The organism is Sphingomonas sp. CCH9-F2, assembly GCF_001556735.1.
Lineage (GTDB): Bacteria > Pseudomonadota > Alphaproteobacteria > Sphingomonadales > Sphingomonadaceae > Sphingomonas > Sphingomonas ginsenosidimutans.
Window position 1 is genome coordinate 1 of the sequence record NZ_LSJO01000627.1, and the last position, 41,789, is coordinate 41,789.

A 41,789-nucleotide genomic window follows, 5' to 3' on the forward strand; every position below is an offset into this window, starting at 1 on the left:
CCACATCATCGCACAGCTACGCTGGTGCGGAGGTCGTCCACGACATCACGTCACGGGTCTCGTTGATCTCGCGCGCACATCGCAGGGACATGCTGGATGTCCTGCGCTTCCTGTTCGCCGAGAACTTCGCGGTCTACGGCATCGGCAAGGTCTGGCGGCAGATGATGCGCGAGGGCTTTCTGGTCGCCCGCTGCACCATTGAGCGGCTGATGCGCGATATGGGTCTACAGGGCGTGTCCGGGACAAGCCGGTTCGCACGACGATCAGCGACAAGGCAGCGCCGTGCCCGCTGGATCACGTCAACCGCAGGTTCTACGCGCCAGCGCCGAACATGCTGTGGGTGTCGGATTTCACCTACGTCGCAACCTGGGCGGGCTTCGTCGACGCCGCCTTCGTCATAGACGTACGCCAGGCGGATCGTGGGGTGGCGGGCGAGCAGAACGGCGCATGCCAGCTTCGTCCTCGATGCCCGGGAGCAGGCTCTCCATGATCGCCGGCCGGCCCATCGCGGCGGTCTCATCCATCACAGCGACCGGGGGTCGTAATACGTGTCCATCAGGTACACCGAGCGCCTCGCCGAAGCCGGGATAGAGCCATCGGTTGACAGCGTCGGCGACAGCTAAGACAACGCTTTGGCCGAGACGATCAACGGCCTCTACAAGGCCGAGGTGATCCACAGGCGTGGACCGTGGCGCAGCTTTTCGGCCTGGGTCATCCCGCGAAGACGGGCGCGCCCGTTCTCTGAAGAACATCCGCCAGTGTGATCCGCGGGGCCAGGTCGACCAACCGGAAGCCGTTGCCTTCGGGATCCAACACCGCGATGTCGGTATAGACCCTGCCGACCACGCCCCGCCCGGTCGCCGGCAGCGTGATCCGCTTGACCAGCTTGGGTGCCCCGGCCTTGGTATTGTGAAGCGTCAGCACGCGTACCTGCCGCGCGCCCGCAGCGAGGTCCATCGCACCCCCGACCGCGGGCACGCCATCGCTGCCGCTCGACCAGTTGGCGATGTCACCTTGCACGCTACCTCGAAGGCGCCCAGTACGCAGATGTCGATATGCGCGCCGCGGATCATCGCGAAACTGTCGGCGTGATGGAAGAAGGCGCCGCCAGCGACCAGGGTCACCGGCTTCTTCCCCGCGTTGATGAGTTCCATGTCCTCGTCCTCGGCGGCGGGACGCGGCCCCATCCCGAGGATGCCGTTTTCGCTGTGTAGGATGATCTCGCGATCGGGCGGGATATGGTCGGCGACGCGCTCGGGCAGGCCGATCCTGAGGTTGACGAACGCGCCCTCCGGGATGTCGGCCGCGGCGCGTGCGGCCATCTGATCCAGTGTCCAGCCGGTCACGCTGCGGCCTCCTTCCTGGCGTGGTCGAGCGCGAGCAGGGAATCCCTCTCGCTGATCGGATCGGTGATCTCCACCACACGATCGACGAAGATCGACGGCGTGACGATCGCCTCCGGATCAAGCGAACCCAGCGAGACGACCTGTCGTACCTGAACGATCGTGCGATCGGCAGCCATGGCCATCACCGCGCCGAAATTGCGCGCCGCCTTGCGGTAGACGAGGTTCCCCCAGCCGCGTCAGCTCCTCCATCGGGAAGTCGTCCGCCAGACCCCAGTCGTAAAAGACGAGGGCATAGCCGTCGGCGACACCGAACGTCGCGCCGCCAAACCAGTCGTGGTCGCCAAGGCGGCGTTCCAGTTCCTGCAACGCCTCCCACATCTTCGGACGTCCATCCTCGACCAGTTTGGCCTGCGCCGCCATGTCCGAGGTGAAGCGCAGCGGCATGCGGACCTGGCGGCGCAGGATGTGCAACGTGCTGCCGAACCACGCCATCAGCGATAGCTGGCGGCTGGCTGCGGGGGGTTCGACGGGGAGCAGCCGGGCGGCGGGTGTCGTCGTGGCGATCCGGTAGAGGATCGCGACGTTTTCGGTCAGCAGCTCGTCGTCGATGACGAGCGCGGGGACCTTGCCGGCAGGATTGACCTGCCGGTAGGCGGGCACGGAACAGTCGACGCAGGCCGCGTTCGGCAAGATCCTGCTCGATCTGGCCAAGGACGGCTCGTCGCTCGCCGATCGCATCGTCACCACCTCGCCCGACGTCGCGGTCTCGACCAATCTCGGGGCGTGGGTGAACCAGCGTGGATTGTTCCGGCGACAGCAGTTCGAGGACGTGTTCCGCCGCGCACGCATCCCGTCGGCCCAGAAGTGGGAGGGCGGGGCAGCCGGGCAGCATATCGAACTGGGCATCGCCGAGAACAACCTGTTCCTCATGCTGGCCGCCCTGGGGCTGGCGGGCGCGGTGTTCGGCGAGCGGTTGATCCCGATCGGTACCGTCTACGATCCCTTCATCGCGCGTGGCCTCGATGCGCTGAACTACGCCTGCTACCAGGATGCCCGCTTCGTGCTGGTCGCGACGCCATCGGGCGTGACGCTGGGACCGGAAGGCGGCGCGCACCAGTCGATCAACCCGCCGCTGATCGCGATGGGGCAGCCCGGCCTGCGGCATTACGAGCCTGCCTTCGTCGACGAGCTTGCCGCGCTGATGGAGGAAGCATTCCGCCTCGTGCAGGCACCCGACGGAGAGTCGGTCTATTTCCGTCTGACCACGCGCAGCGTGGCGCAGGTCGCGCGCACCGACGACGCCTGGCGGGCGGATGCGATCCGTGGCGCCTATTGGCTGAAGGTGCCCGGCGCTGCGGCGGAGGCCGCGATCGTCGTGATGGGGGCGCTCGCGACCGAGGCGCTCGCGGCATGGGAGATGATGCGCGACGACTTGCCCGGCCTGGGCCTGCTGGTCGTCACTTCCCCCGACCTGCTGCACCGCGACTGGAGCGCGGCAACCGCGGCCTGGGGCCCGGCGCGTCGGGGCTCGCACATCCAGCGGTTGCTCGGCGCCTTGCCGCCTGGCGCCGGGCTGGTCACCATGGTGGATGGTTCACCGGGTGCGCTGTCGTGGTTGGGCGGCGTCGATGGACGGCGCGTCTCCCCGCTTGGCGTCGACCGGTTCGGTCAGACCGGCGACCTGCCGGATCTCTATCGGCACCACCGCCTCGACGCCGATGCGGCGGTCGACGCGATGGCCCATCTGTTCGTGGGCTGACGCCGGTGTGCCGCACCACGTCGCCGCGGTCTCGGGGAGGCAACGGTCGCGCATCGCCTTCCCTAGGCGAAGCAGGCGATCCCGTACATCTACCTGACCATCGATGTCTGTATGGATGTACTGCCTACTCTTCGCCCGGATTTGAATGTGGCATCGGTTGCGCGCGATGTGCAGCTGATGGTCGATGATTTCATCTTCAGGGCGCTGGCGCTGATCAAGGTTGGGGGTGCAACGCGACGATCCGTACGGACGAGCCGGGGCGGACGGCACGGCCCGGGTCGACCACACGACCCAGGCCTTCGCGTCTATCGTTGCGGCAGCATCGCCATCTCGCGCTCGGCATAGCGTGCGCCCTGCACGCCGCTCATGGCGTCCGCGATCCGCGCGCGGTCCTCGGGCGTCAGCTCGATGTCGACCGCGTCGATATTGTCGTCGAGGTTGGCGATCTTGCGCGAGCCGGGAATGGGGACGATGTCGTCGCCCTGCGCCAGCACCCAGGCGAGCGCGAGTTGCGCAGGCGTCACACTCTTCTCCTCGGCGATCGCGCGCAGACGGTCGACCAGCTTCAGGTTCGCGTCGAGATTGGCCTCGTCGAATCGCGGCAGCGTGGCGCGGAAGTCGTTGGCTTCGAGATCGGCCTTGCTGCGGATCCGACCCGACAGGAAGCCGCGACCGAGCGGGCTATAGGGCACCAGGCCGATGCCGAGTTCGCGGCAGGTCGCCAGCATTTCCTTTTCAACATAGCGTTCCCAGAGCGAGTATTCGCTCTGCAGCGCGGTGATCGGATGGACCGCATGGGCGCGGCGGAGCTGGTCGGCGGTGACTTCTGACAGACCGAGGAAGCGCGCCTTGCCCGCCTTCACTAGTTCGGCCATCGCGCCGACCGACTCCTCGATCGGCGTCTTGGGGTCGGGGCGGTGCAAATAGAACAAGTCGATCACGTCGGTGCCCAGCCGCCGCAACGATCCCTCGACCGCTCGGCGGGCATTGGCGGGCGTTCCGTCGGCGCCGCGCATCCGCGCGAACCCGGTGCCGCCCTCCGGCGCGATGTCGAAGCCGAACTTGGTGGCGATCACGACCTTGTCGCGGACCTCCTTCAGCCCGCGGCCGACGATCTCCTCATTCTCATAGGGGCCATAGACTTCGGCCGTGTCGAAGAAGGTGATGCCACGGTCGACCGCATGGTGCAGCGTGGCGATCGAAGCTGCTTCGTCCTGCCCGCCATAGGCGGCAGTGAAGCCCATGCAGCCGAGACCGATCGCGGATACCTCGAGCTCGCCCAGTTTGCGTTCTTGCATCGTCGTCGCTCCTTGTTTCGATGACCGCGGCATTATTGGCTCCCGGCATTGTGCGGAGTAGATGGTGCTGATCGAACGTGCTGTTCGACCAGGTGAGACAATGGATCGCGAACGGCTGGCACGATTGAGCATCTTCGCAGCGGTCGCGAAGGCGGGCGGGTTCCGGGCGGCGGCCAGGGGGCTGCTGCTGTCGCCCTCCGCCGTCAGCCATGCGGTGGCGGAACTGGAGGCGGCGCTCGGGGTGCGGCTATTCAACCGGTCGACGCGCAGCCTGGCGCTGACCGATGCCGGGCGCGCCCTGCTCGATCGCGTCGGCCCCGCGCTCGGCGAGATCGACGCGGCGGTGGCCGATGCCCGCGACAGCGATGCGGCGCCGGCGGGACCGGTGCGGATCACGCTGACGCCCTTGTCGGCGCACGCGCTGTTCGCGCCCCATCTCGCCGCCTTCGTGGCGGCCTACCCGGGGATCACGCTCGATCTGGTGATCGACGACCGGTTCGTCGATACGGTGGCGGAGGGCTATGACCTCGGCGTGCGACTGGGCGAAACGCTGCGGCCCGACATGATCGCGACGCGGATCGGCGGGGCGCTGCGGATGGCGGCAGTGGCCTCGCCCGGCTACCTCGCGCGTCATGGGCGGCCCAGGACATTGGAAGACCTGCCCAGCCACCGCTGCCTGCATCGTCGGCTCGGCGCGGGCGTGTATCGCTGGGAAGTGACGCGCGATGGCGCGGACCTGATCCTCGATGCCCTGCCGCAAACACTGATCGTCAACGACGATGCGCTGCTGCGGCGCGCGGTGTGCGACGGGGCGGGCATCGCGTTCGTAATCGAAAGCGTCATCGCCGACGACTTGGCGGCGGGGCGACTGGTCGAACTGTTCCCCGAACATTGCCCGCCCTTTCCCGGCTTCTTCATCTATCACGCCAGCCGCCGGCAGATGCGTCCGGCGGTGCGGGCGACGATCGACTTCTTCGTCGCCGCCAACCGCGTCGATGGAGGATGAACCGCTTCACGCTCCATCGCCCAGCCGCTCGGCGAGGAAGTCGATCAGGACGCGTACGCGGGCGGGCATCGTCGAGCCCCCGACGAATAGCAGGTGAAGCGGTTCGCGGTCCTGCGGATTGAACGGTTCGAGCAACGGGACCAGCCGGCCATCGGCCAGTTCGTCCTTCACCGCGAACGTCCCGATCCGCGCGATGCCGACCCCGGCGAGCGCAAGCTGGGCGAGCGATTCTCCGTTATTGGCCTCGATCGAGCCGGTAACGTCCAGTGCCATGTCGACACCGCCGCGGCGAAAGGGCCAGCCCGGCTCCGCGCGCCGAAAGCTGAAGCTGAGGCAATTGTGTCGGAACAGGTCTTCGGGCTGCTCGGGTGTCCCGTGGCGTGCGAGATACGAGGGCGAGGCGACCACCACCCGGCCGGTCTCGCCAATGCGGCGCGCCGTCAGCGGGCTGTCGGCAAGTTGCCCGAAGCGGATCGCGACATCGGCCTGTCCGCCGAGTATGTCGACCACACGGTCGCTGAGGTTGAGATCGACGAGGATGTCGGGATAGCGGGCGGTAAATTCCGCCAGCAGCGGCACGACATAGAGGCGGCCATGGGCGAGCGAGGCGGTTAGGCGCACACGCCCACGCGGCGATGCCTGATCGGCGATGGCTTCCTCCACCTCGGTCAGGTCGGCAAGGATCCGGCGCGCAGCGCGCAGATAGGTCTGGCCTTCTGCGGTCAGCGTCAGGGTCCGCGTGGTCCGGATCAGTAGCCGCACACCCAGCCGCGCCTCGATCCGCGCGATCACCCGGCTGACCGCGGACGGTGCCAGTTGCAAGGCGCGGGCCGCCGCCGACAGGCTGCCCTGCTCCATGACGGTGACGAACACCATCATCTCACCCGATCGGCCGCTGAAATCCATTCGTGCTTCCATCGCAAAGGTGCTTGCCAGAATCACAGGCTACACAGTGCGGCTTCGGATCGCCATTCCTGCTCACGCAATGATGGAGGTCGATATGCGCTTGAATCCCTCTCTGCTCGCGCTGGCGGCGGGCGCCTTCGGTATTGGCGTCACGGAGTTCGCGCCGATGGGGATGCTGCCATCGATCGCGGCCGATCTGCACATCTCCATTCCCGTCGCCGGGTTGCTGGTCAGCGCCTATGCGATCGGGGTGGTGATCGGCGCGCCGTTGATGACGCTGACCACGGGGCGGGTGGACCGGCGGACGTTGCTTATCGCGCTGATGGGCATCTTCACGCTCGGCAACCTGCTGTCCGCGCTGGCGAGCGGCTATTGGATGCTGATGGCGGCGCGGATCGTGACCTCGTTCAACCATGGCGCCTTCTTCGGCGTGGGATCGGTGGTCGCGGCGAGTCTCGTCGCGCCCGACAAGCGCGCGGGTGCGGTTGCGGCGATGTTCACCGGGCTGACGATCGCGACGATCGGCGGCGTGCCGCTGGCAACCTGGGCGGGCGAGGTGCTGGGCTGGCGCACCGCCTTTGCCGGGATCGCAGGGGTGGGCGTCGTGGCGATGCTGTCGCTGCGGCTCGCGTTGCCGTCGCTACCGGCGGTGGAGGGCGGCGATATGCGTGCGGAACTGGGCGTGCTGACCCGCAGGCCGGTGCTGCTGGCGCTGGCGCTGACGGTGGTGGGGGCGAGCGCGATGTTCACCGTCTTCACCTATATCGTCCCGATCCTGCGCCACGAGACGCAGGCCTCGACCGGGTTCGTGACGGCAATGCTGGTGCTGTACGGGATCGGCCTGACGATCGGGAACATGGTCGGTGGCAAGCTGGCCGACCGCTCGGTCGAGCGGACGCTGGTGGGCAGCTTCATCGTGCTGGCCGCGGTGCTGGTCGTGTTCGCGGGCGTGATGCACTGGCCGGTGCCGGGCGCCATCGCCATCCTGATCTGGGGCATCGCCAGCTTTGCGATCGTGCCGCCGTTGCAGATGCGCGTGATGGAGGTGGCGGCCGAGGCACCGAACCTCGCGTCCGCCATGAACATCGGCGCGTTCAACCTCGGCAACGCGATCGGCGCGGCGCTGGGCGGTGGCGTGATCGGGGCCGGATGGGGCTATCCGGCAGTGTCGCTGGTTGGTGCCGGAATGGCCGCCGCTGCGCTGGCGATGGTGTTCGCGTTCCGTCGCGGCCGTTCTGCCGGTCGCAGCAGGGCATTCTCGCCGGTCGCACAGCACTGATCCACGCCACTTTATGGAGACTGACCATGCGCGCCATTGGATACCGTGACACCGGGACTATCGACCGGCCGGACGCGCTCGTCGAGTTCGATCGTCCCGATCCCGTCCCGACCGGCCGCGAGCTGCTGGTCGAGGTGAAGGCGGTGTCGGTCAATCCCGTCGACGTGAAGGTGCGCGGCGGCATGGTCCTCCGGCAGGACGGCGAGCGGGTGATCGGCTGGGACGCCAGCGGCATCGTCCGCGGCGTCGGGCCGGACGTGTCGCTGTTCCGCATCGGCGACGCGGTGGCCTATGCCGGGGAAATCGGACGGTCGGGTACGAATGCCGAACTGCACATCGTCGATGAACGACTGGTCGGTCCCAAGCCCGCCAGCCTCGACTGGGCGGAGGCGGCCGCGCTGCCGCTCACCAGCGTGACCGCGTGGGAGGTGCTGTTCGACCGGCTCGACGTCAATCGGCCCGTCGTCGGCGCGGCGCCCGCGATCGTCATCATCGGTGGCGCCGGCGGGGTGGGGTCGATCGCGATCCAGCTCGCGCGGCAACTGACCGACCTGACGGTAATCGCCACCGCCTCCCGCCCCGAAACACGCGCCTGGGCCATGGAGATGGGCGCGCACCATGTCTTCGACCATGCCCGGCCCCTGCCGCCGCAGGTCGAGGCGCTCGGCATCGGCGCGCCGGCGTTCGTCTTCTCGACCACCCATTCCGACCGGCATCGACTCGCCATCGCGGAGTTGATCGCTCCGGAAGGGCGGTTCGGGCTGATCGACGACCCGGAGGTGTTCGACATCGTACCGTTTAAGGCGAAGTCGGTATCGATCCACTGGGAACTGATGTTCACCCGATCGCTTCCGCCGGCGGCGGACATGGGGCGCCAGGGGCAGATTCTGGGCGAGATTGCGCGGATGGTCGATGACGGCCGCATCCGCTCCACCCTCACCGAACGGCTTTCGCCTATCGGCGTGGCAACGCTCGCCCACGCGCACCGCAAGGTCGACAGCGGCACCATGCGCGGCAAGATCGCGCTGGAGGGATGGGCGTGATCCATCCGTAGCCGAGCCGAAGCGACGCCGTCATGATGATCCCTTCATGGAACCCCGGATCGTCGGCGGTGATCGCGGCGGCGGCTGGTTCTCAGCCGGTGACGGTCGCGTCGGGCTCTCGTGATCGACGCGCGTCGGTTTGATGACGCGCAATGGCCGCTGCAGCGCTGCAGCGCCGCCATCGGGATGCGGATCGCTATCGCCGCCCCGCCTATACCGTCTCGGCGGCGCAGAAGCGGGCTAGCATATCGGGGTCGGTCAGCCGGATGCTGCCATAGCCGCGGGCGATCGCGCCCGCCGCCTCAAGTGTCGCCAGATGCACACTCGTGGTCTTGCGCGACAGGCCGCACAGTTCGGCGAGGTCCGCCTGTGACAGCGGCGCGGCGCCGTCCTCCGCGAACGGGCGCAGGCGCGCGGCGATGCGTGCGATCGGCGGCAGCGCCAGCATCTCGGCCAGGCCGTGGACGCTGGCGTCGAGCTGGGCGTAGACCAGCGTGCTGACGGCATGCCAGATCGCGGGCTGGTCCACCGCGATCCGCCCCAGCGCGCGGTCGCCGACGGTCACGACCCGGCTGGGCGGCCCGGCGCGCGCGGTGACGATGCGCGGGCCGCCGCCGTGCCGCCGTGATTGGCCGAAGGCGGTGCCGGCGCGTGCGACGCCGATCAGGACGGTCCGTTCGTCGACCACCGTCTCCAGCCGCAACAGCCCGTCGACGACCATGACGATGCCGGTATCCTCATCGCCCTGGCCGTACACCCATTGCCCCGGCGCCAGCGCGCGTGGCGACGCCGCGGCGGCGATCGCGTCGCGCAGCGCGGCGGGGAGGGGGGCGAACCAGCGGTTCGCGGCGAGGCGATCGGCCATGTCCACCCCACAATGTAACGAAGGTGGCATTTGCTGGCGAGGGGGCCTGCTACACCCGCGACAGCAATGGACGAGGAGAGAGTGGATGGCTTCAGTGACGTGGCACCCGTTGTCGGAGCATGTCGGGGTCGAGGCGCGCGACGTCGACCTGAACGCGCTGGACGACGACACGTTCGGTGCGCTGCGCGCGGCGGTCGCGGACCATGGCGTCCTGTTCATCCGCGACCAGTCGCTGACCCCCGAACAGCATATCGCCTTCGCACGCCGCTGGGGCGAGATCGACATCAACAGATACTTCCCGGCCAATGGCGGCCACCCCGAAATCGCCGAGGTACGCAAGGCGGAAAACCAGCAGACCAATATCGGCGGCGGCTGGCACACCGATCACAGTTACGATCCGGTCCCCGCGATGGGGTCGATCCTGCTGGCGCGGGAGACCCCGCCGACCGGCGGCGACACGCTGTTCGCTGGGCTTGGCGCGGCGTTCGACAGCCTGTCGGAGGGGATGAAGGCGACGCTGCGGGGCCTGCGCGCGGTGCATTCGGCGGACCATATCTACAGCGCCGACGGCATCTATGCGAAGACCGACCAGGCCGCCGACCTGAAGGGGCATGACGAACGCACCCATGCCGAACATCCGGTGGTGATCCGCCATCCGGCGACCGGGCGGGAGATATTATACGTCAATCCCGCCTTCACGCTGCACTTCGCCGGCTGGACCCGCGCGGAAAGCCTGCCGCTGCTGACCTATCTCTACCAGGTGGCGATGCAGGAGAAGTTCCACTGCCGCGTCAGCTGGGCGCCGGGTTCGATCGCGATCTGGGACAATCGTTCGACCTGGCATTGCGCGATGAACGATTACCAGGGCCACCGGCGCCTGATGCATCGCATCACGATCGCCGGCGAACCGTTGACCTGACGGGTTACAGGTTCGGACCGATGCGCGCGGGCGGGCGCGGGACGACGATCTCGCGCCCGTATTTGGTCAGCGGCTGTCCCCCGCTGACGAAATCGAACAGTCCGGCCAGCTTCTGCAGCACGCGCAGCCCGCTGACCTGCTTCTGCGTAAAGTTAGTCAGCCGGTTCAGCCGCGCCTGGAACAGCGCCTGCTGCGTGTCGAGCAGGTCGAAGACCGAGCGGTTGCCGGAGCGGAATTGCTCGCGATACAGCGTCACAACCTTTTCCGCGGCGGCGACCTGCGATTCGATCGTCGCCATCTTGTCGTTGGCGGCGGCGAGCGACTGGAAGTCGATGCGCAGATCCTGTTCGACGTTGCGGCGCACGCGATCCACCTCGTAATCCGATTCGCGCACGCGCGCCTCGATCCGGCGCATCAGCGCATAATCGGCGCCGCCGCGCAGGATGTTATAGGTGAGGGTGACGACGACGCGCGCATCCTCGTTGCGGCCGGTGCGGCCCATCACTTCGTTGCGGAGGTTCGCCTGCGCATCCAGCCCGATGCGTGGGTAGAAGGCGGCCTTCTGGCTAAGCAGCTGCTTTTCGATCGAGCGGCGGTTCTGCACCGCCTGTGCCAGTTCGGGGTTGTGATCCTCGATCATCTGGACTGCCGCATCCGCATCGGCGGGCAGCGCGGTATCTACGGGCGGCAGGTCGGTCGCGCGGCCCGGCAGGTGCCCGGTCAGGCGGCGGTAGGATTCGCGCTGCTGCTGCAACTGGCTCTGCGCGTCCAGCAGCTGCGCCTGAAGGTTGTCCTGCCGCACCTGTGCGCGGCTGACATCGGCGGCGGTGGTGAGGCCCAGGTCCTTCTGCACCTGGATCGTGCGCGACATCTTCGCCTGGGTGGCGATCTCTTCCTCGATCAGCTCGACCGTGCGCTGCTTTTCCAGCAGGCTGAGATAGGCAGCGGTCGTTTCGAACGCGATCCGCTCGATCTGTTCGCGCGTGTTCCATTCCGCGCTGGAAAAGGCGGCGCGTGCGCGCTTTATGTCATTGATCGTCGCGCCGAAGTCCCAAATGTTCTGGTGGAGCGACAGAACGCCTTCGCTACGGCGCAGCACCGTGTTGTCGGTCGCCTGATAAGGCAGGACATATTCCGGCCCGCTGGCCAGCGACAGGTCGATGCGCGGCAGATAGGCGGCGCGCGCCTCGCCGATCGCGTAGCGCGCATCGTCCTGGCGGGCGAGCGCGATCTGAATGTCCGGGTTCTTGCGCAGCAGCTCGATGATCGCGGCGCGTAGCGGCTCGTTCTCGCCCGGTCTGGCGAGCGCCGCGGGATCGGCGGGCGCGGCGATCGCGGGCGCGTCCTGTGCGGCGGCGGCGGACGGGCCGCACAACACGGCACCGGCGAGCAGCGCGGCGCCCAGGCGATGACCCGCGCGAATGCGGGCGGACGGACTGGACATGAAAACTCCCCCGGTCTTCGTGTGATCGGCAATGCGGCGGCCGCGCGTGGCGGCCGGTGCAAGAGTGGTGAGCGGCGAGATCATTCGCGCAGCGCCCCGTCGCGGATGCGGATGAACGGCCCAAGGATGTAGTCGAGGATGCTCTGGTGGCCCGAGCGGATGTCGACCTCAGCGGTCATGCCCGGCAGCACCGGCTTTTCCGGGCCGAACCGTCCGGTGTCCGCGCGCAGGCGGACGCGATAATAGAGTTCGCCCTTGGGATCCTGGATCGCGTCGGGCGAAATATCGTCGACGGTGGCGTCGAGCCCGCCGTAGATCGCCGAGTCATAGGCGGAGATCTTCGCCACCGCGGGCAGCCCCGGCCAGATGTTACCGCGATCGCGCGGCGCGACGCGCGCCTCGATCACCACCAGCTTGTCGGCGGGGACGATCTCCACCAGCGGATCGCCCGGCTTGGCGACGCCGCCGACGGTCTGCACCAGGATCTTGTTGACGTAACCGTCCATCGGCGCACGCACCTCCTCGCGGAAGTTGCGATCCTGATAGGCGTTGAGCGCCTGACCGGCCTTCGACACCTCCAGCCGCAGCGTCGCGGCTTTCTCGCGCGTGTCGGTCAGGTAGCGGGTCCATGCTTCGCCGCGCTTGGCGACGGTCTCGGACAGGTCGGCCTGCGACTTGGGGATCGAGGTCATCGCGTCGGAAATGCGCGTGCGCAGCTGTTGCAGGTCGGTCTGCTTTTCCAGCACCGCGGTTTCCGACACCGCTTCCGCCAGCAGCGCCTTTTGCAAGCGGTCGAGCTGGTTCTGCACCATCCGTTCCTCCGCGCGCAGGCTGGCGATACGCGACTGCGCGCTGCCGATCTCGGCGCGATAGCCCTGGATCTGGCGGTCGAAGACGCTCATCTGCTGCTGGATGTCGGCATGGCGCGAGCGGAAGAACGCTTCTTCCGACGCGGCGATGTCCGGCGCCAGCCGCGCAAGGTCCTTCGGCGTGGTGAAGGACGACGCGCCGGCGGCCTCCGCCTCCAGCCGGGCCAGCGCGATATGGCGCGCGGCGACGTCGGTCTGGGCGTTGTTCAGTTCGGCGCTCGACTGCTGGTTCGACAGTTTGAGCAGGACGTCGCCCTTGCGGACGCGCTGCCCCTCACGCACCAGAATCTGTTTGACGATGCCGCCTTCCAGATGCTGGACGACCTGGTTCTGCACGGACGGCAGCACCCGGCCGGCGCCGCGCGTGACCTTGTCGATCTGGAAGAAGGTGGCCCAGGCGATCGCGATCACCAGAAGGAGGCCCATCACCTTCAGCAGGCGGCGCGACGGCTCGGTGCGCACCCGCGCGCTCCACGGATGCAATCCGTCGATCGCGGTGGTGCGCGCATCGGTTTCCGAAAAGGATTGCCGGTTCTGGACTATATGCTTGAGAGCATCCGTCCAGCGAACGCTCCCTGGCATGTCGGCAGAGCTGCTCATCATCGTTCCCGTCGAAGTTACGGTCCATGTAATCGGCAGCTGTTTACGAAGTGTTATCCTTAAAAAGGCTTAAACCATCCCACGATTGTGGAGACACGCACGTGGCGGTTCAGTGGGATAACGTCGGGCGGATAGTAAAAGGCCGGATCGACAGCTTTCGCGGCAAGTCGATGGGCCAGTGGAAATCCGATGATTTCAATGGGATGCTTCTGGTTGAGGCGTTGGTCGGCGTGGCGTCTTCGGCGGGCAAGGCGATTGACGCCGCCGGGCTGACGGCGGCGCTGCCGACTGCGAACGGCGATCTCGATCCGCGATTCGCGCCGATCGCGATGACGCGGATCGACCTGGACGCACGCTGGGTGGCGCGGCCGATCCGCGAGCTGGCGCCGGTCGACCTGCCCGCGATCGTGCGGCTGCCGGACGACCGGTTCGTGGTGGTCACCGCGATGCCCGCGCCGGGCGTCGTGACGCTGGTCGACGGCGATGGCGAGCGCAGCGTGCTGCTGGAGGAATTCGCGCCCGCCGCGACCGGCGACCTGTTGATGATCGGGCATATCGATCCGGCCAACGGCAGCCTGGTCGGCGACGAGCGCGAGCGCATCCGCGCCAATCCGCGGCTCTGGCTGATCTCCAGCTTCCTGACCGAACGGCGCAACTTCATCCAGTTGCTGGGCGCGGCGCTGTTCCTGAACCTGTGCGGGTTCGCCATCCCGCTGTACATGCGCGCGATCTACGACCGCGTGGTGCCCAACCTGGCGCTGGAATCGCTGTGGGCGCTGTCGTCGGGGATCGTGCTGGTGCTGATCTTCGAATGTCTGTTCAAGCAGATCCGCTCGACCTTCATCGACGCGATCGGGCTGCGCATCGGGCAGGCGATCCAGCATCGCGCGATGTCGTCGATCCTGCAGGCGCGGATCGACAAGTCCAACTGGACCGTCGGCAGCATGATGACCGCGCTGCGCGACATCGAATCGATGGCGATGCTGGTGCCGACCGCGATCGTGACCTTCTGCATCGACATTCCGTTCTTCTTCCTGTTCCTGGCGCTGATCGCGATGATCGGCGGCTGGACGGTGATGGCGCCGGTGCTGGGCGCGCTGGCGATGCTGGCGGCGGGCGCGGTGTCCGCCTATGCGCTGAAATTCGGGGCGAAGCGCAGCAACAAGCTGCTCCAGGCGCGCAACAACCTGGTCGCCGACGTCGTCGCCAGCCTGCACACGATCAAGAGCAACCAGGCTGAGGGGCGCTTCCTGCGGCGCTGGGACAATCTGTCCGACCATGTCGGCATGACCGGCAAGGCGACGCGCGCATGGGTGGACCTACCGTCCACCGCGTCCGCGTTCATCGTGCAGGCGGTGACGGTGGTGATCGTCGTCATCAGCATCTACCAGATCCAGGCGGGCGTGATGACCGCGGGCGCGCTGATCGCGTGCAACATGCTGGCGGGACGCGCGATGGGGCCGATCTCCGCCGCGATCATGGTGGTGTCGAAAAGCTACCAGAGCCTGGGGCAGTTCGCCGCGCTGGCCGACCTGCTGGCGCTGGAGCCGGAGAGCGAGACGTCCGACGCCGCGGTGCAGGGGCGCACGTTCCATGGGCGGATCGCGTTCCAGGAAGTCGGCTACGTCTATCCCGATACCAACGTGTCGGTACTGCGCGACATCAACGTCGAGGTGAAGCCAGGCGAGAAGATCGGCATCATCGGCGCGGCCGGATCGGGCAAGTCCACGCTGCTCAAGCTGATGGGCGGGCTGATCGCGCCGGGCGCGGGGCGGGTGCTGGTCGACGGCCATGCGATCGAGCAATTCTCCGCCGCGCAGCTGCGCGAGAACATCGCCTTCGCCACGCAGGAAGCGGTGCTGTTCGACGACAGCATCTACGAGAATATCGTGCTGGGCGCGCCTAATCCCGATCCGGCGCTGCTGGAGCGTGCGGTGCACACCGCCGGCGTCCACCATTTCGCCGCGCGGTCGAAGGAAGGGCTGAGCCGATCCGTCGGCGTCGGCGGCTGCCGCCTGTCGGGCGGGCAGCGGCAGGCGGTGGTGCTGGCGCGCGCGTTCATGCGCGATCCGCGCATCCTGCTGCTGGACGAACCGACCGCGGCGATGGACGTCGACGGCGAACATGCCGTGATCCGCGGACTGCGCGAATTCGGCGCGGGCCGCACGATGATCATCGCCACACATCGGTTCGCGGTGCTCGAACTGGTCGATCGCGTCATCTGGATGGAGGACGGGCGGATCATGAGCGACCTGCCGCGCAGGGAGATGCTGGACAGCCTGCGCCAGCAGAAGGCCAAGGCGGCCTAGCCGGTTGATGAGCAAACACGGTTATCAGAACGTTAGCGAAATGTTCGTAAGAGGCGGCATGACGCTCGGGGCGGAGGCATAAGGTGGCAGGCGCATCGGAAGACGGCGAGGCAAATCACTGGCCAGCGTTTGTCGACGTGCTGACGGCCGTCATCATGGTCGTCACCTTCCTGCTCGTCATCATGAGCGCGGCGATCATGCATCTGTCCAAGCGCACCGTCGAGGTGATGCAGCAGAAGATCGAGGTGCTTCAGGACAGCCGACGCGCCGCCGAGGCTGCGCGGGCCGGAAAGGCGCCGGCGGATGGTGGCGGTACGCAGGACACCGGTGCGATCGGGCTGAAGCCGATTTCCTCCCCGCGTGACGCCGCGGCGGGTTCCTCGATCGCGCAGCTCGGCTCGCCGCTGGTGTCGGAAACGATCGTCAACGGCAAGGACAGCCTGACGATCCTGACCCGGGACACGCCCGACACACAGCGTATTCGCGTGAAGTCGGCCGAACAGCCCAAGGAAACACGCGGCGCGCAGGTCACGTCATCCTCCACCCTGCTGCGGGTCGATTTCGATGCCGATGCGATCCGCTACACCGACGAGGATGCCAAAAAGGTGCTCGACTTCCTGAAAACGTCGGTCCGGCCGGGCACGAAATATGAGGTGTGGTCGCTGGTCGCTGGGGCCGGATCGGTGTCGGAACCGATGCGCATCGCCTTCTACCGCGCCGCGACTACGCGCAACCTGCTGATCCAGGCAGGCATCAAGCCCGGCGACATCGTCACGCAGAGCCGCGTGGTCGATCCGACGTCGGGCGACGGCAACAGTGTCCGCATCGTGGTGAAGAACTGAAGGCGATCGACATGGAACGAAAGATACGCTCCGAACTCATCAAGATGATCGTCATCATGACGATCCTCCTGTCGATCGGCGCCTACGCCCACGACTTCGTCATCGCCGGCATCAAGGCGAAGGCGGCGCTGAACCTGTCGATCTTCGCGCTGTTCGGCGTCGCGGCGGGGTTGGCGTTCCGCAACGTGCTGGGGCTGCGCAACGAAGTCACCGCGCTGCACGCGTTGCAGACCGATTTCGACAGCGGCCGGCGCCGCGACGACGAACGTATCTATACGCAGCCGGCGATCATCTTCCGCGAACCCGTCCTGCTGGGGCAGGGCTACCGGCTGATTACCGAGCAATTGTCGAAGCAGGACGATTTCCAGATGCCGTCGGGCGTCGTGGAATCGCTGGTCCACAGCGTCGACCAGCGGATTGGCGACCGCAAGTCGGTGGTCGCCTATTTCGCGGGGCTGATGGTCTTCATGGGCCTGATCGGCGCGTTCATGGGGCTGATGCACACGGTCGGGTCGGTCGGCGACCTGATCGGCGGCATGGACATGTCGGGCAAGGGCGGCGACGATGCCATCGCCAAGATGATCGAGGGGATGAAGGCGCCGCTGCGCGGCATGTCGGTGGGCTTCAGCTCGTCGCTGTTCGGCCTGTCCACCTCGATGGTGCTGGGCGCGCTGGAACGGTGCATGACCACCGCGGCCAAGGCGCTGCGCGACGAATACGAACACTGGTTGTCGAACCTGGCGAAGCTGGAGACCACCGAGGCGGCCGAGGGCGATGCCGGCGGCATGGCGCGCGTGACCCAGGCGATCGAGATGGCGGGGCGCCAGCTGTCGACGCTGCACACGACCGTCGAGGACAACCGCCGGCGCGAGGCCGCGACGCAGGAGTCGCTGACCGAGCTGGGGCAGGCCATGGTGGCGCTGACCCGCACGGTCGATCGCGTCAGCGACCCCGCGCCGCTCGTCGAACCGATTGCGCGCACCGTGACCGACGTCGTGCGCCAGCAGGCGCGGCTGGTCGCCGAGATGGAATTGCTGTTCGAACAGGCGCGCGAGGATCGCGCGGTGATCCGCACGACCCTCGACGCGATCGCCCGGGCGACCGCGGCGCAGGCCGACGCTGCGCGCAGCGGCGCGGTGGTGGAGCGGCTCGACCGGCTGATCGCCGCGCAGGAAGCGGCCGCGCAGCAGGATCCAGTGGTGATCGAATGGGACGGCGGCGGTCCCGTCGACGCGCCGCGCGGTGCCCGATCGTTGCAGGAGCGGCTGCGCCAGGCGTTCACCGCCCGGCGCGACGATGTCGCGACCAGCCGCACCCAGCGGCGGATGGCGCAGCGGTTGGAGGCGCTGATCGAGCGCCAGCGACAGCTGGAGCAGGACCTGCGCAGCGAAGCCCTGCAGCTTCGGCGCGGGGCGGAAGCGGACAGCGCCGCCGCCGCCGAACTGCGCCGCGCGCTGGAGAGCGAGCGTGAGCGGCTGGCCGTCCTTGCGGAACTGGTGGGGCAGGAAGACGTGCCGGTCGACATCGATGCCGCGCTGGAACGCGCGCGGCTTCAGATGGAGCTGCTGGCCATCAAGTCCGGGCGACTGCGCGATGCGCGCGCGGCGATGACCCAGAAGACCGCGAAAGGGTGACCGAAATGCCGCTTTCCCATGACGTCGCCGCGCCCGCCGGCGCCCCCGAGATCGTCCGTGCGCCCGTCGCGGCGGGGCGTGGCCTGTTCCGGCGCAAGAAGCCGAGCCGGTACTACCGGCGCGTCGATTGCTATGCCGAAGCGTCGTTGCTGATGATCAGCAGCCGCGTGACGGTGGACGGGCGCGTACTGGACATTTCCCCCAAGGGTTGCCTGTTCCGCCCCGGACTGCGGTATCTGTTGCACCGGATGGACACGCCTATCCGCCTGACGATCGGCGACGTCGAGATCGATGGCCGGATCGTCAATACGATCACGCGCGGCTACGGCGTCGATTTCGACATGGAGATTTCGGACGAGCTGTTGCGCAGCATTGTCGACTGAATTGTCGGCCATTTCGCGCGGTCATTTCCGTTACTACTCGGAAATTGCTAGAGATTAGCATCGCAAGGATCAATTAACCACGTCTGGCTATCCTCCAACCTCGAACAGAGGTGGAAGAACCGGCGTCATGGCAGGCAACGCGACCAAATCTCCCGCAGGGCCGACGGGTGGCAAGACCGGCCCGGTCGCGCTCACGACAGCGCACGCCGTCGAAGGGGCACCTGGCGTCGATCCAGCGGTGACCGCGTCGGTGGGAGCGGAGATCAAGTCGCTGTCCGCGTTGAAGGTCGTCCAGCTCGGACCGGATGGACACGCCAAGCTCGACATCCCGTATTCGCCGTTCAAGGCGCAGATCGTCGACGTCGACATCGTGCTGGTCTTCGCCGACGGCAGCCGCATCGTCATTCCGGGCATGGCGCTGACATCCTTTTCGGGTCAGTCGGTCGCGATCGATTTCCTCGACAAGAGCTTCACCGCGTCCGACCTGATCGGCACGGTCGGCGAGATCAAGGAACAGAGCCAGCTGTTCAAGCTGAACCTGTCGTCGGAAGTCGCGGACAAGCCGGCGAAGGAAGCACCCGACGAGAAGACCAAGTCGCCCGAGGTCCAGCCGCAGGACGCCACCCAGGCGCAGGAAGCGGAGCAGAAGCAGGAGAACGAGCGGCACACGTCCGACGAACAGAGCAAGCGGCTGACCGAGAAGCTCAGCGATACGCTCGCTTCCTCCGCCCCGCCGCCCAGCCCGGCGCCGGCGCCCAGTTCGTCGACCCCGTCCGACGGCAAGAACAACGGATCGGGTTCGGGCATCGGGCTGGGCAAGCTGGTGCCCACGCTGAATTTCGAGCTGTTCAACAAGGAAGGCGTCAAGACCGCCACCGAGGGCAAGGTCAACGTCGTCACCGGATCGACCGGCGGCACCGGTTCGTCGACCAGCGTCAACTATACCGCACAGTCCGCGCGCGAGACGATCACCGGCACCGGCAGCGCCGACCGCATCTATGCCGACAGCCCCGCGCAGGCGCCGTCGGGCACGTCGCTGCGCACGCTGCACGTCAGCGCGATGGTGCCGGCCAAGGGCATCTCGCTGCTCCAGGTGCTCGTGCCTTCGCTGCCCGAAGGCTATGCGGTCGAAAATGCGAAGCTGACCGACAAGGGCTGGGTCATCACGGCTGAGCAGGGCAATATCAAGGTCGTCACCAGCTATACCGATGCCAACGGCGTCCTGGTGACCTATCCGACGAGCGAGACGCATTTCAGCTTCGACATCCAGCTGACCTATGCGCTGCCGGATGCGGGCAAGGCCCCGGCGGCGAACGGCTTCCAGTCCGAATTCTTCCTGCCCGTTGACCTGGGGCTGTCGACCGACGGCACCAATTATACCTATGCTGTCGAGGTATCGTCGCGCTTTGGCATCAAGGTGATCACCGGCGATGCGGACATGAAGGCGACCGATCCGGTCACCGGTGCGCCGATCTACGTGCTGTTTTCCAACCCGCCGGGCAATATCATCGACGCCGGTGACGGCGACGACGTGGTGATCGCGGGTGCCGGCCCCGACCAGATCGAGGGCGGCGGCGGGACCGACACGGTCAGCTACGAAATGTCCAACGTCGCGGTTACCGCGGACCTGAAGGCGGGCGCGGGCAAGGGCGGCTATGCCGAGGGCGATACCTATACCCGTGTCGAGAATCTGACCGGATCGGCGTTCAACGACACGCTGACCGGCAACGACGGCAACAATGTCATCGACGGCGGCGCGGGCGCGGACACGATCGACGGCGGCGCGGGGAGCGACACGGTTTCCTATGCCGCGGCCTTCCTGCGCGAGAAGGGCACGCCGAAGGATCCGCTGAAGGGCGTCGAGGTCCATCTGGACGGCACGGTATCGCATGGCGGCGACGCCGAGGGCGACAAGCTGACCAATGTCGAGCACGTCATCGGTTCGGATCGCAACGACGCGCTGTACGGCGCGGCGTCGGCGGACACGCTGGATGGCGGCAAGGGCGACGACCTGCTGGTCGGCGGCGGCGGCGCGGACGTGCTGAAGGGCGGCGAAGGGACTGACACCGCCAGCTATGCCGCGTCGTCGGCGGCGGTCGCCGCCTATCTGGACGGGACCGCGGGCACCGGTGCCGACGCGCAGGGCGACACGTTGTCGGGGATAGAGAATCTGGTCGGATCGGCGTTCGACGACACGCTGGTCGGCGACGATCAGGACAATGTGCTGACCGGCGGCGCCGGGGCCGACAGGATCGACGGCGGCGCCGGTATCGACAGCGCGACCTTCGCCGACAGCAAGGTCGGCGTGACCGTCTATCTCGACGGCCGCGAGGGCGCGGGCGGCGATGCGCAGGGCGATACCTATGTCCGGGTCGAGCGGCTGACCGGATCGGCCTTCGACGACCGGCTGGTCGGCGATGCGGCCGCCAATATGCTGACCGGCGGTGCGGGCGATGACGTGCTGGAGGGCGCGGGTGGCGCCGATGTGCTGGATGGCGGCGAGGGCTTCGACATTGCCAGCTACGCCGGGGCGAGCGCGGGGGTGCGCGCGGCGCTGGACGGATCGGCGATGACCGGGGATGCGGCGGGCGACAGGCTGACCGCGATCGAGGGGCTGGAAGGCTCCGCGTTCGACGACACGCTGGTCGGCGACGAGGGCGACAACCGGCTGAGCGGCGGCGCGGGCGACGACGTACTGGTCGGCGGCGGCGGCACGGACCGGCTGGACGGCGGCGACGGCGTCGACGTGGCGGACTATTCCGGGTCGCGCGCGGCGGTGACCGTCCGACTGGACGGCACGGCGGGCAGCGGCGGCGATGCGCAGGGCGATATGCTGACCCGCGTCGAGAACCTGACCGGATCGGCGTTCGACGACACGCTGTCCGGCGATGGCGGGGCGAACGTACTGAGTGGCGGGGCGGGCGACGACACGCTGGTCGGCGGCGGCGGGGCGGACGTGCTGGACGGCGGGCGCGGCCGCGACGCCGCGGACTATTCCGCGTCCGCCGCCGGCGTCACCGTCGGGCTCGACGGTCAGGCGGGGCGCGGCGGCGATGCCGAGGGCGACCGGCTGACGGGAATCGAGGAACTGCGCGGCTCGACCTTCGCCGACGTGCTGACCGGCAGCAGCGGCGATGACACGCTGCGCGGCGGGGCGGGCGACGACCTGCTGATCGGCGGACTGGGCGCGGACACGCTGGACGGTGGCGCGGGCTTCGACACCGCCGATTATTCGGACACGACCGCGGGTATCCAAGTCTATCTGGACGGGCGCGAATCGACCGGCAACGCGGCCGGCGACCATCTGGTGGCGGTCGAGCGGGTGCTGGGCGGCAGCTTCGACGACCTGCTGGTCGGTGACGCCGCCGACAATGTGCTGGCCGGCGGGGCCGGCGACGACGTGCTGGCGGGGGGCGGCGGCGCCGACACGCTGGACGGTGGCGCGGGCCGCGACGTGGCCGATTACGGCGCCTCGACCGCGGCGGTGACGGTGGACCTGTCGACGGGCATCGGCCGCGGCGGCGACGCCGAGGGTGACCGGCTGACCGGGATCGAGGATCTGCGCGGGTCGGCGGGCGATGACGTGCTGACGGGTGATGCGTCCGACAACCGGCTGTCGGGCGGGGCGGGCGCCGATATGCTGATCGGCGGCGCGGGCAACGACACCGCCGATTACGCGACCTCCGCCAGCGGGGTGACGGTCGCGCTGGACGGCACGACCGGGCGCGGCGGCGATGCGCAGGGCGATACGCTGAGCGGTATCGAAACGCTGGTCGGGTCGGCGTTCGACGACGTGCTGGGCGGCGATTCGGGCGCGAACACGCTGTCGGGTGGCGCGGGGGACGACCGGTTGTCGGGCGGCGGCGGGGCCGACCGGCTGGTCGGCGGCGCCGGCACCGACATCGCCGATTACGCCGCTTCGGGCACCGGGGTCGATATCGGGCTGGATGGCGGCACCAATCATGGCGGCGATGCCGATGGCGACGTGTTCGACGGGATCGAGGGGCTGTCGGGTTCGGCGTTCGCCGACCGGCTGCGCGGTTCGGCGGGTGCCGACGTGCTATCCGGGCAGGGCGGCGACGATCGCATCGACGGATCACTGGGCGCCGACCGGATCGACGGCGGCACCGGGTTCGACACGATCGATTACTCCGCATCGACCGCGGCGGTCAGTGTCGACCTGACGACCGGCGCCGGTGCCGGCGGCCTGGCGGGCGGCGATACCCTGGTGTCGATCGAGGAGGTGACCGCCACCGCCTTCAACGACCAGCTGCGCGGATCGGGCGCGGACGAGCTGCTGTCCGGCGGCGCGGGCGACGACCAGCTGGCGGGGCTGGGCGGCGCCGATACGCTGGACGGCGGCGCGGGCTATGACACGGCCAGCTACGCCGAATCGGGCGCGGGCGTGCAAATCGCGATGGATGGCAGCGTCGGCGCCGGTGGCGATGCCGAGGGGGACCGCCTGATCGCGATCGAGCGTGTCGTCGGTTCTGCCTTCGACGATGCGATCACCGGTACCGCTGCGGGCGACATGATCCTGGGCGGCGCGGGCGCGGACGTGCTGTCGGGCCAGGGGGGCGACGATGTACTGGAAGGCGGCAGCGGCGACGACCGGCTGCTGGGCGGCGCCGGCGTCGACACGCTGCGCGGCGGCGAGGGCAACGACACGTTGGCCGGCGGTGCCGACGCCGACGTGCTGGCCGGCGGAAGCGGGCTGGACACCGCCGACTATTCGGCATCGGCTGACGCGGTGCGCATCGACCTTAACGACGGCATCGGCCATGGCGGCGATGCCGAGGGGGATACCCTGTCCGGGATTGAGAACCTGACCGGATCGGCGGGGAACGACCGGCTGACCGGCGACGGCAATGCCAATGTCCTGACCGGCGGGGCGGGCGACGATTATCTGACCGGCGGCGCGGGCGCCGATACGCTGGCGGGCGGCACCGGCATCGACACAGCCGATTACTCGACGTCCGGATCGGGCGTATCGGTCGACCTGGCGACCGGCTTTGCGCAGTTCGGCGATGCCGAGGGCGACCGATTGTCGGGCATCGAGAATGTTATCGGCTCGGCGCACGGCGACCAGTTGCGCGCGGCCGTGACCGGGAGCATTCTGACCGGTGGCGCGGGCGACGACATGCTGGTCGCCGGGCGCGGCGCCGACGTGATCGCGGGCGGCACCGGCATCGATACCGCGAGCTTCGCCGGTTCCGCGGCGGGCGTGACCGTCAACCTGGCGACCGGGCTTGCCGATGGCGGCGACGCGACCGGCGACGTGCTGATCGGGGTGGAGAACCTGGCCGGTTCGTCATTCGACGACGTCCTGTCCGGTACCGAGGCGGGCAGCACGATCGACGGCGGTGCGGGCGACGACCGGCTGGCCGGCGGCGCCGGCGACGACACGCTGATCGGCGGCACCGACGACGACATGCTGGACGGCGGCGCGGGCGCCGACAATCTTCAGGGTGGGTCCGGCTTCGACACCGCCGACTATCACCGGTCGACCGTGGCGGTGGACGTGAACCTGGCGACGGGTGTCGGCCGGCGCGGCGATGCCGAGGGCGACCGGCTGACCGGGATCGAGGCGCTGACCGGCAGTGCGCAGGGTGACACGCTGACGGGCAATGCGGGCGCCAATACGCTGGACGGCGGCGCGGGCGACGACATGCTGGTTGGCGCCGCGGGCGCGGATATCCTGCGCGGCGGCGACGGGTTCGATACCGCCGATTACCGGGCGTCGGGGGCGGCGGTGGTCGTCAACCTGACCACCGGGGCAAATGCGGGCGGCGACGCGCTGGGCGATATCCTGGACGGGATCGAGCAGGTGCTCGGCTCCGCGTTCGACGATGTACTGACCGCTGCCGCGGGTCGGGAGACGCTGCGCGGCGGGCATGGCAACGATACGCTGGCCGGCGGCGCGGGGGCCGACGTGCTGGACGGCGGCGACGGCACCGATACCGCGGACTATTCCGCGTCGCTGGACGGGGTGCAGGTCGACCTGTCCGTCGGCCTTGCGCATTTCGGCGATGCCGAGGGCGACACGTTGGTCGAGATCGAGAACGTGACCGGTTCCGCCGAGGACGACACGCTGATCGGCGACGACGGCGACAACGTCCTGATGGGCGGGTCGGGCGACGACCTGCTGGACGGCGCGGCGGGCGACGATACGCTGCGCGGCGGCTCGGGCGACGACGTCCTGACTGGCGGCGCGGGAGCGGACATCATCCAGGGCGGCGACGGCTTCGACACCGCCGACTATTCCGGTTCGCAGGGCGGCGTGACCGTCAACCTGACCAGCCAGCGCGGCACCGGCGGCGATGCCGATGGCGACATGCTGACAGCGATCGAGGCGGTGATCGGTAGCGTGCACGATGACGTGCTGATCGGTACCGCGGGCGTCAACGCGCTGATCGGTGGCGCGGGCGATGACGTGATCCAGGGCGGCGCCGGCGGTGACGTGCTGGACGGCGGCGCGGGCAACGACACGCTCGACTATGCCACGTCCGCGACCGCGGTCAGCGTCAACCTGGCGACCGGGCTGGCGCAGGGCGGCGATGCGCAGGGCGACCTGGTCGTTCGGTTCGAGAACCTAATGGGGTCCGACTTCGACGACGTGCTGACCGGCGATGCGGGTGCCAACCGGCTGCGCGGCGGGGCGGGCGACGACCGGCTGGCCGGCGCCGCCGGGGCCGACGTGCTGGATGGCGGCGCGGGCAGCGATACCGCGGACTATGCGGCGTCGGGCGCGGCGGTGACGATCGACCTGGCGGCCGGCACGGCATCGGGCGGCGATGCGAATGGCGATACATTGGTGTCGATCGAGAATGCGATCGGTTCGGCGCATGACGATATCATCAAGGCCGCTGCCGCCGGCTCCGTGATCGCGGGCGGGGCGGGCGACGACGCCATCGCCGCCGGTGCCGGTGCGGATACGCTGGACGGCGGGCAGGGCGAGGATCGCGTCGATTATTCGGCGTCGTCCGCCGGGGTCACCGTCAATCTGGCGACGGGCAGCGGCGCGGGCGGCGATGCCGCGGGCGACCGCTACACTGCGATCGAGGACGTGACCGGCAGCGCCTTCGCCGACCGGCTGACCGGCGATGCGGGGGGCAACCGGCTGAGCGGCGGCGCGGGCGACGACGTGATCGCCGGCGGCGGCGGCGGCGACGAGATCGACGGCGGCAGCGGGTTCGACACGCTGGATTACGGCGCGTCGGTGCAGGGCGTGACGATTGATTTCGCCAGCGGCACCGGGCAGGGCGGCGACGCGCAGGGCGACAGCTTCACCGGGATCGAGGCTGTGATCGGCAGCGGATCGGCCGACCGTTTCGTCGGCGATGCGCACGCGCATGTCGTCCGCGCGCAGGGCGGCGACGATACGCTGGTGGCGGGCGCGGGTGCGGAGACGTTCGACGGCGGATCGGGCAGCGACACCGTCGATTATTCCGCGTCGACCGCCGGCGTGACGATCGACCTGGCTAGCGGCACGGCCGGCGGCGGCTTCGCGCAGGGCGACGTGCTGAGCGCCGTCGAAGGGGTGATCGGCAGCGATTTCGACGACGTGCTGACCGGATCGGCCAGCGCCAATGCGATCGCCGGCGGCGCGGGCAACGATATCGTCCGCGGCGGCGCCGGGGCGGACACGCTGGACGGCGGCGCGGGAGTCGACCTGCTCGACTATTCCACCTCGTCCAGCGGGGTGACCGTCAACCTGACCACCGGCTTGGCCGCTGGCGGCGATGCGGCGGGCGACCAGATCAGCGGGTTCGAGGATATCCTGGGGTCCGCGCAGGCCGACAGTCTGACCGGTGACGGCGGCAGCAACCGCCTGACCGGCGGGGCGGGCGGCGACGTACTGGCCGGCCTGGGCGGTGCGGACGTGCTGGACGGCGGCGCGGGCGACGACACCGCCGATTATTCGGCATCGGGCGCGGGTGTGACCGTCGATCTGGCGACGGGCATCGGGGCCGGCGGCGACGCGGCCGGCGATACGCTGATCTCGATCGAGAAGGTGATCGGTTCCGCCTTCGCCGACCGGCTGAGCGGCGGCGCGGGCGCGGATACGCTGGTGGCGGGCGCGGGCGACGACGTGGTGCTTGGCAGCCTGGGCGCGGACAGCCTGACCGGCGGGGACGGCGTCGACACGGTCGATTACTCGGCGTCCACGCCCGGCGTCCGCGTCGACCTGGGCAGCGGTACCGGCGTCGGCGGGTTCGCCGACGGCGATACGCTGCGCGAGATCGAAAATGCGATCGGCACCGCCGGCGACGACGTGCTGGTCGGCAATGGCGGCGCCAACACGCTGACCGGCGGCGCGGGGGCGGACATGCTGGACGGCGGCGCGGGCGCCGACACGCTGGACGGCGGGCTGGGCGACGACGTGCTGCGCGGTGGTTCGGGGGCGGACGTGCTGCGCGGCGGTGCCGGGTTCGACACGATCGACTATGCAACGTCGGGAGCGGGCGTCACCATCGACCTGCAGAACGGGACCGCTGCCGGCGGCGATGCCACCGGCGATGTCATCTCCGACATCGAGCGCGCCGTCGGTTCGGCCTATGACGACCTGCTGCAGGCCGCGGCGGTCGGATCGACGCTGGAAGGCAATGCGGGCGCCGACACGCTGCGCGGCAATGTCGGGGACGACATGCTGCGCGGCGGCGACGGCGACGACCTGTTGGTAGGCAACGTCGGCGCGGACGAACTGGACGGCGGCAGCGGCGTCGACACCACCGATTATTCGGCATCGGCGCAGGGCGTGGCGGTCAATCTGGCGCTAGGCACCGGCATCGGCGGCGACGCCGATGGCGATATCCTGCGCGGGATCGAGCGAGTGATCGGCTCGGCGGCCAACGATACGCTGACCGGCGACGCGGCGGTCAACACGCTGCTGGCCGGGGCCGGCGACGACATGCTGGACGGCGGCGCGGGAGCGGACATGCTGGACGGCGGCGCGGGCAGCGATACCGCCAGCTATGCCGGATCGGCCGCGGGTGTCGCGGTCAGCCTGACCACCGGCACCGGCATGGGCGGCGATGCGCAGGGCGACACGCTGACCCGGATCGAGCATCTGGTCGGATCGGCCCTTGCCGATACGCTGACGGGCGATGCGGCGGACAACCGGCTGACCGGCGGTGCGGGCGACGACGCGCTGGCCGGGCTGGGCGGGGCGGACACGCTGGACGGCGGTGCGGGCAGCGACACGGTCGATTACTCGGCGTCGGCCACCGGCGTCACGCTGGACCTGGCGACCGGCACGGCGACGGGCGGCGATGCGCAGGGCGATACGCTGATCTCGATCGAGAACGCCATCGGTACCGCCTTCGCCGACGTGATCCAGGCGGCCGTGGCGGGCAGCACGATGCTGGGCGGCGGTGGCGACGATCGGCTGGTGGCCGGCGAGGGCGCGGACGTGCTGGACGGCGGCACCGGCACCGATATCGCCGATTATTCCGGATCGACCGCGCGGGTGACCGTCAATCTGGCCAGCGGCGTCAACAGCGGCGGCTATGCGCAGGGCGACGTACTGCGGTCGATCGAACAGGTCGTCGGCTCAGACTTCAACGACACGCTGACCGGCGACGCGAGCGCCAATATCCTGACCGCCGGCGCGGGCGACGATATGCTGGAAGGCGGCGCAGGCGCCGACCGGCTGGACGGCGGCGCGGGGATTGACACCGCCAGCTACGCCGGCGCGACCGGCGCCGTCACGGTCAGCCTGGCGACCGGGACCGGCACGGCGGGCGATGCCGCCGGCGACATGCTGGTCGATATCGAGAATCTGACGGGTTCCGCCTTCGCCGACCGGCTGACCGGCGATGCAGGCGTAAACGTCCTGACCGGCGGCGCCGGCGACGACGTGCTGGCCGGGCTGGGCGGCGCGGATGCGCTGGACGGCGGCACCGGCAGCAACACCGCCGATTACGCGGCGTCGACCGCGGCGGTGCAGGTCAATCTGAGCACGGGGTCGCTTTCCGCCAGCCAGATCATCGGCGGCACGATCCAGGCGGGCACCGGGCTGGGCGGCGACGCGCAGGGCGACACGCTGACCAATATCCAGAACCTGATCGGTTCCGCCTATGGCGACTATCTGATCGCGGGCACCGGCGGGCGGATCTCCGGCGGTGTGGGTGCCGACTTCATCGTGGCGGGTGCCGGCGCCGATGCGATTGACGGCGGTGCCGATGCCGACCTGGTCAATTATGTGCGATCGAACGCGGGCGTGACCGTAAACCTGACGCTGGGCACCGGCATCGGTGGCTTTGCGCAGGGCGACACGCTGGTGTCGGTAGAAAGCATCTACGGATCGAATTATGCCGACGTGCTGACCGGGACGGCCGGCGCCAACAACATCACCGGCGCCAACGGCGACGACACCATCGAAGGGCTGGGCGGTGCGGACACGCTGACTGCAGGCAGCGGCTTCGACACGGTCACCTATGCCGGTTCGGGCAGCGGTGTCACCGTCAACCTGACCCTGACGACGGCGCAGACGTCGGGCGGGGATGCGGCGGGCGACGTGCTGAGCGGGTTCGAGAAGCTGATCGGGTCGGCCTATGCCGACCGGCTGATCGCGGCGACGACGGGCAGCACGCTGGTCGGCGGCGCGGGCAATGACGTGCTGGTCGCCGGAGCGGGGGCCGACGTGATCGAAGGCGGACTGGACAATGACGCGGTCGATTACGCCGCGTCGACCGCCGGCGTCGTCGTCAACCTGGCGACTGGCGTCCTATCGGGCGGCTATGCGCAGGGCGACCACCTGACCGGCATCGAGAATGCGATCGGTTCCGCTTATGCCGATCAACTGACGGGCGACGGCGGGGCGAACGTCCTGACCGGCGGCGCGGGCGACGACGTGCTGGACGGCGGCGCGGGCGCCGATACGGTGGACGGCGGCGCCGGGATCGACACCGCGGACTATTCCGCCTCGATCGGCGCGGTCGCGGTCAATCTGACGACAGGGATCGGTTCGGGCGGCAATGCCGATGGCGACGTGCTGGTCGCGATCGAGAACCTGACCGGCGGCGTGGGGAACGACGCGCTGACCGGCAGCGCGGCGGCGAACCTGCTGCGCGGCGGCGCGGGCGACGACGTGCTGGCCGGGCTGGGCGGGGCGGACACGATCGACGGCGGGTCGGGCAACAACACCGCCGATTACGGCGCATCCGGTTCCGCCGTCTACGTCGACCTGGCGTCCTTCGCGATCGCGACGCCGGCGGGATCGGTAACCGGCGCGATGGCGCGCGGCGGCGATGCCGAGGGTGACGTGCTGAGCAACATCCAGAACGTCATTGGTTCGGCCTATGACGACATTCTGGCGGCGTCCTCCACAGGCGGGAAGCTTTCGGGCGGCGCGGGCGACGACGATCTCGTCGCCAATGCCGGTGCCGATCGGTTCGACGGCGGTGCGGGCACAGGCGACGTCGTCAACTACGTCATGAGCAATACCGCCGTGACCGTGAACCTGACCACCGGGCTGGGTTCGGGCGGGTTTGCCGAGGGCGATACCTATGTCGCGGTCGAGGGCGTCTATGGGTCGACCGCCGATGACCTGCTGATCGGCGATAGCGGGGCGAACCTCATCAAGGGCAATGGCGGCAACGACGTCATCGAGGGCAAGGGCGGCGCCGACCGGCTGGAAGGCGGCGCCGGCACCGACACCGCTTCCTATGCCGGTTCGAACGCGGGCGTGACGGTCGACCTGGCGCTGGCGACGGCGCAGCAGTCCGCGGGGGATGCGTCGGGCGACATATTGTCCGAATTCGAGAACGTTCTGGGTTCGGCCCTGAACGACACGCTGACCGGCGATGCGAACGCCAACGTCCTGACGGGCGGCGCGGGCAATGACGTGCTGCAGGGCGGGGGCGGGGCCGATACACTGGACGGAGGCGCCGGCGCCGATACCGCCAGCTATGCCGCATCGAGCGACGCGGTGACGGTCGACCTGCGCGTCACGACGGCGCAGACATCCACTGGCGATGCCTCGGGCGACCTGCTGGTCGAGATCGAGAATCTGACGGGTTCGGCGTTCGGCGATGTGCTGATCGGTGATGCCGGCGACAACGCGCTGGCCGGTGGCGACGGCGACGACATGCTGGACGGGCTGGAGGGCGCGGACACGATCGACGGCGGTGCGGGGATCGACACCGTCAGCTATGCCGGGTCGCAGGGCGCGGTCGCGGTCAACCTTACCACCAACGTCAATACCGGCGAGGATGCCGGAGGCGACCTGCTGTCCAATGTCGAAAATGTAACCGGTTCGGCCTTCGACGACGTGCTGACCGGCGATGCCGCTGCCAACACGCTGCTGGGCGGCGACGGTGACGACGTGCTGGCGGGCATGGCGGGCGCGGACGTGATCGACGGCGGCGCGGGCAACAACACCGCCGACTATTCGGCGTCGGGTGCGGGCGTGGCGGTCAACATCAACGCTTCCTGGGTGGGGTCGCCGCCGGTCAGCACTGGCCCCGCCCTCACGGTCAATCCCAACAGCGGCGTGGGCGGGGATGCCGAGGGCGATACGCTGACCAATATCCGCAACGTCATCGGATCGGCGTTCAACGACTATCTCTATGCCAACGACACCGGCGGCCGGCTGGATGCCGGCGCCGGCGACGACTATCTGGTCGCCGGCAGCGGCGCGGACAATCTGGTCGGCGGTGCGGGCAGCGATACCGTTTCCTATGGCCGTTCGAACGCGGCGGTGACGATCAATCTGGCGACCGGCGCGGTATCCGGCGGGTTCGCCGCGGGCGACGTGCTGACCGGGATCGAGAACGTCAACGGATCGAACCTCAACGACGTCCTGACGGGCGACGCCAACGCGAACACCATCAAGGGTTCGACCGGCAACGACATCATCGACGGCGGTGCCGGCAACGACACGCTCGATGGTGGCGACAATAACGACACGGTCAGCTACGCCAGCGCCACGAGCGGCATACGCACCATCGTCAATTACTACGTCACCGTATCGAACGTCCGCACCTATAGTGTGGTGAATACAGTCGGCGCCGGGTCGGATATCACGTCCAATTTCGAAACCGTGATCGGTTCCGGCTTCAGCGACATCCTCAAGGGCTGGGCTTCGCTCGCCAATTTCAATGCCGGTGCCGGCAACGACCTGATCGTCGCCAATTTCAACTCCGGGACGATGGACGGCGGTTCAGGGATCGACACGGTCACTTATCAGGAAACGAACGGGTGGGGCGGCGTGACCGTCGATCTGGCCGTCAATGCGAACTCGTCCACCAAGGCATGGGGCGGCGGGTCCACCAACGACACCATTACCAACGTCGAGAATGTCGTCGGGAGCATCGCCAGCGACTATCTCGCCGGGGACAGCGGCGCGAACGCCCTGGACGGCGGCGTCGGAGACGACCTGCTGTTCGGCGCGGCTGGCAACGACGTGCTGTATGGCGGCGCGGGAGACGACACGCTGACGGGCGGGACCGGCGCGGATGCGCTGATCGGTGGTGCGGGCGTAGACACGGCAAGCTGGGCCGGATCGGGCGCGGGCGTGAATGCCAATCTGGCCACGGGTGTCGCTTATGGCGGGGACGCCGGGGTGCAAGGCGCCAGCGCGGTCTATGGCAACGCCAGCCTCATCGCGGGCTGGAGCTTTTCTGAAGGAAGCGGCGCCACTTCCACCGCGATTAGCGGGGCGCAGCGCGTCACCCTGAACGACGCCGGCTGGGTGGCCGATGGCCATGGCGGCTCGGCGCTCGATTTCACCGGCACATCGACCAGCATGGCCACCGTCGGCGCGCTCACGTTCGGCGAAAGCTTCACTGTTGTGGCGAAGGTCAACTTCGATCGCGCAGCAGGGGTGAACGAGGGGATCTTCCGCTTCGGCGCCGGCACATCGAGCAGCAGCGCAGGACAGATCTTCCTGTCGCGCACCAGCAGCGGCGCTCTGTTCTTCGAGGTGCGCGACGGCACGACGGCGATGACCCAGGGGGTTCAGACCGCTGGGGGGCTCACCGCGGCGGAGACCTGGTACGACGTCGCGGTCACCTATCAGGCCGGTCGGATGATCATCTATCTGAACGGGGAGCTCGTCGCGTCCGCCGACAATGTCGCCACGCTGACCAACCGGAACTACACCGACAACTACCTCGGTCGCGATTATGCTTCCACGCGCGCGCTGGACGGAAAGATCGACGATTTCGCCGTCTTCAGTTCGGCGCTGACCCAGGCCGAGATTCAGCAGCTGGCAACACAGGCCAGGGGGCTGGAGGGTTCCGGGCTGGTGGCGGATACGTTGTCGGGTATCGAGAATCTGACCGGTTCCGATCATGCCGATACGCTGACCGGCGATGCCGGGGAAAACCGGCTCGACGGCGGACGAGGCAATGACACGCTGTCCGGCGGTGCGGGCGACGACGTGCTGATCGGGGGCGCGGGCGCGGACCGGCTGGACGGCGGCGCGGGAACGGACGTGGCCTCTTATGCCCTGTCCGCGACGGCGGTGACGATCAATCTGGGCAACGGCACCGCGACCGGGGGCGATGCGCAGGGCGATACGCTGACCGGTGTCGAGAATATCATCGGATCAATCGGCCATGACGTGCTGACCGGCGACGTCGCCGACAACCTGCTGGTCGGCGGTCTGGGCAATGACGTGATCGCGGGAGGCGACGGCGGCGACGTCATCTATGGTGATGCGGCCGGCGCGAATGACCTGCGGAACCTGATCACGTTCGGCAATGCGACCAACCTGTTGGTGAACGGAGGTTTCGACGCCTACACCGGGATCGGGCGGAACGGCACCGGAAGCCCTGCGACCGGCAATGCGACCACCGGCTGGCAGACGGCGACCGGACAGCTGCAGATCTTCAACGGGGTGGTGCTTGCGGACGGGACGTCACTGAATCAGTCGGTACGCATGTCGGGCGGCATAACGAACGACATCTGGCAGAATGTCACGACGGTCGCGGACGCGAACTACGTCATCAAGTTCGATCTCGGCAACTGGAGCGCCACCGACCAGGGCCCGTTGCAGGTTCTGTTCAACGGGACGGTGATCGACACGATCAGTTCCGGCGGTACGACCAATTCGTGGACCAGCTATGCCTATACGGTGACCGGGACGGGCGGAAGCGACCGGATCGAATTCATCCATAACGGCAATGGCGTCGCGCTCGACAAGGTCGTCTTCGCGGAAGCAGGCGGCAACGACACGCTGTCCGGCGGGGTCGGTGACGACACGATCGACGGCGGTTTCGGCAACGACGAGATCGACGGGGGCGACGGCAACGACATGGTCGTTGGCGGAACCGGTGCGGACAGGCTGGACGGCGGTGGCGGCGACGACATCATCAGCGGCGACACGAACGCCTTCGGCTCGACCGGGGTGGACACGTTCGATTCCAATCCGTCCGGCTGGCAGGGGCTAAGCGCGGCCACACCGCCGTTCACGACCCTTTCGAACGGCGCGACCGTGCTCGGTCCGATCCCAGGATCGGGCAGCAGCATCAATTTCTCGCAGCAGATCAGCAAAAGCTACGATCTGGTCGATCCGGTCGCGGCCACGACGACCGTCAGCTTCGACCTCTACCTGCTCGATTCATTCGATGCGAACGAAGGCGTCCACGTCTACGTCAATGGCGTCGTCGCCATGACGTTGATCGCGGCACGCTCCTACAGCGGCGTTTCTTCGCTGAACGACATCGTCATCACGCCCGCGAGCGGCACGACCTATACCGCCAGCCTGGCACAGGGCGTCTATTCGGCCACGTGGAGCGGGGTGGACAGCAAGCTGACGCTGACCATGACGGTGCCCACACCGGCCGATGGCGTGCTGACGCTCGGCTTCGGATCGAACCTGAACGAATCGGTCGCCAACGAAAGCTATGCGATCGACAATGTGAACGTGCCGGGTCGCGAGACCGATGTCGGCGCGCCGGGCGGTAACGATATCATCCGGGGCGGCGCGGGCAACGACCAGATCGACGGCGGCGCCGGTAGCGACACCGCAATCCTTGCGGGCAATCGCAGCGCCTATACCGTCGGCTACGACGGGCAGTCGCGAACCTATACGATCGACGGGCCGGACGGGCACGATACCGTCCGCAACGTCGAGAAGTTCCAGTTCGACGACGGCACGCTGACCGCGGCCCGGCTGATGACCGGGATGACCATCCAGCCGGCGGGTACGATCGCGGAGAACAGCGCCGGCGGCAGCATCGCCGCGACGCTGGCGCTGGCCGATGGCGGCGCGGCGACCTATGCCATCACCGGGGGCGCGCACGCATCGTTGTTCGCGATCTCCGGTGATCAGCTCCTGCTCGCGAACGGGACGGCGCTGGACTACGAAGCGGGTGCGACGCGCACGGTGCAGGTCACCGCGACGGCCGCGGATGGCTCGACCCATATCCAGACGATCACCGTCAACGTCACCAACGTCAACGAAGCCCCGGCGATCACCTCCGCGGCGTCGCTGGCGCGGGGTGAGAACGGTACCGCGATCGGCACGCTGACCGCCGTCGATCCCGATGCGGACACGACGCTGTCCTGGTCGATCGCGGGCGGCGCGGATGCGACGAAGTTCGTCATCGGCGCGAACGGCGCGCTGTCGTTCGCGACCGCGCCCGATTACGAACACCCCACCGATGCCGGTGGCGACAATGTCTACAACGTCACCGTGCAGGTGTCGGACGGCACCAATGTGACGACACAGAACCTGGCCGTCGCGGTGTCGAACGTCAACGAAGCGCCGACGCTGGCGCTGACGGGGGCGGGCACCATCAACGAAAATGCGGTCGCGGCAACCGTCGCCACCTTCGCGGCGGGCGATCCGGATGGCGGCGACACGCTGACCTATACGCTGGGCGGGGCCGATGCGGCGCTGTTTGTCGTCGATGGCGGCACGGTGCGCCTGCGCGACGGCGTCAGCCTTGACTATGAACAGGCTGCTACGCGCAACGTCACGCTGACGGTCACCGATGCGCAGGGCCTGTCGCAGACGCGCGCGCTGACAGTCAACGTCGCCAATGTGGACGAAGCACCGGCGTTCACCTCACCGGCGAGCGTGTCGGTGGGGGAAAACGGCACCGCCGTCGTCACCGTTCGCGCGGCCGACCCGGACGCCGGCGCGACCGTCAGCTATTCGATCTCCGGCGCGGATGCGTCGCTGTTCACGATCGACAGCGCCACCGGCGTGCTTCGCTTTGCCGCGGCACCCAATTTCGAGGCGCCGGGCGATAACGGCGGCGACAACGTCTACAATCTGGTGGTCAGCGCCAGTGACGGGACGAACACCGTCAACCAGGCGATGGCGGTGACGGTGACCAACGTCAACGAAGCGCCGGTGCTGGCGGTCGCGTCGTCCTATACCATTGCGGAAAACGGCACCGCGGTCGGCACCGCCACCGCGAGCGACGTGGATGCGGGCACGACGCTGACCTATTCGATCGCGGGCGCGGATGCGTCGCTGTTCACCATCGACAGCGCGACCGGGGCGATCGCGTTCCGCAATGCGCCGAACTATGATGCGCCGGCGGGTCAGGGGCAGGATAACGTCTACGACCTGACCGTGTCGGTCAGCGACGGCGCGATCACCACGTCGCGTGCGACCAGCGTGACGGTGACCAACGTCGACGAGGCGCCGGTGTTCGCCTCCCCCGCGGCGGTGTCGGTGGCGGAGAATGGTGCGGGCGTCGTCACCGTGCGCGCCAGCGATCAGGACGCCGGCACGACGCTGAGCTATTCGATCTCGGGCACCGATGCTTCGCTGTTCACGATCGACAGCGCCACCGGCGTGCTGCGCTTCGTCGCGGCGCCGGATTTCGAGGGGCCGGGCGATAACGGCGCGGACAACGTCTACGATCTGGTCGTCAGCGCCAGCGACGGCACCAATACCGTTACCCAGGCGATGGCGGTCACCGTCACCAACGTCAACGAAGCGCCGGTGCTGGCGCTGTCGGGTGTCGGCACGATCATGGAGAATGCCGTCGCCGCGACGGTCGCGAACTTCACGGCGAGCGATGTCGATGCCGGCGACACGCTGACCTACACGCTGGGCGGGGCCGATGCAGCGCTGTTCGTGGTCGACGGCAACAGCGTGCGGCTAAAGAACGGGGTGAGCCTGGACTATGAAGCCGCGCAGACCCGTGCGCTGACGCTGACCGTGACCGATGCGCACGGCGCATCGCAGACGCAGGCGCTGACGATCAACGTCGGCAACGTCAACGAAGCGCCGACGATCGCGACCGCCGCGGCGCTTTCGCGCGCGGAGAACGGTACGGCGGTGGCGACGCTGTCCGCGAGCGATCCGGATGCAGGAACCACGCTGACCTGGTCGATCAGCGGCGGGGCGGATGCGGCGCGGTTTGCCGTCGATCCCGCCACCGGCGTGCTCGCCTTCTTGTCGGCGCCGGACCATGAAGCGCCCGCCGACGCCGACGGCAACAATGCCTATCAGGTGACGGTGACCGTCAGCGACGGGACCAACAGCGTCGACAAGGCGCTGACCGTGACCGTCGGCAACGTCAACGAGGCGGCGGTGTTCACGTCCGCCACCACCGCGACGGTGGTCGAGGGTGCGACGGCGGTGCTGACCGCGGCGGCGACCGATCCGGAGGGGCAGACGCTGCAATATGGCGTGTCGGGCACCGATGCGGCGCTGTTCACGATCGACAGCGCGACCGGCGCATTGCGTTTCGTCACCGCCCCCAGCTACGACAATCCGTCGGACCAGGGGCACGACAACCGCTACAATGTCGTCGTCACGGCCAGCGATGGCACGAACACCACGCAGGAGGCGGTGACGATCGATGTCACCCGCGACCAGCGACCGCCCGCGATCACCTCCGCCGCGACGGCGACGATCAACGAAAACAGCAATGCGGTGATGACCGCGACGGCGAGCGACCCGAACAGCGGCGATACGGTCAGCTGGTCGATCGCGGGCGGCGCCGATGCCGCGCGCTTCGCGATCGATGCAAACACCGGCGCGTTGTCGTTCGTGTCCGCCCCCGACCGCGAGGCGTCGGCCGATAGCGGGGCGAACAACGTCTATGACGTGATCCTGCGTGCCACCGACCAGACCGGCCTGTCGTCGGACAAGGCGGTCGCCGTGACCGTCGCCGACGTCGACGAGGCGGCGGCCTTCCAGGGTGGCAGCGCGCTGACCGTCGCGGAAAACAGCCAGGCGGTGGCCACCATCTCCGCGCTGGACCCCGAACGGGCGGCGGTAACCTATTCGATCACCGGCGGCGCGGATGCGAACCGCTTCGCGATCGACAGCAACACCGGCGCGCTGTCGCTGGTCGCGGCGCAGGATTACGAGACGGTCGGCGCGGGCAATTTCCAGGTGACGATCGGCGCGTCCGACGGCACGCAGACCGCGACCCGGGCCTTCACCGTCACCGTCACCAACGTGAACGAGGCGCCGGTGCTGGCGCCGACCGCCAGCGTCGCGATCGACGAAAATCAGACCGCGGTCACGACGATCGCGGCGACCGATCCCGATGCGGGTCAGACGCTGGTCTATGCCATCGTGGGCGGCGCGGACGGCGGCCGCTTCACGATCGATGCGGCGACGGGGCAATTGTCGTTCCGTTCCGCCCCCGACTATGAATCGGGGCAGACCAGCTATCAGGTGCAGGTGCTGGCATCGGACGGCTCGTTGGCGACCACGCAGATGGTGACCGTCACCGTCCGCAATGTCGATGAGGCGCCGCGCATCACCGCGCCGTCCGCCGTGACCGTGGCGGAAAACGGCTCCACCGTGATGACCGTCACCGCCAGTGACCCGGAAGGGGCGGCGCTGACCTATTCGGTCACCGGGGGCGCGGATGCGAACCGCTTCGCGATCTCGGCGGCGGGCGTCCTGTCGTTCGTCAGCGCGCCCGATTACGAAAGCGGCAACCGCACCAACCAGGTGCAGGTGAGCGTTTCCGACGGCACCAATACCAGCGTCCAGACGATCCAGGTATCGGTCAGCGACGTCAACGAGGCGCCGATCGTCACCACCGCCGCCTTCTCGATCAACGAAAATGCGACCGCGGCGGGCACGGTGCAGGCCAGCGACCCGGAGGGCGCGACGCTGGTCTATGCCATCGCCGGCGGCACCGATGCGACCTTGTTCAACATCGATTCGGCGACCGGGGCGCTCAGTTTCCGTGCGGCACCGGATTTCGAGACGCCGGCCGATGCCGGACGCGATAATGTCTACGACCTCAACGTGCTGGTGTCCGACGGCACGCTGGTGACGATGCAGGCGACGACGGTCAGCGTGCTGGACGTGGTGGGCGAGGTGCTGACCGGCACCGGCGGCGCTGACCGGCTGGTCGGCGGCGCGGGTGCGGACACGTTGTCGGGCATGGGCGGCGACGACATGCTGATCGGGGGCGCGGGCGCCGACACGCTGCACGGTGACTCGGGGATCGACACGGTCGACTATTCCGGTTCGTCGGCGGCGGTGATCGTCCATCTTGACGGATCGGCCAACAGTGGCGGCGATGCGCAGGGCGATACAATCGACGGAGTCGAACAGGTGATCGGCTCGGCGCATGCCGATTCGATCTTCGGCGATGCGCTGGCCAATGCGCTGAGCGGCGGGGGCGGCGACGACGACCTGCACGGCGCGGGCGGCAACGACTGGCTGATGGGCGGCCTGGGCGCGGACACGCTGGACGGCGGGGCGGGCGACGATACCGTCAGCTATGCCGATGCGACCGCCGGCATATCGCTTGACCTGTCGAGCGCCACCGGATCGGGCACCGGCGGCGAGGCGAACGGCGATACGCTGACCGGGGTCGAACATGTGCTGGGCAGCGCGTTCGACGACCAGATCCTGCTGAACGTCGACGCCGGGATCAGCTTCGACGGGCTGGGCGGGCATGACACGGTGACGCTGACCGATGTCGGCCGGACGATCACCGCCAGCGACCTGTCGGGGCTGAGCCATGTCGAGGAGATCTCGTTCACCGGCAACAACGTCCAGGCGAACATGACGATCGACGCCGATTTCATCCGCAACATGGCGGGTCAGGGCAATGATTCGGTCCTGACCATCACCAAGGATGCGAACGATACGATCAACGTCGCGGCCGGCGCCGAGGTGGTCCACACCGGCAATACCTGGGAATTCTACAGCGATTCCAGCCACACGGTGAAGATCGCGACGCTGGCGATGACCGGCTGATCCCCGCCGGCCATCGTGGCGGCTACGACGCCGTGGGCGAAACCGGGGCGGGGGCGGCGCGCGAGATGGCGAGCGCGTCCGGATCGTCGATCAGGTCGCGCACCGCCGCCACGTCGCCCTGGTCGACCACGCCGAACACCGGCGTCGCGGCGCGGCGCCGATCGGTGAGGCGCAGCTGTTCGGTGGCATAGCGGTTCACCGTCGCCACCACCTCGGATAGCGGCTCGCCGCGGAACACCAGCTTGCCGCGCGTCCAGGCGGTGATCGTCTCGGGATCGGCGGCGACCGACTGGCTGATGAAGCCGACGTCCTGCCCGTCGCGCCGCGCGGTGCCGAATGCCACCCGCTCCCCGCGGGAGGCGAGCTTGACGATCGGCTCGGCCGCCCCCGGCCCGGTATCGCGCAGCGCGATGCGGATCGTCCCGTCCACCACCGCCACCGACGCATCGCCCGCGCGCAGCGCCACGTCGAATGCGGTGCCGACCGCGCGCACCTCGCCATGCGGGGTCGCCACCACGAACGGGCGGGCGGTGTCGTGCGCGACCTGGAACAGGGCTTCTCCCGCGATCAGCCGCAGGTCGCGGCGCGTCGGCGTCAGGCGCACCGCGACCCGGCTGTCGGCGGCCAGCGTGACCGTCGACCCGTCCGCCAGCCGCACGACGCGGCGCTCGGCGTGGCCGGCGGCATATTCGGTTGCGGCCGGCGCGGCGGTGGTGCCGGCACCGGTGTAGAGTTGGCGCCCCCCGACGGTGAGCGCGAGCGCGGCCGCCGCGGCGGTCAACGCCATCCGCCATCCGCGGCGGAGCGGCGGGGTGGCCCCGTCCTCGACAGCGGGCGCATCCTGCCGGCCCAGCCACTCCCAGAAGGCTTCCGCTTCGGCGCGGTCGTCGGGGTGCAGGTCGGCGCCGCGCCCGTCGTGCAGCGCGTCGAACACTGCCTCGGCACGCAGGCCCAGCGGCGCGGGCGGGCGCGATGATGGGCCGGTCATGCGCCGCGCTCCATCAGATGGTGGAGCCGGCGATAGAGGTGCGCGGTCGCCTTCGTCAGGTGTTTCTGCACCATGCGCGGGCTGATCCCCAGATCGCGGGCGATCTCGCCCGTGCTGCGTTCCTCGAACCGACGCAGGACGAAGACGTCGCGCACGCGCGGCGACAGTTCGGCCAGCGCATCGGCCAGCGCGGCGCGCACGTCGGCGGCACGGCGGCGTTCCTCCTGCTCGGCGGCGACGGCGGGGTGGTGTTCCTCCGCCAGCGGGACGGTCGGCAGGTTGCGGCGGTGCCGGTCGGCGATCAGGTTGGCGGCGATGCGGAACAGATAGGCCTGCGGCGTTTCCACCTCGCGCTCGCGCACGCTCGACATCAGACGGGCGCAGGCTTCCTGCACCAGGTCGTCGACCTCGTGCGGGTCGGCCACGCGGCGCGCGACGAACGCACGCAGCGCGGCGCGATAGGTGGCAAGCGTCCCGTCGCTCCACGCCGGTGCCGCCCCGCCGCCGGCCGCCGGCGCGTCACCCGGTCCGGGCACGCTGTCGTGTCTCATGCGATGGTCACCCCCGCGGACATGACGCGAAAGCGCGGCGAATGCGAACGGGTAATGGAGTGGGCGCAAAAAAATTATCCGCGCGGCGGTTCGCGATCGCCAAATCGTGCGTCATCTTCACGGAGGACAGGTGCAGGGAGCCTGTCGACGGTCGGGGGACCCAATGAAGAAGACGATGCATTTCCTGTCGCTGTCCGCGTGCGCCGTGGCGCTGGCCACACCCGCCCAGGCGGCATCCGGCGACCGCGCGGTGGCGGTCGACGTGGCGGCGGGGCGGCTGGACAGCGCGCTGTTGCAGGTGGCGCAGCAGACGGGAGTGCAGCTGGTCTTTACCGACCCTGCGATCGGCACGAAGACAGCGCCGCGGCTGGCCGGCCGTTTCACCACCGGCGGTGCGCTCGACCGGCTGCTGGCGAACAGCGGCTATACGTGGCGCTACACCGGGCCGAACCGTATCCGCGTGATCGCGCAGCCGGCCGCCGCCGCGCTGCGTCCCGCCGCGCTGGTGCAGGCCGCGCCGCCCGCGTCGGACGAAGGGCGGGTTGTCCCGTCGAACGAACAGGTCGAGGCGGTGCTGGCGGCGGATGACGCTGGCAC

The 41,789-nt window shown here is 68.7% G+C and carries 19 protein-coding genes and 3 pseudogenes; 12 read left to right on the top strand and 10 right to left on the bottom strand.

The window, feature by feature from the left end:
- Positions 1-764, top strand: a pseudogene (locus AX685_RS21250) (IS3 family transposase); the annotation flags it as partial.
- Here the strand turns inward: AX685_RS21250 and AX685_RS17580 are convergent.
- The 3 genes and pseudogenes from AX685_RS17580 to AX685_RS21845 form a co-directional block, all read right to left on the bottom strand.
- Positions 712-1,322: pseudogene (locus AX685_RS17580) on the bottom strand (3-oxoacid CoA-transferase subunit B). The pseudogenes AX685_RS21250 and AX685_RS17580 overlap by 53 nt on opposite strands.
- A 20-nt stretch (positions 1,323-1,342) precedes the next feature.
- Positions 1,343-1,522, bottom strand: a complete 180-nt coding sequence (locus AX685_RS22790) for a CoA-transferase (RefSeq protein ID WP_231792285.1) — start codon at positions 1,520-1,522, stop codon at positions 1,343-1,345.
- Entirely contained in the window at positions 1,464-2,036 is a 573-nt protein-coding gene (locus AX685_RS21845; RefSeq protein ID WP_197418682.1) for a glutathione S-transferase family protein, read from the bottom strand. Before AX685_RS21845 ends, AX685_RS22790 begins: the two co-directional genes overlap by 59 nt.
- Here AX685_RS21845 and AX685_RS17585 point away from each other — a divergent pair.
- A pseudogene (locus AX685_RS17585) lies at positions 2,002-3,105 on the top strand (transketolase); the annotation flags it as partial. The gene AX685_RS21845 and the pseudogene AX685_RS17585 sit on opposite strands and share 35 nt — an antisense overlap.
- 305 nt (positions 3,106-3,410) lie before the next feature.
- Here the strand turns inward: AX685_RS17585 and AX685_RS17590 are convergent.
- Positions 3,411-4,403 (bottom strand): aldo/keto reductase, encoded by a 993-nt coding sequence (locus AX685_RS17590; RefSeq protein WP_066490954.1) that lies wholly within the window; start codon positions 4,401-4,403, stop codon positions 3,411-3,413.
- A gap of 64 nt (positions 4,404-4,467) precedes the next feature.
- On the opposite strand from AX685_RS17590, the gene AX685_RS17595 reads away from it, so the two are divergent.
- A complete protein-coding gene (locus AX685_RS17595) occupies positions 4,468-5,409 on the top strand; it encodes a LysR family transcriptional regulator (RefSeq protein ID WP_197418683.1) in 942 nt (313 codons plus the stop codon).
- A 6-nt stretch (positions 5,410-5,415) separates the two neighbouring features.
- Here the strand turns inward: AX685_RS17595 and AX685_RS17600 are convergent, their stop codons facing one another.
- Positions 5,416-6,315, bottom strand: coding sequence for a LysR family transcriptional regulator (locus AX685_RS17600; protein ID WP_066490957.1), 900 nt, complete (start codon positions 6,313-6,315; stop codon positions 5,416-5,418).
- Between the two features lie 94 nt (positions 6,316-6,409).
- Between AX685_RS17600 and AX685_RS17605 the strand changes: the two genes are divergently transcribed.
- Positions 6,410-7,594 carry an MFS transporter gene (locus AX685_RS17605; RefSeq protein ID WP_066490992.1) on the top strand — a complete coding sequence of 395 codons (1,185 nt, stop codon included), beginning with the start codon at positions 6,410-6,412 and terminating at the stop codon, positions 7,592-7,594.
- Positions 7,595-7,620: 26 nt separating this feature from the next.
- The gene (locus AX685_RS17610; RefSeq protein ID WP_066490959.1) at positions 7,621-8,637 is read left to right on the top strand and encodes a zinc-binding alcohol dehydrogenase family protein; all 1,017 of its coding nucleotides are present in this window, start codon (positions 7,621-7,623) and stop codon (positions 8,635-8,637) included.
- Between the two features lie 211 nt (positions 8,638-8,848).
- On the opposite strand, the gene AX685_RS17615 is transcribed toward AX685_RS17610, so the two are convergent.
- The gene (locus AX685_RS17615) at positions 8,849-9,502 is read right to left on the bottom strand and encodes a Crp/Fnr family transcriptional regulator (RefSeq protein WP_066490965.1); all 654 of its coding nucleotides are present in this window, start codon (positions 9,500-9,502) and stop codon (positions 8,849-8,851) included.
- An 85-nt stretch (positions 9,503-9,587) separates the two neighbouring features.
- Here AX685_RS17615 and AX685_RS17620 point away from each other — a divergent pair, with 85 nt between their 5' ends.
- The gene (locus tag AX685_RS17620; protein ID WP_066490967.1) at positions 9,588-10,421 is read left to right on the top strand and encodes a TauD/TfdA dioxygenase family protein; all 834 of its coding nucleotides are present in this window, start codon (positions 9,588-9,590) and stop codon (positions 10,419-10,421) included.
- Between the two features lie 4 nt (positions 10,422-10,425).
- Here the strand turns inward: AX685_RS17620 and AX685_RS17625 are convergent, their stop codons facing one another.
- A complete protein-coding gene (locus AX685_RS17625; RefSeq protein WP_066490969.1) occupies positions 10,426-11,865 on the bottom strand; it encodes a TolC family protein in 1,440 nt (479 codons plus the stop codon).
- Positions 11,866-11,945: 80 nt separating this feature from the next.
- A complete protein-coding gene (locus AX685_RS17630) occupies positions 11,946-13,334 on the bottom strand; it encodes an HlyD family type I secretion periplasmic adaptor subunit (RefSeq protein ID WP_197418685.1) in 1,389 nt (462 codons plus the stop codon).
- Between the two features lie 101 nt (positions 13,335-13,435).
- Between AX685_RS17630 and AX685_RS17635 the strand changes: the two genes are divergently transcribed.
- The 5 genes from AX685_RS17635 (at position 13,436) to AX685_RS23255 (ending at position 39,653) form a co-directional block, all read left to right on the top strand.
- Positions 13,436-15,643, top strand: coding sequence for an ATP-binding cassette domain-containing protein (locus AX685_RS17635; protein WP_156445905.1), 2,208 nt, complete (start codon positions 13,436-13,438; stop codon positions 15,641-15,643).
- An 83-nt stretch (positions 15,644-15,726) separates the two neighbouring features.
- Positions 15,727-16,485, top strand: a complete 759-nt coding sequence (locus AX685_RS17640; protein WP_096613036.1) for a hypothetical protein — start codon at positions 15,727-15,729, stop codon at positions 16,483-16,485.
- Between the two features lie 11 nt (positions 16,486-16,496).
- Positions 16,497-18,119 carry a hypothetical protein gene (locus AX685_RS17645; RefSeq protein WP_066490978.1) on the top strand — a complete coding sequence of 541 codons (1,623 nt, stop codon included), beginning with the start codon at positions 16,497-16,499 and terminating at the stop codon, positions 18,117-18,119.
- Positions 18,120-18,124: 5 nt separating this feature from the next.
- A complete protein-coding gene (locus AX685_RS17650) occupies positions 18,125-18,502 on the top strand; it encodes a PilZ domain-containing protein (protein ID WP_141397098.1) in 378 nt (125 codons plus the stop codon).
- 238 nt (positions 18,503-18,740) lie between these two features.
- A complete protein-coding gene (locus AX685_RS23255; RefSeq protein ID WP_231792286.1) occupies positions 18,741-39,653 on the top strand; it encodes a cadherin domain-containing protein in 20,913 nt (6,970 codons plus the stop codon).
- Positions 39,654-39,675: 22 nt separating this feature from the next.
- On the opposite strand, the gene AX685_RS17660 is transcribed toward AX685_RS23255, so the two are convergent.
- Both AX685_RS17660 and AX685_RS17665 read right to left on the bottom strand, forming a co-directional pair.
- Positions 39,676-40,641 (bottom strand): FecR family protein, encoded by a 966-nt coding sequence (locus tag AX685_RS17660; RefSeq protein WP_066490990.1) that lies wholly within the window; start codon positions 40,639-40,641, stop codon positions 39,676-39,678.
- Complete coding sequence (locus AX685_RS17665) at positions 40,638-41,192, bottom strand: RNA polymerase sigma factor (protein ID WP_070321919.1); 555 nt, start codon at positions 41,190-41,192, stop codon at positions 40,638-40,640. The genes AX685_RS17660 and AX685_RS17665 overlap by 4 nt, the downstream gene beginning before the upstream one ends.
- 163 nt (positions 41,193-41,355) lie before the next feature.
- Here AX685_RS17665 and AX685_RS17670 point away from each other — a divergent pair.
- A partial coding sequence (locus AX685_RS17670; protein ID WP_197418686.1) for an STN domain-containing protein occupies positions 41,356-41,789 on the top strand: 434 nt, incomplete at its 3' end.

Excerpts from the sequence above, each read along its gene's own strand:
- AX685_RS22790 (WP_231792285.1), bottom strand. The coding sequence starts at position 1,522 with ATGGCTGCCGATCGCACGATCGTTCAGGTACGACAGGTCGTCTCGCTG.
- AX685_RS17590 (WP_066490954.1), bottom strand. The coding sequence starts at position 4,403 with ATGCAAGAACGCAAACTGGGCGAGCTCGAGGTATCCGCGATCGGTCTC.
- AX685_RS17600 (WP_066490957.1), bottom strand. The coding sequence starts at position 6,315 with ATGGATTTCAGCGGCCGATCGGGTGAGATGATGGTGTTCGTCACCGTC.
- AX685_RS17605 (WP_066490992.1), top strand. The coding sequence starts at position 6,410 with ATGCGCTTGAATCCCTCTCTGCTCGCGCTGGCGGCGGGCGCCTTCGGT.
- AX685_RS17610 (WP_066490959.1), top strand. The coding sequence starts at position 7,621 with ATGCGCGCCATTGGATACCGTGACACCGGGACTATCGACCGGCCGGAC.
- AX685_RS17615 (WP_066490965.1), bottom strand. The coding sequence starts at position 9,502 with ATGGCCGATCGCCTCGCCGCGAACCGCTGGTTCGCCCCCCTCCCCGCC.
- AX685_RS17620 (WP_066490967.1), top strand. The coding sequence starts at position 9,588 with ATGGCTTCAGTGACGTGGCACCCGTTGTCGGAGCATGTCGGGGTCGAG.
- AX685_RS17625 (WP_066490969.1), bottom strand. The coding sequence starts at position 11,865 with ATGTCCAGTCCGTCCGCCCGCATTCGCGCGGGTCATCGCCTGGGCGCC.
- AX685_RS17630 (WP_197418685.1), bottom strand. The coding sequence starts at position 13,334 with ATGAGCAGCTCTGCCGACATGCCAGGGAGCGTTCGCTGGACGGATGCT.
- AX685_RS17645 (WP_066490978.1), top strand. The coding sequence starts at position 16,497 with ATGGAACGAAAGATACGCTCCGAACTCATCAAGATGATCGTCATCATG.
- AX685_RS17650 (WP_141397098.1), top strand. The coding sequence starts at position 18,125 with ATGCCGCTTTCCCATGACGTCGCCGCGCCCGCCGGCGCCCCCGAGATC.
- AX685_RS17660 (WP_066490990.1), bottom strand. The coding sequence starts at position 40,641 with ATGACCGGCCCATCATCGCGCCCGCCCGCGCCGCTGGGCCTGCGTGCC.
- AX685_RS17665 (WP_070321919.1), bottom strand. The coding sequence starts at position 41,192 with ATGAGACACGACAGCGTGCCCGGACCGGGTGACGCGCCGGCGGCCGGC.